Annotated in this window: 53 protein-coding genes and 2 pseudogenes (1 of these 55 running past the window's edge); 24 read left to right on the top strand and 31 right to left on the bottom strand. The window is 58.1% G+C overall.

Features of this window, described 5'->3' with window-relative positions:
• Window positions 1–109: 109 nt before the first annotated feature.
• Genes GS614_RS15725 through GS614_RS15715 form a run of 3 tightly spaced genes read right to left on the bottom strand, consistent with a single transcriptional unit; the run spans window position 110 to window position 3,473 of the window.
• Window positions 110–1,288 (bottom strand): carbohydrate porin, encoded by a 1,179-nt coding sequence (locus tag GS614_RS15725; RefSeq protein ID WP_170337128.1) that lies wholly within the window; start codon window positions 1,286–1,288, stop codon window positions 110–112.
• On the bottom strand, window positions 1,285–2,049 hold the full coding sequence (locus tag GS614_RS15720; protein WP_170417276.1) for a DUF3299 domain-containing protein: 765 nt from the start codon (window positions 2,047–2,049) through the stop codon (window positions 1,285–1,287). The genes GS614_RS15725 and GS614_RS15720 overlap by 4 nt, the downstream gene beginning before the upstream one ends.
• Window positions 2,050–2,075: 26 nt before the next feature.
• Complete coding sequence (locus GS614_RS15715; RefSeq protein ID WP_170337131.1) at window positions 2,076–3,473, bottom strand: amidohydrolase family protein; 1,398 nt, start codon at window positions 3,471–3,473, stop codon at window positions 2,076–2,078.
• A 132-nt stretch (window positions 3,474–3,605) separates the two neighbouring features.
• On the opposite strand from GS614_RS15715, the gene GS614_RS15710 reads away from it, so the two are divergent.
• Window positions 3,606–4,613 (top strand): AraC family transcriptional regulator, encoded by a 1,008-nt coding sequence (locus GS614_RS15710; RefSeq protein WP_170357373.1) that lies wholly within the window; start codon window positions 3,606–3,608, stop codon window positions 4,611–4,613.
• A gap of 370 nt (window positions 4,614–4,983) precedes the next feature.
• On the opposite strand, the gene GS614_RS15705 is transcribed toward GS614_RS15710, so the two are convergent.
• The 6 genes and pseudogenes from GS614_RS15705 to GS614_RS15680 all read right to left on the bottom strand — a co-directional run bounded on the left by GS614_RS15705 (window position 4,984) and on the right by GS614_RS15680 (window position 10,508).
• On the bottom strand, window positions 4,984–5,232 hold the full coding sequence (locus tag GS614_RS15705) for a hypothetical protein (RefSeq protein WP_171363761.1): 249 nt from the start codon (window positions 5,230–5,232) through the stop codon (window positions 4,984–4,986).
• A 43-nt stretch (window positions 5,233–5,275) separates the two neighbouring features.
• Window positions 5,276–6,011 (bottom strand): annotated as a pseudogene (locus tag GS614_RS15700) (IS5 family transposase).
• Window positions 6,012–6,757: 746 nt separating this feature from the next.
• Entirely contained in the window at window positions 6,758–7,537 is a 780-nt protein-coding gene (locus GS614_RS15695) for a heme ABC transporter ATP-binding protein (protein WP_171726753.1), read from the bottom strand.
• Window positions 7,538–8,611, bottom strand: a complete 1,074-nt coding sequence (locus GS614_RS15690) for an iron ABC transporter permease (RefSeq protein WP_171726752.1) — start codon at window positions 8,609–8,611, stop codon at window positions 7,538–7,540.
• Entirely contained in the window at window positions 8,608–9,444 is an 837-nt protein-coding gene (locus GS614_RS15685; protein WP_371809405.1) for a hemin ABC transporter substrate-binding protein, read from the bottom strand. The genes GS614_RS15690 and GS614_RS15685 overlap by 4 nt, the downstream gene beginning before the upstream one ends.
• 11 nt (window positions 9,445–9,455) lie before the next feature.
• Complete coding sequence (locus GS614_RS15680; protein WP_171726750.1) at window positions 9,456–10,508, bottom strand: hemin-degrading factor; 1,053 nt, start codon at window positions 10,506–10,508, stop codon at window positions 9,456–9,458.
• Window positions 10,509–10,814: 306 nt separating this feature from the next.
• Between GS614_RS15680 and GS614_RS15675 the strand changes: the two genes are divergently transcribed.
• The 6 genes from GS614_RS15675 to GS614_RS15650 are packed head-to-tail and all read left to right on the top strand — an operon-like array spanning window position 10,815 to window position 15,408.
• Window positions 10,815–12,779, top strand: a complete 1,965-nt coding sequence (locus GS614_RS15675; protein WP_253285389.1) for a TonB-dependent receptor domain-containing protein — start codon at window positions 10,815–10,817, stop codon at window positions 12,777–12,779.
• Between the two features lie 22 nt (window positions 12,780–12,801).
• Window positions 12,802–13,248 (top strand): hypothetical protein, encoded by a 447-nt coding sequence (locus GS614_RS15670; RefSeq protein WP_174830535.1) that lies wholly within the window; start codon window positions 12,802–12,804, stop codon window positions 13,246–13,248.
• A gap of 4 nt (window positions 13,249–13,252) precedes the next feature.
• Entirely contained in the window at window positions 13,253–13,918 is a 666-nt protein-coding gene (locus tag GS614_RS15665; RefSeq protein WP_171726759.1) for a MotA/TolQ/ExbB proton channel family protein, read from the top strand.
• On the top strand, window positions 13,908–14,279 hold the full coding sequence (locus GS614_RS15660; RefSeq protein WP_171726748.1) for a biopolymer transporter ExbD: 372 nt from the start codon (window positions 13,908–13,910) through the stop codon (window positions 14,277–14,279). Before GS614_RS15665 ends, GS614_RS15660 begins: the two co-directional genes overlap by 11 nt.
• Complete coding sequence (locus GS614_RS15655) at window positions 14,276–14,671, top strand: biopolymer transporter ExbD (RefSeq protein ID WP_171726747.1); 396 nt, start codon at window positions 14,276–14,278, stop codon at window positions 14,669–14,671. The genes GS614_RS15660 and GS614_RS15655 overlap by 4 nt, the downstream gene beginning before the upstream one ends.
• Complete coding sequence (locus GS614_RS15650; RefSeq protein ID WP_171726746.1) at window positions 14,668–15,408, top strand: energy transducer TonB; 741 nt, start codon at window positions 14,668–14,670, stop codon at window positions 15,406–15,408. The genes GS614_RS15655 and GS614_RS15650 overlap by 4 nt, the downstream gene beginning before the upstream one ends.
• 139 nt (window positions 15,409–15,547) lie before the next feature.
• On the opposite strand, the gene GS614_RS15645 is transcribed toward GS614_RS15650, so the two are convergent.
• The 4 genes and pseudogenes from GS614_RS15645 to GS614_RS15630 form a co-directional block, all read right to left on the bottom strand.
• Window positions 15,548–15,757, bottom strand: coding sequence for a DDE-type integrase/transposase/recombinase (locus GS614_RS15645; protein ID WP_305851979.1), 210 nt, complete (start codon window positions 15,755–15,757; stop codon window positions 15,548–15,550).
• Between the two features lie 30 nt (window positions 15,758–15,787).
• Window positions 15,788–16,310 (bottom strand): annotated as a pseudogene (locus tag GS614_RS15640) (IS6 family transposase); the annotation flags it as partial.
• 97 nt (window positions 16,311–16,407) lie between these two features.
• Complete coding sequence (locus GS614_RS15635; RefSeq protein ID WP_216601187.1) at window positions 16,408–17,340, bottom strand: hydrogen peroxide-inducible genes activator; 933 nt, start codon at window positions 17,338–17,340, stop codon at window positions 16,408–16,410.
• Between the two features lie 521 nt (window positions 17,341–17,861).
• Window positions 17,862–18,110: a helix-turn-helix domain-containing protein gene (locus GS614_RS15630; RefSeq protein ID WP_171170708.1), complete on the bottom strand. Its 249-nt coding sequence runs from the start codon at window positions 18,108–18,110 to the stop codon at window positions 17,862–17,864.
• Window positions 18,111–18,219: 109 nt separating this feature from the next.
• Here GS614_RS15630 and GS614_RS15625 point away from each other — a divergent pair, with 109 nt between their 5' ends.
• Entirely contained in the window at window positions 18,220–18,522 is a 303-nt protein-coding gene (locus GS614_RS15625; protein ID WP_171726744.1) for a hypothetical protein, read from the top strand.
• A 255-nt stretch (window positions 18,523–18,777) separates the two neighbouring features.
• On the opposite strand, the gene GS614_RS15620 is transcribed toward GS614_RS15625, so the two are convergent.
• Window positions 18,778–19,041: a DUF2312 domain-containing protein gene (locus GS614_RS15620; protein ID WP_152457363.1), complete on the bottom strand. Its 264-nt coding sequence runs from the start codon at window positions 19,039–19,041 to the stop codon at window positions 18,778–18,780.
• Window positions 19,042–19,469: 428 nt separating this feature from the next.
• Here GS614_RS15620 and GS614_RS15610 point away from each other — a divergent pair, with 428 nt between their 5' ends.
• Window positions 19,470–19,688: a hypothetical protein gene (locus GS614_RS15610; protein ID WP_171117671.1), complete on the top strand. Its 219-nt coding sequence runs from the start codon at window positions 19,470–19,472 to the stop codon at window positions 19,686–19,688.
• A gap of 9 nt (window positions 19,689–19,697) precedes the next feature.
• Here the strand turns inward: GS614_RS15610 and GS614_RS15605 are convergent, their stop codons facing one another.
• Window positions 19,698–19,913: a hypothetical protein gene (locus GS614_RS15605; protein ID WP_171363751.1), complete on the bottom strand. Its 216-nt coding sequence runs from the start codon at window positions 19,911–19,913 to the stop codon at window positions 19,698–19,700.
• Window positions 19,914–20,156: 243 nt separating this feature from the next.
• On the opposite strand from GS614_RS15605, the gene GS614_RS15600 reads away from it, so the two are divergent.
• The 4 genes from GS614_RS15600 to GS614_RS15585 are packed head-to-tail and all read left to right on the top strand — an operon-like array spanning window position 20,157 to window position 22,356.
• Window positions 20,157–21,020, top strand: coding sequence for an MBL fold metallo-hydrolase (locus tag GS614_RS15600; RefSeq protein WP_152457360.1), 864 nt, complete (start codon window positions 20,157–20,159; stop codon window positions 21,018–21,020).
• A gap of 35 nt (window positions 21,021–21,055) precedes the next feature.
• A complete protein-coding gene (locus GS614_RS15595) occupies window positions 21,056–21,484 on the top strand; it encodes a YeeE/YedE family protein (RefSeq protein ID WP_152457359.1) in 429 nt (142 codons plus the stop codon).
• Window positions 21,484–21,915, top strand: a complete 432-nt coding sequence (locus GS614_RS15590; RefSeq protein WP_171726742.1) for a DUF6691 family protein — start codon at window positions 21,484–21,486, stop codon at window positions 21,913–21,915. Before GS614_RS15595 ends, GS614_RS15590 begins: the two co-directional genes overlap by 1 nt.
• Window positions 21,916–21,924: 9 nt before the next feature.
• Complete coding sequence (locus tag GS614_RS15585) at window positions 21,925–22,356, top strand: TIGR01244 family sulfur transferase (protein WP_171117662.1); 432 nt, start codon at window positions 21,925–21,927, stop codon at window positions 22,354–22,356.
• A 3-nt stretch (window positions 22,357–22,359) separates the two neighbouring features.
• Here the strand turns inward: GS614_RS15585 and GS614_RS15580 are convergent, their stop codons facing one another.
• From GS614_RS15580 to GS614_RS15560, 5 genes are all read right to left on the bottom strand, one after another.
• Entirely contained in the window at window positions 22,360–23,463 is a 1,104-nt protein-coding gene (locus GS614_RS15580; RefSeq protein WP_171117660.1) for a FliM/FliN family flagellar motor switch protein, read from the bottom strand.
• A gap of 78 nt (window positions 23,464–23,541) precedes the next feature.
• Window positions 23,542–26,220 (bottom strand): sensor histidine kinase, encoded by a 2,679-nt coding sequence (locus GS614_RS15575; RefSeq protein ID WP_171232525.1) that lies wholly within the window; start codon window positions 26,218–26,220, stop codon window positions 23,542–23,544.
• A complete protein-coding gene (locus GS614_RS15570) occupies window positions 26,220–26,528 on the bottom strand; it encodes a hypothetical protein (RefSeq protein WP_253282543.1) in 309 nt (102 codons plus the stop codon). Before GS614_RS15570 ends, GS614_RS15575 begins: the two co-directional genes overlap by 1 nt.
• Window positions 26,525–26,905, bottom strand: a complete 381-nt coding sequence (locus tag GS614_RS15565) for a response regulator transcription factor (RefSeq protein ID WP_152457354.1) — start codon at window positions 26,903–26,905, stop codon at window positions 26,525–26,527. The genes GS614_RS15570 and GS614_RS15565 overlap by 4 nt, the downstream gene beginning before the upstream one ends.
• Before the next feature lie 78 nt (window positions 26,906–26,983).
• Window positions 26,984–28,276: a helix-turn-helix domain-containing protein gene (locus GS614_RS15560; protein ID WP_171726741.1), complete on the bottom strand. Its 1,293-nt coding sequence runs from the start codon at window positions 28,274–28,276 to the stop codon at window positions 26,984–26,986.
• A 189-nt stretch (window positions 28,277–28,465) separates the two neighbouring features.
• Between GS614_RS15560 and GS614_RS15555 the strand changes: the two genes are divergently transcribed.
• The 4 genes from GS614_RS15555 to aat all read left to right on the top strand — a co-directional run bounded on the left by GS614_RS15555 (window position 28,466) and on the right by aat (window position 31,694).
• A complete protein-coding gene (locus tag GS614_RS15555) occupies window positions 28,466–29,002 on the top strand; it encodes a LuxR C-terminal-related transcriptional regulator (RefSeq protein WP_152457352.1) in 537 nt (178 codons plus the stop codon).
• 151 nt (window positions 29,003–29,153) lie between these two features.
• Window positions 29,154–29,654, top strand: a complete 501-nt coding sequence (gene accB / locus GS614_RS15550; RefSeq protein WP_152457351.1) for an acetyl-CoA carboxylase biotin carboxyl carrier protein — start codon at window positions 29,154–29,156, stop codon at window positions 29,652–29,654.
• Between the two features lie 9 nt (window positions 29,655–29,663).
• Entirely contained in the window at window positions 29,664–31,013 is a 1,350-nt protein-coding gene (gene accC / locus GS614_RS15545) for an acetyl-CoA carboxylase biotin carboxylase subunit (RefSeq protein ID WP_171363746.1), read from the top strand.
• A gap of 48 nt (window positions 31,014–31,061) precedes the next feature.
• Window positions 31,062–31,694 carry a leucyl/phenylalanyl-tRNA--protein transferase gene (gene aat, locus GS614_RS15540; protein WP_216601186.1) on the top strand — a complete coding sequence of 211 codons (633 nt, stop codon included), beginning with the start codon at window positions 31,062–31,064 and terminating at the stop codon, window positions 31,692–31,694.
• Here aat and GS614_RS15535 read toward each other — a convergent pair.
• From GS614_RS15535 to GS614_RS15510, 6 genes are all read right to left on the bottom strand, one after another.
• On the bottom strand, window positions 31,649–32,017 hold the full coding sequence (locus tag GS614_RS15535; RefSeq protein WP_171363745.1) for a DUF2155 domain-containing protein: 369 nt from the start codon (window positions 32,015–32,017) through the stop codon (window positions 31,649–31,651). The genes aat and GS614_RS15535 overlap by 46 nt on opposite strands.
• Window positions 32,014–32,466: an outer membrane lipid asymmetry maintenance protein MlaD gene (gene mlaD, locus GS614_RS15530; protein ID WP_152457347.1), complete on the bottom strand. Its 453-nt coding sequence runs from the start codon at window positions 32,464–32,466 to the stop codon at window positions 32,014–32,016. The genes GS614_RS15535 and mlaD overlap by 4 nt, the downstream gene beginning before the upstream one ends.
• 11 nt (window positions 32,467–32,477) lie before the next feature.
• Entirely contained in the window at window positions 32,478–32,861 is a 384-nt protein-coding gene (locus GS614_RS15525; RefSeq protein WP_152457346.1) for an NADH:ubiquinone oxidoreductase subunit NDUFA12, read from the bottom strand.
• A gap of 79 nt (window positions 32,862–32,940) precedes the next feature.
• Window positions 32,941–33,303 (bottom strand): RidA family protein, encoded by a 363-nt coding sequence (locus GS614_RS15520; RefSeq protein ID WP_171726740.1) that lies wholly within the window; start codon window positions 33,301–33,303, stop codon window positions 32,941–32,943.
• Window positions 33,304–33,498: 195 nt separating this feature from the next.
• Window positions 33,499–34,767, bottom strand: a complete 1,269-nt coding sequence (gene clpX, locus GS614_RS15515; RefSeq protein ID WP_152457344.1) for an ATP-dependent Clp protease ATP-binding subunit ClpX — start codon at window positions 34,765–34,767, stop codon at window positions 33,499–33,501.
• 131 nt (window positions 34,768–34,898) lie between these two features.
• Complete coding sequence (locus GS614_RS15510) at window positions 34,899–35,531, bottom strand: ATP-dependent Clp protease proteolytic subunit (RefSeq protein WP_117869644.1); 633 nt, start codon at window positions 35,529–35,531, stop codon at window positions 34,899–34,901.
• A gap of 368 nt (window positions 35,532–35,899) precedes the next feature.
• On the opposite strand from GS614_RS15510, the gene GS614_RS15505 reads away from it, so the two are divergent.
• The 3 genes from GS614_RS15505 to GS614_RS15495 all read left to right on the top strand — a co-directional run bounded on the left by GS614_RS15505 (window position 35,900) and on the right by GS614_RS15495 (window position 37,685).
• Window positions 35,900–36,241, top strand: coding sequence for a helix-turn-helix transcriptional regulator (locus GS614_RS15505; RefSeq protein ID WP_152457343.1), 342 nt, complete (start codon window positions 35,900–35,902; stop codon window positions 36,239–36,241).
• A gap of 61 nt (window positions 36,242–36,302) precedes the next feature.
• Window positions 36,303–36,440 (top strand): entericidin A/B family lipoprotein, encoded by a 138-nt coding sequence (locus GS614_RS15500; RefSeq protein WP_152457342.1) that lies wholly within the window; start codon window positions 36,303–36,305, stop codon window positions 36,438–36,440.
• 828 nt (window positions 36,441–37,268) lie between these two features.
• Complete coding sequence (locus GS614_RS15495; RefSeq protein ID WP_152457341.1) at window positions 37,269–37,685, top strand: type II toxin-antitoxin system Phd/YefM family antitoxin; 417 nt, start codon at window positions 37,269–37,271, stop codon at window positions 37,683–37,685.
• 100 nt (window positions 37,686–37,785) lie between these two features.
• On the opposite strand, the gene GS614_RS15490 is transcribed toward GS614_RS15495, so the two are convergent.
• The 4 genes from GS614_RS15490 to GS614_RS15475 form a co-directional block, all read right to left on the bottom strand.
• Window positions 37,786–38,235 (bottom strand): hypothetical protein, encoded by a 450-nt coding sequence (locus GS614_RS15490; protein WP_152457340.1) that lies wholly within the window; start codon window positions 38,233–38,235, stop codon window positions 37,786–37,788.
• Between the two features lie 106 nt (window positions 38,236–38,341).
• On the bottom strand, window positions 38,342–38,662 hold the full coding sequence (locus tag GS614_RS15485) for a hypothetical protein (RefSeq protein ID WP_171726739.1): 321 nt from the start codon (window positions 38,660–38,662) through the stop codon (window positions 38,342–38,344).
• 83 nt (window positions 38,663–38,745) lie between these two features.
• Window positions 38,746–39,099, bottom strand: coding sequence for a hypothetical protein (locus GS614_RS15480; RefSeq protein ID WP_171726738.1), 354 nt, complete (start codon window positions 39,097–39,099; stop codon window positions 38,746–38,748).
• Between the two features lie 330 nt (window positions 39,100–39,429).
• Complete coding sequence (locus tag GS614_RS15475) at window positions 39,430–40,074, bottom strand: hypothetical protein (RefSeq protein WP_171726737.1); 645 nt, start codon at window positions 40,072–40,074, stop codon at window positions 39,430–39,432.
• A 33-nt stretch (window positions 40,075–40,107) separates the two neighbouring features.
• On the opposite strand from GS614_RS15475, the gene GS614_RS15470 reads away from it, so the two are divergent.
• Entirely contained in the window at window positions 40,108–40,563 is a 456-nt protein-coding gene (locus GS614_RS15470) for a deaminase (protein WP_171726736.1), read from the top strand.
• A gap of 56 nt (window positions 40,564–40,619) precedes the next feature.
• On the opposite strand, the gene lepA is transcribed toward GS614_RS15470, so the two are convergent.
• A complete protein-coding gene (gene lepA, locus GS614_RS15465) occupies window positions 40,620–42,419 on the bottom strand; it encodes a translation elongation factor 4 (RefSeq protein ID WP_171726735.1) in 1,800 nt (599 codons plus the stop codon).
• Window positions 42,420–42,580: 161 nt separating this feature from the next.
• On the opposite strand from lepA, the gene GS614_RS15460 reads away from it, so the two are divergent.
• The 3 genes from GS614_RS15460 to GS614_RS15450 form a co-directional block, all read left to right on the top strand.
• Window positions 42,581–43,681, top strand: a complete 1,101-nt coding sequence (locus tag GS614_RS15460) for a Hint domain-containing protein (RefSeq protein WP_171726734.1) — start codon at window positions 42,581–42,583, stop codon at window positions 43,679–43,681.
• Between the two features lie 2 nt (window positions 43,682–43,683).
• Window positions 43,684–43,992 (top strand): hypothetical protein, encoded by a 309-nt coding sequence (locus GS614_RS15455; protein WP_152457335.1) that lies wholly within the window; start codon window positions 43,684–43,686, stop codon window positions 43,990–43,992.
• A 65-nt stretch (window positions 43,993–44,057) separates the two neighbouring features.
• A protein-coding gene (locus GS614_RS15450) for a LysR family transcriptional regulator (protein ID WP_171726733.1) crosses the window boundary here: on the top strand, window positions 44,058–44,165 show its 5' end (the start). Its footprint extends 846 nt past the window's final position; 108 of the gene's 954 nt are visible here — the first part of the coding sequence; it begins with the start codon at window positions 44,058–44,060; its stop codon lies beyond the right edge, outside the window.

Genomic DNA, 44,165 nt, shown 5'->3' with positions numbered 1-44,165 from the left:
GTTCCTTTGCTTCCCAACTTCATTCGACCGGCGTTGAAAATTCCGGCACGCGCTTGATCTCTCTTAGTTGCCCTTTGGCACACCCCTTAGTGACTGCCTTCACCCCGCATTAGAAAACGATCCGGGTTCTTAGACCGAACAGGGTAATCCGGTCCTGATCGGGATTTAGAAGCGGGTCGGAAATGAATTGTACCGATGGCGTGATCTGCAGTCCGGGTGAGATTGAAAAGCGGTAGAAAGCTTCAAGCGTGAACTGATCGCCATCTATGCCTCTTGCTTCGGCCCAGTTTAGGCCCAGACCGGCCAAATCGGTGTTGCGACCATAGTAACCGAGACCGGCAGAAATCGACCGTTCATAAAGCGCTGCGGTTCCCTTCGAGGCCCCTGCACGGAAGAACGGCATCCATTTATTGTCAACAAACCATGCGGCGGAAAACGCTGCGCCGTAATCTTCTGCTCGACTGCCATCGTCAGCCGCATCCGCATGCCAGAGGGTCAGATGGATATTGTCGAAGTAGATGCGATCAAAGCCGGACGTGTACCCAAGTTCGAGCGACTTGAAGAGATTGCCGTCGCTAAACACATCAAAGTTTGGATCGGACGGGTCGGCGTTTGCGTCTGATACGCTGGCAACGGCGTAGAGGTTCTCGCTCAGCTTTACCCCACCGGCAATACCAAGGCCTTGGTTGGGCGTGTTGATTGTCGGGTTGGTATTGAAAGACAGGTTTTGAAAACCACTGTAGGGGCTTACCAACCCGTAGATATCCACAAAGTCCGTTACATCAATCTGGCCGACTTGCAGCGCCCACGACCCATTCTCAGCCCTTTGGGTCCAGAACAAATTGGTCAGAAGCAAACCGTTGTCATTGAAGGCTGTTCCCGTGATTGAAAGGGCTCCGCCATCCAGCCCGAGAAATTGCGGAGCAACGTCAGTATAACTGTGCCTGTCTTCGATCTTGAATGTCAGAGACCCCCGTTCAGTTGCCTGCCAACTGCCGTAGAACCGCGCAATTCCGCTGGCTGCTTCGCCGGTTCCCAGATCAGCATCCGTGGTTTGGCCCAATGCCAGGTAGTCAATGTTGAACCGAAAACCACCCTCAGCCAGTCGGTCTTTCCACTGAAACCAACCCGGTGCGATGTTGCGTGGAAAATCGGAACGATATTGCGGATCGGTGAGCCCGTCTCCGGGCGCAAGATCGGCTTCGACTGAAGATGGCCCGGATAGTCCCTGAGCCGACGCTGCGCCAGCAAATGCAATGCTCAATGCGGCAACCAAAAGTCTTATCATTCAGACGCCCTTGCCCCACTGGTCTTGCGATTTCCCGCCGCGCGGATGCGATCTGCAGCACGCTGCTTCCATTCCAACCTGTCTGCCTCGGTTTCCAGAGTTTCGACACGTTCCGTCTCTAGCTGGAAAGTCGCATTCATAGGCATGAGACCATCCACAACCATCATATTCTGAACAGAAGGATCGATAGTCAGCGTGCCTGTCAGCCGAACGGGTTCGTGGAAATAGCTAGGCGCCCAGTCCCCGTTCAACCGCACACGGATCATCTGGTTAGGCGGAGGTGGAGGCATATGACTGCACATCCCTCGTTCGGGCACCAAATACGCGACAGGCCTCCCGTCCGGATCATTCGGAGCAGGAATGGCAAAGCCCGCCAGTGTGATTGTTTGACCGTCGAATTCCGGATTTCCGTTCGTGCCAGCCTTTCTTCGACGTTCCGTTACAACCTCCCGCTGACCGAGTAGCCAGTCGACATCAATTCCATTAGCTGCCAAAGCATCCTCAGTCTCGGTCAGAAGCATTTGCCACTTTTGCCGCTCGTCTTCACTACCACCGTCCTGCTGCAACCTGCCGCGTATACGCACAACGAAAAGAACATCGTCGAACTGTTCGGGGCTGAGATCACGATAGGGGTCATCAAAGACCTGCGCAGACGGATCTGGCAGGTCTGCCCAGTCCAACGCGGTTCCAGGCGTCGCCGCAGCATCATATCCGCACAAAACCAACCCTGCGAATACTGCGGAACAAAACCAATTTCGCATGAATCCTCTCCGGCTGCTTTATCTGGTCAATCCAGTGTGTTTTTGTAGATCACACCGTCCTTCATGATCAGGCGGATTGTTTCCGGGCTGTCCGGCCTCGGGTCCGCACCGAACCACTGATCGCCTGTTCCAACGACAGAGAAGTCTTCGAGGGGGTTGCCGTCTATCAGCAGGATGTCGGCATAGGCGCCTTCTTCGATCACACCCAGTTTGCCTTCCGGATAGGGGTTCATGAAATCACCGCTAAGTGCCGCGATCTCGCCACCTACCGAAGTTAGGGTTACCATCGACGCATAGGGGCCGAAGAAATGGTTATTCAGATGTTTCTCGTAGGCGATCTGGATGTTGCACGCTTCGACCGAGCCGACGCAATCGGTTTGGAAACCGCGCGGCGCCGGGCATTCCTTCATACTTGGAATGTAGGCTTCGAAGGTCGCCGAGGCCGATTTGGCCTTCCTCAAACTGTTGGGGTTGTTTTTCACGGAAGGAACATCAAGTAGGCCTGGATCAAATGCTGTGATGTTCGTCGTGATGTACGCTCCTTTTTCTTTCATCAAAGCAGAAATCTCGCAGTCAAAGTGAAATCCGTGTTCAATGGTTCTGACCCCTGCATTCAGGGCATTGATGATCGCTTCTTTGCGGTAGGAATGTGCCATGACATAGGTGCCGTACTCGTTGGCAACCTGAACAGCGGCCTCGATCTCTTCTTTCGAACCGGCGAGCAACTGCCATGGATCGAATGCCGAAATCACCCCACCTGATTGCATGAACTTCAATTGCGTGGCACCCATGCGCAGGTTGTTGCGGCCATACATGTAAATTTCGTCAACACCGTTGACCTGTTGGGCCATATTCAGAGTCCCAAAGTTGGTCACCCCACCCGGCGGAGATGTGAAGGATGCGAAATCGGCGTGACCACCACGTGTTCCGAGAAATGCCCCGGAAGGATAAAAGCGGGGGCCGACGATCTGGCCGGCGTCAATTGCGCGCCGCAGCCCGCCGCCAGCGCCCCCGGCATCGCGAACGGTCGTGAAGCCCTGCATCAGGTACATTTCGGCCATCCGGGTCCCGTGGATGGCGAAATCCTCCCAGGTCGAGTTGGTTTCCATCTCGGCAATCGATGGCCCCATGAGCATCAGGTGCGCGTGATTCTCTATAAAGCCCGGTGTCAGAGTGCGCCCACCGCCGTCGATAACCGTCGCGCTCGGCGCATCAATGGCATCGGTTGAGACGGACTTGATCAGATTGCCCTCGACCAGAACACTGGCATTTTCAATGCGTTGCTCATTCACACCGTCGAAGACATGCACGTTGGTAAACAGCGTTTGGGGTTCTTCTTGATCCTGAGCCTGCGCGGTCGCCGAAAAAGAAAGAACTGCCGCGACAATTGCCGTCGAGCAAAGAGACATTCGTAAGCCGGACATAAGTACTCCCTTCATATTCATGTTTTGCCAACTATAGTCTGGAATTCATTGGCTCGGTTGCCCCTTTTGAATTAGGATGTACGAATGTGACTGCAAAAATGGCCACTTCTTAAAGCTAATCCAACAAGGGTTATGAGCTTGCCTTTCAACTCCACCTCCCGAGAGCATAGCGAGGGCTTTGTTCGCCTCTCTTTAGCCGCTCCCTTTCTGCAATATCTCACCGAACGTAAGATCAATCCGCAACCAGCATTGGATCAGGTCGGCTTGAAAGCTGAACTGATGACTAACCCATCCGTGTTCGTTCACTCCGAGTTGGTTTACGGCTTGGTAAATGCTTTCTCAGAAGTATCAGGGGATCGATACCTAGGACTGAATGTAGGGGAAGCGTTTGACCTACAAGGATGGCCGCCCTTCGCTCAAGCCTTGCAATCTACAAAAACGCTGTTCGAGTTTTTTACCCGCTTTGTTGAGCTCGTGCCGCAGGAGTCCAATTCTGTGCGGCACAGCCTTGTCATTGAAGCAGACAAAGCGACTTATCGTATCGAGAGGCAACAGGAACCAACCGTCCCACCCATTCAGGTGACCGGTTTTGGTGCCGCAATCTATGTACGCCTATTGCAGACCGTCGTCGGAGAGTCCTGGGACTCTTCCCGTGTGCGATGGGAAAGCAGATACATCAATGGGCTACCTATCGACTACAAAGGGATCGAGGTTGGCCTTGGGACTGATCCCGGAATGCAAATTAGTTTTCCTGTGGAATGGTTGTTTTTGCACCACGTCTCTGAGGGTTCTGCCAAGCCCATAGCATCACTTCGACAAGATGAAGAAGTAACCGTGGTGGCAGCTTTGCGATCTGTCTTACGCGACAAACTGGATGAAACCGATTTGGGACCAGAGATGGTGGCTGGAATGCTGGGAATACAACCGGAACGGTTTCTGAAAGCGCTTCAAAAACAAGGCACAACGCTACCGCGCGAAATCAAACGGCTGCGTATCGATGTCGCCAAGGAGCACCTCAAACAAAACCAGATGACAATTGCAGAGATCGGACTGATGCTCGGCTATTCTGACAAGTCCCATTTCACTCGCTTTTTCCGAGGTCAGACCGGAATGACACCGACCAAGTTCCGAAGCAAGTAAATGTGGTCGAGCCAAATGAACGCTTCGAAGATTAGGTCCTCGTGGGATCAGTTCGGAGAAGTTGTAGTGCGACGTTGAACAGGTTAGTCGACGACATGAATGGTTGGTTGCCACCGCCGATACAACCTCTGCAACTGGCCGTTTCGTTGTGTATTTCGGAGTTAGCAAAGCTTGGTTGCGAAGGTCCGCTTCGGGCTGCCTCCAGTCATAGGCACGGGAAGCAGCGAAGGTCGACTGAATTGAGCCCAAACCAGCAGATTGCTGCACCTACTTCGAATGTCCGCTTCCGGACTGCCGCCCAGGGTAAAGAAACAGACTATCTCGATAATGCGGCGAACGGCATCAAAGTCCACCTTACAAAGTGGCAACGCTATTGGAGTGCTTTAGTCAATGCAGAGACCAGCGCGTTCGGATCTTCCTCCATGCGGGGGAGAAGTACTGTTCTCACGACGTCGTTCAATGCCCTATCCGCTTGGGCAGCGGCTGGGTCATCGTGATCGACGACGACTTCGAATGCTTCAGTGGCGGTTAAGATTGCGCCCGGCACATGCGCCATGCCCTGCAGCAATGCGCTAATACCCAAATGTTCCACTTGGTTGCTATTAGGCTCCAGACTCATTGATTTACAGCCAGAATAGGACTGTAGCAGCGAGAGCGATGGCCTAGAGGAATACCTTTGGGTATCTGTCATACCGGGCGGCGACGCGCCGCCAATCCTTCAGGCGTCCGATCATGATTTCAATGCGGTAGCGTCGTTTGTAGCGGCGCTTATCGTATCGGACAGGCTTGTCGCGTGACTTTCGACCTGGGATACAGGGCATTATTCCCCTGTCATTTTTATTCCCCTGTCATTAAGGGCTTCGCGGAACCAGTCTGCGTCATAGCCTCGATCTCCCAGTAGCCAGTCAGCCGATGGTAGACTATTTACCAGAGCCCTGGCGCCCGTGTAAACGCTCACCTGGCCAGCGGATATGAAGAAGCGGATGGGGCGTCCGAGGCTGTCAGTAACGGCGTGCAGTTTCGTATTCATGCCACCCTTGGCGCGCCCTATCAGCCTGCCACGCCCCCCTTCTTCAACCTCTGGCTGGAAGCCGTGCGGTGCGCTTTGAGGTAGGTTGCGTCAATCATAATGGTCTTCTGATCGGTTCCCTCCGCAGCCAGCCCGTTCATGATCCGAGCGAACACACCCATATCGCTCCATCGTTTCCAGCGATTGTACAGCGTCTTTGACGGACCATACTCGCGAGGCGCATCGGACCAACGCAGCCCATTGCGGTTGATGAAGATAATCCCACTCAGTACGCGTCGATCATCAACCCTCGGCTTACCATAGCTCTTGGGAAAGTAAGGCTGAAGCCGCGCCATCTGCTCATCGGTCAGCCAGAATAGATTGCTCATGTTATACCCCTGAAACTCACGGACATGAATCACGTAGGCGGGAAAGCGGCAACCAAATCAATAGGTCCAGAACCTAGCCAGCGATCTTGTCGTGCGGCAACGGACACAGCTCAGCAACACGCTACGCAGCACGTTGGGCGAATTCGGCATCGTGATTGCCCAGGGGATTGAGAGCACCGTGAAATCTGCATAGGCGGCGCTTGAAGGAGATCACCCAAGCATTCCTGAAGTCGCCATGGATATCATGTCGAACCTGTGCAATCAGATGGTCGCCCTGCATCTGCGTATCCTCTAGTACGACAAACGCATCCTGCTTGAAGGTCGAAGTGACACGCCCAAACCAACTGAATTTCGCCCAGGGACTTTCAACCCCGGAGCACAGAACGTACTGAAAACACTCACTCACGGTTAAACCGCCACCGTAGTATAGTGACCAGGTTTGCCGAAAGCGTGACAATCGTGGGGAAGAGTGAAGTCGGAATTCCGGAATATGCTGCGCAGCGACAAAGCGCCGGTTGTGTTGCAAAATTTTGGAACGATCAGAGTAAGCGTCTTACCAATCACACTTATCCTGCGATCTCAGCAAACACCCGAAAGCCAGAGGTGGCTGGGCCGGGCCGATCGCGAAACCGAGCACCCCGACGCGACCTTCCTGTTCTACCGGATCGCCTTCAACACAGCCGATGCGGCCGAGCAGGCCCCCGGGACGCACCCTCCTATCCGGTGGTGCAGGTCTGGCCGGGGCGCTAGGGCACCCGCGCCTGCGGCAGGATGAACGGAACGCCGCTTGTGGGCAGGGTGCTGACCGGCAGATCGATGCCATAGACCTGCCGCATCACATCGTCGGTCAAGACCTCTGAAACCGTGCCGGTGCGCCAGAGCTTTCCGTTCGACAGCACGCAGACCTTGTCGGCGAACAATGCGGTCAGGTTCAGGTCATGCATCACGACCACGACGCCGCCGCCCTGATCGGCGAATTCGCGCGCGATGCGCAGAACCGTGAACTGATGCGCGATGTCCAGGCTGGCTACGGGTTCGTCCAGCAACAGCCAGCGCGGCCGGTCGCGCCGCACCGAGCTCCAGACCTGGGTCAGAACGCGCGCGAGCTGCACGCGTTGCTGCTCGCCGCCGGACAGGTTCTGGTACGAGCGCGGCTCGAACCCCGCAAGATCGACATGCGCCAGCGCGCGCGACGGCAAGGCGTCGTCGCCGTCGGCCAGGCCGCCGGGCAGGCCCAGGCGTACGACTTCCAGCGCGGTGAAGGGAAAGGCGACGGCCGAGGATTGCGGAAGAACGCCCCGCATCGCCGCCAGTTCCCAGGGCTGCTGGGCCGCGATGTCCTGACCGTTCAAGGTGATACGGCCGGTGTACGGGATGTCGCCCGACAGCGCCCTAAGCAGCGTGGATTTGCCCGAGCCGTTGGGCCCAATGATCGCAGTGACCTGTCCGGGTTCGGCCAGGAAATCCACATCGCGCAGGATCTGCTTGCGCCCGATGCGGACGCTGACATTTTCAGCTTTCATCATTCACATTCCCATCGATCCGTGGCGGCGCAGCAGGATCCAGAAGAACACCGGCGCGCCCAGAATGGCCGTGACGATGCCGATCGGCAGCTCGGCCGGGGCCACGATCACCCGGCTGATCATGTCGGCGGCCAGCAGCAGGGCGGCGCCCAGCAAAGCCGCATTCACCAGCAACCGGTGGTGATCGGGGCCGGTGCCCAGCCGCAGCAGATGCGGCACGACGATGCCGATGAACCCGATCCCACCCGACACGGCCACGGCCGCGCCGGTGGCGGCGGCCACAGTCAGGATCGCGATGTTCTTGCTGCGTTGCACCGGAATACCGATGTGATGCGCCACCGCTTCGCCCATGGCCAGGCCATCCAAGGCGCGGGCCAGACGCTGCGCGCACAGGATCGACGCCAGTATCAGAGGCGCGGCGCTGGCGACCTTGGTCCAGGTCGCGCCGGCCAGCGACCCCATGCCCCAGAAGGTCAGATCGCGCAGCTGTTGATCGTCGGCGACATGCACCATGACCCCCGACACCGCGCCCGACAGAGCCGCTAGGGCGATGCCAGCCAGCAGCATCGTGGCCACCGAGGTCTGCCCCTGACGCGTCGAAACGCGATAGAGGATCAGGACCGATGCCCAGCCGCCCAGAAAGGCGGCAACCGCGACCAGGCCACTGCCGACCCAGGCCAGAACGGCGGCGGGCAGAAGGTTGCCGAAGACGATGGCGGTGATCGCGCCCAGCCCCGCCCCCGCGCTGACGCCGACAATGCCCGGATCCGCCAGCGGGTTGCGGAACAGCCCCTGCATAACCACGCCCGACACCGCCAACGCCGCCCCGACCAGGATGCCCATCGCCAGCCGTGGCAGCCGGATGTCCCTCAGCACGATCCGATTCAGATCCGACAGACCCTGGCCATGCAGCAGATCTGAAACGGCCATCTTCAACGAGGCCTCGGACGCGCCGACCGAGATGCTGGCCACGCTGGTCACGGCCAGAAGGCCGATCAGGGCCAGGGTCACCCATGCAGCCCGCGACCTGCGGGCCGCGGCGGTCGGTGGCGCGCCGTTGTCCAGTGCCAGCGTCATGAGCCCCTGACGCCTCGCAATGCGGCCGACAGATCCATGACCGCGTCGGCGGTGCGCGGACCAAAGCCCAGCAGATAGGCGCCGGGCATCCGGATCAGCGCCCGGTTCCGCCCCGCCGGAGTCAGCCGGACCGCGGGCAGCGCGAACAGCTCTTCATCCGAGATGGTCGGCTCGCCCTGGCGCTCCATCATCAGGATCACGTCCGGCGCGGTGGCGGCCATGGCTTCGGGCGTCATCGTCTTGAAACCCGTCACATCCGCGGCCCCGTTTTTGCCTCCGGCCATCCGGATGATGGTGTCTGCCTGGGTCTCGGCCCCGCCGACGACAAATTCGCTGCCCCGAGCCGAAAGCAGGAACAGCACGTTCACCGGCGCGTCCTGCGCGTCGGGCGCCTCGGCCAGCGCCCGGTCCAGCCGGCGTGCGGTTTCGGCCGCGAGGGCTTCGGCCTCGGCCTCGACCCCCAGCGCGACACCCACGGCGCGGATCTTGTCGATGACGCCATCGCGCGAGAATTCGTCGGCAATGGTGACGTAATCCACGCCGGCCTCTTGCAGCACCGCGATGGTCTCGGGCGGGCCCGACCCCTCGAGCGCCAGGATCAGGTCGGGCGCAACCGACAGCACGCCCTCGGGCGACAGGGACCGGCGATACCCGACATCGGGCAGATCTGCGGCCTCGGGCGGCCAGGTCGAACTGCGGTCACGGCCGACCAGCCGGTGCTGCTGGCCCAGAGCATGGACGATCTCGGTCAGCGAACTGCCGATGGCGATCACGCGTTTGCTCTCGGCCTGCGCGGCCGCCGCCGAAATCAGCAAAGCCGCGCAGAGTGTCACTAGGCCCCGCATCATGCCGCTCCGGTATCGGCCGGGCCGGGCAGCGCGGCCACCAGCGCATCCCAGGCGGGGCGATGATCGGCCTCGCCGGTGCGGCGCCCGAAGATCTGCAGGATCAGGGCGCCGTCCGCGTCGAAGGCTTCGACCGAGATCGCCGGGCCGCGCTGGGTCGGCTTGTCGACGGCCCAGACCTCGGCGATGTGATCGCTGCGCAGATGCAGGTTGAAGCCCGGATCCAGCACGTTGAACCACGGCCCCATCTGCTGAAGATTCCGCACCGGCCCGCCGTGGATCTCGATGCAGCCGCGGTTGCCGACGAAGATCATCACCTCGATCTGCTGATCACTCACCTGTTCGAACAGGCCGGTGACCGCCGCGGGATCAACCGCGCGGGCCAGCGGTTCGCCCGCGATGCGATAGGCGCCCAGCCGGTTCATTTTGAGCTTGGAGGTCAGGCGCAGGAACTGGTGCGTGTCCGTCATCTTTGCCCATTCGCGACGCAGGTCGTCGGCTTTGTCGGCATAGGCTTTAGGCGCTTCGGCCGGTTTGCGCGGCGCGACCGCCATCGTCTGACTCTGATCCTCGGCGGCCAGTGTCCGAACCAGCGTGCCCCAGTGGCCCAGATCCGAGCCATCGCGCAGAATGATCTTGTGAACCGCGTCCCCGGCCGCATCGAACACCTGGATCGAGCGGCGCAGACCGGCCTCGGTTTCCCGCTCGACGGCAAAGATATGGCGCCATTGCGCGGGGAACATGCGCAGGTCGATCTCTTCGGTCAGCACCATCGCGGCATGCTGGCCGCTGTGGTAATTGTCGTATCGCCCGATCTTTTCGATCACGCAGGACGGGTTGCGCGTCAGCGCCATGACCTCGCCCAAGCCGGCCAACTGGCCGAACAGCCCGTCAAGGCCGGGGGTCAGCCGCGTCACGCCCTGTCCGGCAAAGGCCGCGACCAGCTGGCCCTCGCTCAACCCCAGCGCTTCCGCGAAATCGCGGTCTCGCTGCCCTGTCTTCTCTGCATAGGCAGCACGAATATCCTGAGGAGCCATAAGCACCTGTTCCATAGCGGGTTTCCCGTCTTCTTCGTGGTTCCAAGGGGGTGCTGGCCCGGGCGCTGATCGCAAACAGCGTCCTGCTGGCAGTGCCGAAATTAAAGGCACGAAACTATGTTGACTGTTTTAGTCACCTTTATTAACGAACACAAGTCGTCGCGAAAAGGCGATTCCAAAAAACAGCAAAAAACTGACCAGCGCCAGCGAACTGCAAGCATCTCCGGTCCTCACACTTGTTTCGAAGGGACAGAAATGCGTGCGCGTACTCATATTGCAGGCCTGCTTGGGACTGCCTCTTGCCTTGGTTTGATGGCGTCCATGGTTTGGGCGCAGGAACAGGATGACGGGTTCCTCGGAACCCTGGAACTGGGCGAAAGCAAACGCGAGATCCAGACCGGCACATCCGTTCCGGTCACGAATATCGACCAGGAAGAGATCAATGATCGCCAGGCCAACACGGTGGCCGAGCTGATCGATTCGGTTCCCGGCGTCACCCTGGTGAACGGCTCGACCCCGCAAGGATCGGGCATCAATATCCGCGGATACGGGGCCAACGGCACCTTCGGCACCGATCAGAAGGTTCTGATCCTGGTCGACGGCGCCACCACCGGCGCGGAAGAGCTGTACCGGATCGGCAACCAGTTGTTCACCGATCCGCAACTGTACAAAAGCGTCTCGGTCATCCGCGGCACGGTGGGGTCCTTCGAATACGGCTCGGGCGTCGTCGGCGGCGTGGTTCAGCTGGAAACCAAGGACGCGTCCGACTTTACCGGCGGCGAGCCGGGGTTCCGCTTCCGCCAGACGCTCGAGGGGTATTCCAACGGCAGCGGCTTTGCCTCGTCGTCGATCCTGGCGTGGCAACCCAACCGGCAGACCGAATTCCTGTTCAACTACACCTATCGCGACCAGGACGATCAGAAGGACGGGAACGGCGACACGATCGGCAACAGCGCCTTCACCCTGCCTTCGCTGCTGGCCAAGGGGAAATACAGCTTTGGCGACAATCTTGAACATTCGATCACCGCGTCCTGGAACCAGTCCACCTCGGAAGAGCGCGACGTGCCCTATGATTCCTTCGGCACGACGGCGGACGCCTTCGGCAACGTGGACCGCGACATCGAAACCCGGATCGCCGTTCTGCGCTATCAGTACCGTCCGGCCGGCAACGATCTGGTCGATCTGGACGTCAATCTCAGCTATTCCGAGCAGGCCATCGACAGCAGCTATGTGCCCGGCTCGTCCAGCCTGGAGGGAACGCCCTTCTTCCCCGGCATCCGGGCGCTGGCCGATGCCACGCACAATTACGAAACCACCAAGCTGACGATCAAGAACAGCGCGTATTTCCAGACCGGGGCGGCGTCGCATGATCTGCGGTTCGGGGTGGAATTCATCGACCGAGAGCGGCTGGATGCCCCGTCAGCGCCAGGCGGCACCGACCGCCGCATCGCGCTGTTTGCCGTCGACGACATCCAGTTCAGCGACCAGCTGACCGTGACGCCCGCGCTGCGGTACGAAACGCAGGACATCAAGGGCAACGGCGACGCGACGACGCCCTTCAACGCCAGCTATGACAACGACGCGCTGATGGGCGGCCTGTCAGCCCGTTACGAATTCGCCAGCGGCTTCGCGGTGTTCGCGGGCGGGGCCTATACCAAAAGCCTGCCGATCATCGACGATCTGGGCACACCGCTCTACATGACCCAGCCCGAGAAATCCCGCACCTGGGAGGCCGGCTTTTCCTATGACCGCGGCGACATCTTCGCCGCCGGCGACATCCTGCGCGCCAAGGTCAATCTCTACAGCACCGATCTGTGGGACATCACCTCGTACGTGTCGCGCAGGCCGTCACGGCCCCTGTCCAAGGTCGAAACCGAGGGCGTCGAGATCGAGGCCTCCTACGCCCATGCCACGGGCTTCTACGTCGATTTCAACGCCAATATCGTCAGCGCCACCGAATTCAACGCGGCGGGCATCGGATCGCCGTGGCGCAATGAACCCACGGATTCTGCGCGGATCACCCTGGGCAAGCGCTTCGGCGAAACCCTGGATGTCAGCTGGGAGATCTTCGGCGCCAAGTCGGGGCTCGATTCCTCGGGCGATCCGGTGGGCGGGTACGGGGTGAACACCCTGCGCGCGACCTATCTGCCGCAAGAGGGCGCACTGGCCGGGTTCGAACTGCGCGCCGGGATCGAGAACATCTTTGACAAGGCCTATCAGCCGAACCTGTCGACCCGCAATTCGCCGGGCCGGAATTTCAAGCTGACCCTGGCCAAGACCTTCTGAACCCACACGGAAAGGACCCGTTATGACAAAAGCCGTGCATCACCTTGTTCGGGCGGTCCTGCTGGCCCTGCCCCCCATCGCGGGGGCGGGGTTGGCCAGTGCCGAGAACACGCAGCGAGCGGGCAGCGTCACGATCGAGCTCAGCTCGGCCGTGGACCAAGATCAGGGCTGCCTGCTGAGCTTCGTGGTCGAAAACGCCCATCCCGCGGATATCGGCGGCGCCGTCTATGAAACGGTGCTGTTCGGCGCGCAAGGCGAAGTGGCCCTGCTGACGCTGCTGGATTTCCAGGACCTGCCCGCCGGGCGGCCCCGCGTGCGCCAGTTCAAATTCACCGGCCTTGCCTGCAATCAGATCAGCCGGATCCTGATCAACGGGGTGCAGGACTGCGCCTATCCCGGTGATCTGGCCGATGCCTGCCTGTCCGGCCTGACGCTGCGCAGCCGCCTTGAAACCGAGTTGATTGGATGATCCGATGGATGCGTTTCTGCAAAGACTGACCGCAATTCTGGACCTGGGCGGCCCGGTCGTGGCGGTGCTTATCGCGACCTCTGTCGCGACCATGGCGCTGATCCTCTACAAGCTGTGGCAATACAAGGCCGCCGGGGTCGGGCGGCATGTCGAGCTGTCGCTGGCCATCGAAGCCTGGGACCGCAACGACCGGGCAACCGCGCGCGCGCATCTGGACCGAAGCCGCAGCTATCTGGCACCGGTGGTCGCCATGGCGCTGGACGGGCACGGCCCGGAACTGATGGACCGCGCCGATGCCGAGGCCGAGGCGCGTTTTGCCGGGCTGGAACGCGGGCTGAACGTGCTGGACATGGTCTCGCAGCTTGCGCCGCTGCTGGGGCTGTTCGGCACCGTGCTGGGCATGATCGAGGCCTTCCGCACCCTTCAGGAGGCCGGCAACGCGGTGGATCCGGCGCTGCTGGCCGGCGGCATCTGGGTTGCGTTGATGACGACCGCCGCAGGGCTGGCCGTGGCCATGCCCACCTCGCTGGTCCTGACCTGGTTCGAGGCGCGCATGACCCGCGAACGGGTCTTTGCCAACCGCGCCCTGCGCACGGTGTTTGCCCCCGGCCACGCCGCCGCGCCACGCCCGGCCACCCCGCCCTCCGAGGCGCTGGCCCATGGCACTTGAAACCCGCAAAAGGCGGCGCCGGCGCCTGTCGATGACATCGCTGATCGACGTGATCTTTCTGCTGCTGCTGTTCTTCATGCTCACCTCGACCTTTTCGAAATACGCCGAGATCGAGCTGACCACCGCCGCGGCGGGCGGGGCGCAGGCCCAGCGGCCCATCCGGTTCATCAAGCTGGAACGCGACCGCATCCTGATCGACGGCACCGAAGTCGCGCCCGACGCGGTCGCGGCCCGGTTCGACGGCCGAACCGACCAGCTGGCCTTGATCAGCCTGGGCGGCGGGGCGACCGCGCAGCAGTTGATCGACTTGCTGACCGCCCTTGCGCCCGTGTCCCGGCTCAGCACGCAGGTCATCGGATGATCCGCCTTACCCCCAAAACGAAACCCGGCCGCGAGCCGACGATCGCCCTGATCAACGTGGTCTTTCTGATGCTGGTCTTCTTCATGATCGCAGGCACGCTGGCGCCGCCTCTGGGCGAGTCGGTGCAACTGGTGCGGACGGCGGATCTTGAAAGGCGCGAGCCCCCGGATGCGCTGGTCATCCGCGCCGACGGCGTGCTGGAATATCGCGGGGCCGAGCTGACGGATGTGGCGGCCTATGTCGAGCGCGCCTCGATCGACCTGCCATTGGATACCGTGCGGCTGGTGCCCGACCGGGCCTTGCCGGCGGTGCGGCTGAAAGAGGTCAGCGATGCCCTACGTACCTTGGGCGCCAACCGGGTCTTCGTCGTGACCGAGCGGGGCCTGCCATGATCCCGCAATCCCGCATCATGGCCGCCGCGCTGGTCGTGCTGGCCGCCGCGACCCACGCCGCCGCCCTGTTCGAATTCGACACGGACGAGGCGGTTTTCGTCGAAGGCGGTGGCACGGTTGCCCCTGCGGCGCTGGGGTCCTCGTTCCGGGATTACGCGGCTGGAACCATGGCCCCGCCCCCGGCGGCCGCGCAGCAGTCACCCGTTGCCCCGGCCCGGACCGCGCCAGAGGCCCCGGCCGACCGTGCGCGCGCGCAGCCGGCCACCAGGTTGCAGGCGCAGGCCCCGGCCCGGCGGCAGAGCGCCCATACGCCGACCCTGCAAAAACTCCAGCCGCAGCAGGCCCGACCCCCAAAGCCGCCCACCCCGACCGGCAATGCCGCAGTCAGCCGCAAAAAGGGCAGCGCCACCGGCAAAGCGGCGACGGGGGCGGCCTCGGCGAAACGGACGAACCGCGCCGCGCAGGAGCAGGGAAATGCCGAGGCCAGCACTTATGCCGGTCTGGTCAAGCGCAAGATCCTGCGGGCGAGGCGCAAAAGCGTGAACATCCAAGGCTCGGTTCGGGTGGCCTTTCGCATCGCCGACAGCGGCGCGCTGGCCTCGGTCAGCGTCGCCCGCAGCTCGGGCTCGTCCCGGCTGGATCAGGTCGCACTGGCACAGGTCCGGGCCGCCGCGCCCTTCCCGCCGCCGCCGGCCTCGGTGCGGCGCGCCTATACCGTGGAAATCGTCAGTAAATAGCCGACCCCTTGCGCGAACCGGGATTTGTCGCAACTTCCCATTTTTCGCGCGGACGTTTCCTTGGGACTGTTGCATTGTTTTGAGGGGTTTTGTTGCAAAGATTTAAGCCCATTGAGTTGTTTCAGCAATCGCTCGTGCGTCAGGTGGCGAGCTCAACGAACTGCTGAAGTGGGCAGAGGCCGGGCGTGAGTTGGCCCTTGCGGACCATGTGCGACACTTCGAGTCCGTCAAGCGTTGTCGCCGCTGAAGCGAGGGCCTTGAACCCTAGCATCGGTTGCGTGCGTCTCTTGATGAAGCGATGGTCCTGTTCCACAATGTTATTAAAAGGCTTTGTCGCATTCTTTTTCAAAGTCGGAATGCGGCTCGAAACTAGCTGTGTTTAGTTGGCGAGTTCCGCAAATTGCTTGCACGGACAGATTCCGAGTCCGAACTGACCCTTTCGGATCATCTGCGCACTTCAATCCCACCAAGCGTAGCGGAAGCAGATACAAAAGATTTGAAGCCGAGCATTGGTCGGATTCGGCGTTTGATAAATCTGTGATCTTGCTCAATGATGTTGTTTAGGAATTTCCACCTCTCCATCTCGATTGGGATCGGACAACCAAAGCCCTTCAACATCTGTTGACGGCTTTGATACCGGCGGTGTTAGCACCGCTTTCGTCTATCACTATCTTTCTTGGGAGCCCGTTTACCTCAAGCGCACGTGCGAAGAACTTCGTTGCTGCAGCTTTGTTCCGCCGTTTGGACAGCATGAAATCAAGAGTCTTACCGTGTTTGTCGACTGCGCGATACAAGTAGACCCATTCCCCTTTGCCGCGCACGTAGGTTTCGTCCATCCGCCAGGATCGATCGCAGCAACGCTTCTTTCGACGCGTCCGGTCGGCGACCAGAGGTGCGTATCGGTTCCAGTGGTCTTGCCGGCGTCAGTTAGTCAACTAAGCGAAATGTGTGATAAGACAAAACAGAACTCTAAAGTGATCAAGCTTGCTGCTTAGCAACTCACTCTGGAGTCAGCAAATCGGCAAACTTGTCGCGCGCAACTGACCGGAAAATGGCTCCTATAATTTCTATAGTGCGTTTGTGCGCTGAACGTTTTCTCCAGACCAAGCCAACGGACCTTGTGAAACGGTCCTTGCGAAACGATAGGACAGAAACATCGCCGGTGTCCGGGGAAACCTCGGAACGAACATATAGAGCAGGCAGAAAGCAGACACCCATGTTTAACGCAGTCATTTGCCGTAAGGCATCAAGACTTGTACCTTCGTAGTCTTGCCGTGGATTGGCACCCAATTCCTCGCACAAAGCGACAATCTGATTGTGCAACACATAAGTCGACGTCAAAGCAAGGACGTCTTGCCCGGCCAAGTCCGCATCTTGGGCTTCAGACTTGCTCGACAGCGCATGATCTTTTGCGACGATCAGCTTTAGTGGCTCCCGGAATAGGCGCTCTATCTCCAAGTCGGCTGATCGTACCGGAAGCTGTGTGAGGATTAGATCGTGCTGACCGCGAAGAAGCTCTTCTTGCAGAACCAGCGGTGCTGCATCTCGAACGATCAACTTAAGTGAAGGAAAAGACGTATGTAGGTGCCGCATAACATACGGGAGGAAATAGGGACCCAATGTGGGAGATGTTCCTAACCGGATGGTGCCACTGACACCGGCGCTGGCATCTCGCGCCAAGTCCTTAAGCGTTTCCGCTTCCTCAAGCACCCGTCGCGCCTGCGCCAGAACTTCCCGACCATTTGGGGTCAGGATTGCTCCCCGCTGACCACGCTCGACTAATTGGACACCGAGCACGGCTTCCAACCCGGCGATCTGTTGACTAAGCGAAGGCTGGCTGATGCCAAGGCGTTCAGCCGCACGCCGATAGTGTCGCGCTTCGGTCAACGCGACAAAGTATGCCAACTGCTTCAAAGTCACATCACTACCCACGATGCCAGCCTCCAATGGATAGGTTTTTTCTATTTAAATTTAAATTATGATCACCTTTTTAGAATTTCTATCCACCCGATATTGAAAAAGTAACTGCTGATAGAGCGGGTTCGACTTTCTCACCGCCGTTCTCAAGGGTGCTTTCCAATTTCTTTTGCGAAACCATACAAAGGTGTAGAAACTTTGACCTGCCCCCGAAACCTACCCCATTCTTATGTATGACCCAGCCCCCTGATCCGGGCCGCTTGGATCTAAAATCCGTTCCTGTTTCTTTCTTGTGACTAGGTTGCAGTCGAGACCTGCTGAGCGGAGCCCTTGCGTAGCTCAAGCGAAGCAGGCCGGGTGGCAAGGCTGAGATTGGATGGACCAAGGGGCACACACGCCGCAACAGCGTTTGGTATCTGCTTCGAAAACTTGCCGAGTTGGCAATCAGCGAAGATGATCAAACCAAATCTGAAACTTAGGGCGTGTGTAAGCAACGGGGCAGAGTTAGCGAATAACGAGAGCGAACGCGTCAAACATTAGTTGATTCCAGCCTCTTTTTCTACTTCAGCAACCAACTCGGTAACCGTCAGACCCAATGCACCACTAAGAAGATGTAGTGTCCCAAGCGTTGGTTGGTGGTGGCCGGACTCCAGAAGTGAGATGTACTGCATGCTCCTGCTTGCATGAGTGGCGAGGTCTTGTTGCGATAACTTCTTAGCCAACCTGTAGCGGCGCAAAACTCTTGAGAATGCCAATAGCAGCGGGTCGTCTTTTTCATGCGCCATGTTTTGACAAATCGCCCACACAACGCCAGTCGTCTATACAGTATACTTTGAATCTTGAGGTAAATTCTAACACCTTGGGGGCTTGGCAAACAAAAAAAGGGACCGTTAAATGGCGGACAAAGTTCATCTGACAGAAGCCCAGATGATTGAAATTCTCAACAGGCTCGAAAACCGCCTCTTGGAGCGGCAGGCTCTTGAAGAAGAACACAAGATTTTCGTCAAACCGCACCTTGCTTCGGGTGAAAAACCAACTCGAACAACCGGCAGACCGAGGTCTCAATATGTAGGGCAGTTGCATCTTTCAGTTTTGGAAGAAGATGAGGCTTGGTTCAAAAAGACGGCACAGGCCAACAACATTCAGTACGGAAAATTCTTCACTTACTTGCGCAAGGTGTTCGAACAACACGGTTGAGGCGACCCTGCGCGAAGAACAGGTAGCGTCACCAGTTTAACGCATTGTGCGGAGGCGCAATTTCTGACGGGCATTGAAACCAAATACCCGTTGTTCTTTTTCAAGGATAACCGCACTGCCACCTAGGGCTGCGATATTTGAGGTCTTCGCCCTAGGAGGCAGTGCTCTGTTCCAATCCGTGGCCAGCGTTTTTCTTGGCTCCAAAAGACATCGCTGTTGGCAGCTGGTTGAAACGCTGTTCCCAATGAACCGGCCTTAGTTCATGCCCAAGGCTTCTTTGTACATCTCGATGACAGCCTCTTGCTCGGCAATATCATCCTTATCTCTTTTTCTGAGAGAAATGATGCTGCGAAGAGCCTTCACGTCGTAGCCGCGCGATTTACTCTCTGCGTAAACTTCCTTTATTTGATCCGCGATGTCTTTCTTTTCCAATTCCAGGCGCTCGATACGCTCAACAAATTGGCGCAACTCCCCAGAGGTGACCTTGTAACTTGCTTCTGCTTCTTCCGACATGCTCATCCAATTCTTCCCAATTCTGGATCATCACCGCTGAGAGAATACAGTTCATACCACCTGTATTCGCCTCAAGCTTTGGTTGCTACACACAAAACAGTTTTCGAGAGGCAGAAGCAACGACGTGCCCGAGCCTCGGCCATGGCTTTTTTCCGTTGTTCCACCAGGTTGTATTCACCGCATCCAGCCCCTCAAACCGTTCGATGAACTGGCACGGCTCATCGTCAGTCACGCGACAGTTGGCGGCAGTCTGATCTTTGGTGATGCCTTCCATACGCGTCCGTCCCAAGAGCTGAAATCTGATGCAGGAAGCCGGATACAATGCCGCCGCCCGGGTCGCAAGCACTCAATCCCACACAATCCCCAAGCGCACTTGTACGGCGTGATCCGTTCCGGTAAGCGCGGGGGTAGTTCACGAAGAGATGCAGGGCACCATGTTCGAATTCATCACTTGGGGCGGCGCAGCCCTTTCTCTGACCGGCCTCGCCGGCCTGATCTGGTGTATTCTTCGCGTGATGAAAGCGCGCAAGGCGGGTCTGTCAGACGACGAACTGCGCGCGACCGTTCAGGGCGTTTTGCCCTGGAACCTGGCATCTTTGTTCCTGTCCGTCCTTGGATTGATGCTGGTCATCCTCGGGATATCCTTTGGATGACCACTTGTTTCAAATCGGCAGGTTATCGAACTGCGCTTCAATAGCGTCTTCGCACAGGGCTGCATCCAGACGCCGCAGGCGGGACGGCACCTGCATCCCCTGCTGTCGCATACGGTCGACAACCTTGCTCACACTCGGCTGAAGCGCCAAACGCGTATCAAGGCACGCATTTCTGAGCTCTTGTTCAAGCCGTTCTGCTTCGGAATAAAGACTTGTCGATGTCATAATACCCTCCCAAGTGTCGCCAGTATCCCAGATATAGGTAACGGGAATAAGACCCGCTGATATTAACCTGAAATTGTGCGGGATATTGCCCAACACATTCGCGTTTTCGGCAATCCGGCGCGGATGGGCTAAAGTTTAAGCTGATTTAATCGTGAATGCCTTGACGCGCATCAAACACAGGTTCGATGTTGCATCACATTCCATTTTACATATATGATAATGACAACCGATACGGAGGAAATCATGACACCCGCAGTGAAAGCGTTTTTTGACGATCAAACCTTCACGGTGTCCTACGTTGTTCATGAACCGCAAGGGCGTGCCTGCGCCATCATCGACAGTGTTCTGGATTTCGATCATGCTTCGGGGCGCACAGAGACAAAATCGGCTGACGCAATCATCGACTTTGTGCGCGCGCACGATCTAAAGGTCGAATGGATTCTGGAAAGCCACGTTCACGCCGATCACCTGTCTGCGGCCCCCTACTTGCAACAGGAACTGGGTGGCAAAATCGGAATTGGCGCTCAGATCGTCACAGTGCAGGACACGTTCGGCAAAGTCTTCAATGAAGGAACCGAGTTCCAGCGCGATGGCAGCCAGTTCGACGCCTTGTTCTCGGAGGGGGACAGTTTTCACATTGGGCAGATGCGCGGCGATGTACTTCATACCCCGGGCCATACCCCGGCCTGCTTGACCTATGTAATAGGCGACGCCGCCTTTGTAGGCGACACGCTGTTCATGCCGGATTTCGGCACGGCCCGCTGCGATTTTCCCGGAGGCTCCTCAGCCACATTGTTTGAATCGATCCAGAAAATCCTGTCGCTGCCGGACGAAACGCGCATCTTTGTCGGACATGACTACAAAGCGCCGGGCCGCGATGAATATGCCTGGGAAACGACGGTAGGCGAACAGAAAGCGCTGAACGTCCATATCGGACAAGGACGCAGCATCGAAGAATTCGTGGAAATGCGCGACGCAAGGGACGCCACCCTTGCCATGCCGCGCCTGATCCTGCCCTCCCTGCAGGTCAACATGCGGGCGGGGCAAATGCCGCCTGCTGATGAGCAAGGCGATGTATTCCTGAAGCTGCCGGTGAACAAAATCTGACGCAAGTCAAGTCAATCAAAAAAGGATAAACCCACATGAACATCGAGTGGATCTGGGGGTTGTGCGGTGGCCTGCTGATTGGCCTGGGCGGAGCCGTTTACCTGCTTGGAAATGGCAGGATCATGGGGGCAAGCGGCATTTTGGGTGGCCTTGTCGACGGTGAGGCCCGCGACACCAAAGCCGAACGCCTGGCCTTCATCGCCGGGTTGATCGGTATGCCGCTTCTGCTGCGGCCACTGATCGCCCCCGAGGCCCAAACGCATCTCACCAGCAATCTGGGCCTTGTTGTTGTGGCCGGGCTTCTGGTCGGTGTGGGAACGCGTATCGCTAATGGCTGCACGTCGGGTCACGGGGTCTGTGGCATCTCGCGATTTTCTCTGCGCGGCATCGTGGCCACCGTATTCTATATCCTTGCCGGCGGAATGACCCTCGTCCTGCTGCGCCATGTTTGGGGGTTGATCTGATGCGCCTTTTGATTGCTTTGCTCGCAGGATCCCTGTTCGGTGCCGGATTGTTGGTTTCGGGCATGACGGACACGACCAAGGTTCAGGGTTGGCTGGATGTTTTCGGAAACTGGGACCCGACCCTGGCCTTTGTGATGGGCGGCGCCATCCTGCCGATGCTTGTGGCCTGGAGGCTGACCTCTGGGCGCAAGGCCTTGACCGGAGGCGATTTTCCACCTCCTCCGAGGTCCGAGGTTGATCGCAGGCTCGTCATCGGTTCCGTCCTGTTCGGCATGGGCTGGGGCTTGGCCGGGCTTTGCCCGGGACCGGCGATGGCCTCGCTGACATATGGTGGTTTGGGTGGCCTAGTCTTCCTGATTGCGATGGTTGCAGGCATGTTCATCGCGCCAACGCTGGGGGCGCAACTGGACAGAGCCGCAAACGCGGCCTAAGGATTTGGCATGGAGATTCGACCGATCACGCCCCGCTATGCTGTCTCACCGCAGATCACTGTAGAAGACGTCCCGGCAATTGCCGAGGCAGGCTTCGTCAAGGTGATCTGCAACCGGCCCGATGTTGAGGTTCCCGCGATCATGCAATCCGACGCGATCGGTGAAGCCGTCCGTGCGGCAGGCATGGAATACGAGGTGTTGGAACTGACTCACCAGACCATGACGCCCGAGATTGCAAAGCAGCAGCGTGACCTGGCAGAAAGCTGCGATGGCCCGGTTCTGGCTTATTGCGCCTCGGGCACTCGGTGTTCGGTGGTCTGGGCCCTTGGTCAATGCGACCGCATGAGCACGGACGACATTCTGGCTGCCACGACAAATGCCGGGTATCAACTGGAAAACCTGCGCCCTGCCCTGGAACACTTCCGCAGCAAGGCAGGCTAGACCCTATTCCGTGCTGGGATTCGTGTCGGCCGCGTCAAGGCCAGCCAGTTGCGAAATCTCTGCGACCATCCGTTCGGAATCGTTCAGTGACAGATCGTGGTCCATCAGGTCCAAACCCGCGTCCTCTATTGCCGGAGGCATGACATCCACCGCGCCGGAAACCGGTTCGACCAGGTCATCGTGCGGCTGCATTCTCCCTCGGCTTTCGATGAACCCCTGCGCTTCGTCCCCCGACAAGGCGGGCAGGGTCGAATGTTCGTTCAACCGAACGGCGCGCAACCCACCACATTGACCAAGGCGGCCAATGCCCGTTGGCTTTCGGTCGATGGTCAATATCTCAGTTCTGTCCAGGCGCGCGCCGCGCAATGGCAAGACACATCCAGGTTGAATCTCTGACAGATCGGACAGTGGCAGCGACATCCGGCACAAGACGGCGTTCAGTTCCGCCCGAACAACACCCGATGCCTGCTCAAGCCGGGGACCGGCCGGGTCCGTGCCCTCCTCTGCCTTTTCCGGCGTGGCAGGATGCTCTGGAAGAAAGATCGAGATCTGTCCCTGCTGCGCCCCGCCGGCCAGATCAACCGTCAGATCGAAGACGCGGTATTCATCTTCAGTCATGGCCAACGACAAGCCGCGCGAATCTTTCGTACGTGCCGCGAACTCGTATCCCGTCAGGCAGACCTGCTCGGCCGCGGCGTCTATTGAGCCGGCGGTCAAGGTCAGAGCGGTTTCGATAAATGGCGCCACCATGGCGGCGTCCGTATCCGTAAAGGCCCTTGGGTCAGGATCACCGGGCAGTACTTCACCGATGGTCTGGGTTTGCACAATGGCGGACACCATATGCGGGCTCAGGCAAATCCCTGCGCGCCCCTCGGGCCCGTCAAACACCAACATCAGCCAATCCTGAGCGACTGATTCCACCATGTCATCCTGCGTGCGGCTGGCCTGTTTTGCCCCGATGACAGCCAAGGGAAGGTTCAATCGATCACTTGCCGCCCGCGCAAACCCCAAACGCAGCGCCCGCAGAACCGAACGCGGGCGATCGCCCAGATCTTTTCGTCCAACAGACAGTTTGCGCGCCAAAGCAGCGCTGACGGTTTGTGACATGGCGCCCGATCACCAGTTGTTTCAATAACTGGCTATTGGTTTACCCTGCCGAGCGTTACGAAGTTCTTTATGGCCGTGTCATTGCGCGGCCTGCTGGAAAGCCAAAGGCAAGCTGACCCGGAACGCCGCGCCGCCCTGCCCGGGCAAATAGGTGATCTCACCGCCCAACCGTTGCATGATCTCACGGCAAATGGCCAAACCCAGACCCGCGCCCCCCGCCTTGTCGACCCCGACACGGGCAAATTTTTCGAACACCATCGAACGCGCGCCCGGTGGAATGCCGCTGCCGTTGTCGATGAAATCTATGATGACCCTGCCGCCGACGTCGTGGGCTGAAATGACCAATACCGGATCTTCCGCGTCACAGTATTTCTGCGCGTTCGAGATCAGATTGATGAACACCTGCCCCAACCGGTCCAGATCCGTATGCAGGCGCATTCGCTCTGCCGTAAGAGTCCGCCGGACCATGATTTTCCGCTCTGCTCCGGCCAGTGCGCTGGACACCGCCCGGTCCAGAACCGAACGCAAACTGTCATCGCTGAGGTTCAGATTGACCTGCCCGTTTTCCAGCACGCTTAAGTCCAGCAGATCGTCGAGAAGCCGGGTCAGGCGCAAGGCCTCATCGTGAATGATTGCGGCATAGCGGGTCTGCTCCTCTCGGCTCAGGCCCTCTGTATCCCGCATGATCTCGGAAAACGCTCGGATCGAGGTCATCGGCGTTCGCAACTCGTGACTGACCTGGCTGAGGAAGCTGTCTTTTTGCTCGGAAATCTGCGTCAGTTTGGTGTTTGCTTCACGCAGCTGGCGCGCCGTGCGGGACAATTCGGACGACTTCTCTTCCAACTTCCCCGAATACTCCAAAAGCTGGGCCGATTCATCCGCCACCGCCAGCAGATCTTCTACGGAAACTGAAGACCCACCGACGATTTGCGCAATCATCGCATGCGCCGTGGCGGTGCCGACCGACCCGCTCAACTCTCGCTCCAGCCGGTTCAGGAAACCCGGGGTCGGTTCCGGCATATGCGACCGGCCGCCCTGTTTTTCAGCCTCTGCCTGAAAGAACTCCTGCGCCGGGGCGGCGCCCAGAATACGCTGTGTCATGATCATCAGGTCTTCGCTTTGCGCCACCGAGCCGGACCAGCCACCGGGTGAAACCGAGTGATCGAAAACATTGACGAACTGCGCCCCCTGCAAACGCTCCAGAGGGCTGGGAAAGCTCAGAAGGGACGCTATGCAAAAGGCAATGGTGTTCAGGGACAGGGACCACATCACGGTATGAACCATCGGATCGATCCCTTCGATCCCGAACAGGGCATGAGGACGCAACCAGGCAAGGCCGAACGGCCCATTCTGCATGACGGCATCCGGCATCCACGGCGCGCCCATACCTGGCAACAACAGCGTATATATCCAAAGTGCGAAACCGACGCTCAACCCGACCAGCGCCCCTGTCCGGGTTGCTCCGCGCCAGAACAATCCCCCGACCAAAGCAGGCAGAATCTGCGAGATTCCGGCAAAGGCAATCAATCCGATCGAGGCCAGTGCCGCACCCCCACCGGACAACCGATAATAAAAGTAACCCAACGCCATGATCACGGCGATGGACACGCGGCGCGCAACCAGAACGATGCTGCGCACATCGCCCGAGACCGAGCCCGTACCCTCATGCGTGTTCAACCAAATGGGCATGACCACATGATTCGAAACCATCGTCGACAAGGCCATTGCGCTGACGATGACCATCGACGTTGCGGACGAAAACCCGCCGATAAAGGACAGCATGGCCAACCAGTCATTGCCCTGCGACAGCGGCACCGTCAGCACGAACAGGTCGGGATTGGCCCCCTCTGGCAACAGATCCAGACCAACGACGGCAATTGGCACGACAAAAAGGCTCATCAAAAGCAGATAGAGCGGAAACGCCCAGGCGGCGGTTCGCAGATGGCTTTCGTCATCATTTTCGACCACCATCACCTGAAACATGCGCGGCAGGCAGATAAAGGCCGCGGCGGACAGGAATATGAAAGTCGTCCAGCGCCCGGCGTCGACGTTCCACTGTCCGATTTCCGAGGCATCTATCCGCTCCATCATCGGGCCAACGCCACCGGCAATGCCCCACACCACGAAAACGCCCACGGCGATAAGAGCAAACAGTTTGACAACGGCCTCCACGGCGATGGCGGTGACCACACCGTGGTGACGCTCGTTCACGTCCAGGTTGCGCGTGCCGAAAAGAATTGCGAACACGGCAAGCCCCGCTGCCATCCAGAATACGCTGGACCCTTCGCGATACAGACCCGATGGATCGGCTTCGGCGAAAATCGAAAAGGACAGGGTGATCGATTGCAACTGGAGCGCGATGTAGGGTGTCCCGCCAAGCACGGCAAGAACGGTCACACACACGGCAAGCGTGTTCGACTTGCCATAGCGCGATGACAACAGGTCCGCGATCGAGGTCACCCGCTGACTGCGCCCGACCCTCACCAGTTTGCGCAGTCCCCACCACCAACTGACCATCACCAGGGTTGGGCCAAGGTAAATCGTTACAAACTCCAACCCGGACCGCGCGGCATTGCCCACCGCACCATAGAACGTCCATGCCGTGCAATAGATCGACAGCGACAAGGTATAGATCAGGGGCGAGCGCAGCCACTTGCCCCGCCCTGCCGCAGCCATCCGGTCAGCGGCGAAAGCCACGGCGAACAAGAAGATGACATAGCCAAGGCAGACCAGGATCAGCGTGTTAATGGTTGCCATCACTCAGCGTCCGCGTCTTGATCCTCGCGCACGCCCAAACGGCGGGCGGCAATTCCAAAAACCAACCCAACCACGATCAGAGCGCCCCAGCAGATAAAGATGTAATACATTGCCGAAGACAAGGGGACAGCCTCGCCCTTGCCGGGCTGATCGGGCCACAGCAACGGAAGCGCCAGCAGAGCCGCCCCCAAGAACGGCAGCAGCCGCGCCGCATCCGCCAGCCTACGTCGGCGATAGCTTTGACGTTCGAGAAAAAGCGAGGGGCGTGCGCCCTGTGGTGCGCCCTTTTTGCCCTCGCCAGACATCATATTCGCGTCGCCTGCGCGTGAAGATCGCGCACGGCCGTCAGAACTTCGGCATTGGAAAACGGTTTGGTCATGAAACGGCTGACACCAGCGTTTTCCGCCATTTCCCTGTCGCGCGATTGACCGCGCGCCGTCAGCATCAAAACCGGCAAACCTGCCAGTTCTTCCATCTCTCGGATGTCCCGCAGGATATCCATGCCGCTCTTGCCCGGCAGCATGACGTCCAGAATGACCAGATCGGGCTGTGCCCTCTGAATCACCTGAACCGCATCCGTGCCATCGCCATGCGTGTCCACCTGCCATCCCTCGCGGGTCAGCAGAAACCGGATTGCCTCGGCAATGTTCGGCTCGTCCTCGATCAACAGAACCTTACGGCTCATATTTTCAGTTCCTCCCCAAGACCGTTCCTCCATCCTCAGATCGGTCCCCGCCAGATTAAGCCTTCTGTCGGGAAAGTGTCAAAAGCCTTCGCTCAAAATCGACGGTTCGCGGCGGGCCTTGCAAGCATTGCTGGGACAGACGCGGCAGTTTGGCCCGACTTGCGTGACCGGAGCGGCACCTGCCGCCTCGTTGCCCGAACGGACCAGCATAACCGAGCGATAAACGGGATCCTGATCATACCCCAATACCGTATAAGGCCAAGCATAGGCGAAGCATTCGAATTCAGCCGGGGTCCGCCCCATCTGGACAACCTGCTTGCGCACCGGAACAAGTGGGCGGCTCAAAGCCGTGAACAACGGCCACAGCGGGCAAACCTCACCATGCCGCGCCAAAGCAAAGCCCGGAATCGGCTTGATGAACAATATGCTGCCGGATGCATCGCACAGCACCATGCCAACCGGCTGCGGCAACACGTCATCGGGTATGAACGCCAATCGACGCAGAACGGTGGCGACGTCCACGGAAAAGCGATAAGCCAACGCGATGGGATCCGTGTCGCCTTTTTGCAGGCTCGATCGAAGCGCATCCAGCGGCAATGCGATTGCATCATCGCGATACATCTTCAGAACTTCACGCGCCACAGTTCGGGCAGCCGACGTGTTGAGACCGCTCAGATCAACGGCATCCACGTCCTCGCCCTGTTCCAATTCCGGAAAACTGTACCTGCGGGTTTCGAAGAACGCTTCGACCTCTTCAAGCGGAACACCGCGCGGATCAATTGACGAGTCGCTTTCGTCCAGAAAGGTTACAAGTGCCTTTGAACTGCCGGCCAGCCGCTCTGCATCCTGGTGCAAGTTTTTGTGAAACCGCTCTCGCCACTCTGCCTCGATGTCCTCTGTGTCTGCAAGAATTGCCGCTGTTGAACGAATCGCCGCCGCCGTTGACAGCACTTCGTGCATTGATGCCGCAAGATGCGGATCATGAGTCAGCCGGTCCGACAATATCTCGACATTCCGCTCAAGCGAAACAACCCGGCGGTGCATCTGCGCAAGAACTCCGGCCCATCCGGGAAAGCGCCCGGCAAATTCCTCCAGCCCGTCCACTTCGGCCTGCTGCCCGACGGCGTCATCCGCCGCCTCTCGCAGGGCCGACACAAGGGTTGCCTCGATCCCCTGTGTCAGGACAGAGGGTTCGACGGAAAGCGCAGACGCTATATCCACCAGCAATTTGCCACCGATCCGGCGGCGGTTATGTTCGATCAGATTCAAGTAAGACGCGGATATCCCGGCAAGGCGGGCAAGTTCCGCCTGCCGAAGCCCGGCAATCTGCCGTCTTTCCCGAATACGGCTTCCCGTCAACATATCACGCATGATCGTATTCTCCTGACCAAGATTCAGCCTCTTTTTTCAGAACATATCATGTATTTCTTTGGTTTACCGAGGGATTTTCAAACCATATTTACAATCTTGACAAAAGTGGCAGCCGCCAATGCGCATCACTGGCCACAAGAAACCGCATCTCCCCTTCAATTCCGCGTGGTTTCCCGGCACGATAAGCGGATGAGTGACCCCGCCTTTGAATACGCACCGATCGGGCTTGTTGAGCTGGAAAACCGGATCATCAGACGCTGCAATCTGCAATTCGCCCGCACTTTCGGCGGGGAAGAGGCCGATTACCGCAACATGCCGCTGTTACATCTCTATCCCTCGGTCGCGGATTGGGAGAGGATCGGGGAACGCAGCCTGCAAGTGATGCGAGACACCGGGTATTATACGGATGAGCGCGTCATGCGGCGGCGCAATGGCGATCTGTTCTGGTGCCGCGCACGTGGCCGCTCTTTGACGCCCGATGACCCGTTCCGCCATGGAATCTGGAGCTTTTCCGACATCTCGGAAGAACGTCCCCTTGTCGAATTGACCGTTCGAGAACGCGAAGTGGCGATCCTGTCCTGCCGTGGCCTGTCCGCCAAGGAAATCGGTGCCGAACTGGGCCTGAGTTACCGCACAATCGAAGCCTATCGCGCCCGACTGCTTGAGAAATTCGGCGCCCGCAAACTGTCTGAGCTTGTCGCCAAATTGTCAGGGATGCCTCTGTAACCTGTCCGCCCCTTTAAATTATACGGGATTCCCGCCTGTGATGGTGCGAGTCGGCGCTTTTCATGCACCGCCGCTTAGCCTATAACCCTGCGTAATTTGATCAGAGCCCGCAAGAAACAGACGGGCCAAAGGGGAACCGTCGAGGACACTCATGACAGACACCAAACACGAAGCGGATGTGGCATTCATCAAGGCTCTGGCCGAGTTGCTGCGTGACAATGACCTGACCGAATTGCAGGTCAAGCGCGAATATGGCGAGGAGGACAGCCTGAACGTGCGCGTAAGCCGCATGACACAGGCCGCAGCCGCACCAGTTCAGGTTGCCGTCCCTGCGGCAGCACCAGCTCCTGCCGCTGCTGCTGCGGCTGCGCCTGCCGTGGCCGAAGCCCCGGCTGCTCAGGAAGATCCGGCCAGCCACCCTGGCGCCGTGACCTCTCCCATGGTTGGAACCGTCTACATGCAGCCCGAGCCCGGCGCGCCCGCGTTTATCTCGGTCGGCGCTTCCGTGTCCGAAGGCGACACGCTGCTGATCGTCGAAGCGATGAAGACCATGAACCACATCCACGCCCCCAAATCGGGCACGATCAAGCGTGTTCTGGTCGGCGATGGCGACGCTGTGGAATTCGGCACACCTCTGGTCATCATCGAGTAAGGCGGGCCCATGTTCGACAAGATCCTGATTGCCAACCGAGGCGAGATCGCCCTGCGCGTCATCCGCGCCGCCCGCGAGATGGGGATTAAGACGGTAGCCGTCCACTCCACCGCGGATAGCGACGCAATGCATGTGCGCATGGCGGACGAATCGGTCTGCATCGGCCCCCCGCCCAGCCCCCAAAGCTACCTGTCCGTGCCCGCGATCATTTCGGCCTGTGAAATCACCGGTGCGCAGGCGATCCACCCCGGCTATGGCTTCCTGTCCGAGAATGCCGAGTTCGTGCAGATCGTCGAAGATCACGGCATCACGTTCATCGGCCCCACCGCGGAACACATCCGCGTCATGGGCGACAAGATTACGGCCAAGGACACGATGAAGGCTCTGGGCGTGCCTTGCGTGCCGGGATCAGACGGCGGCGTGCCTGATCTTGCGACGGCCAAGAAGATCGGTGAGGAATTCGGCTATCCGGTCATCATCAAGGCTACCGCAGGCGGCGGTGGTCGCGGCATGAAAGTTGCGATGAACGCTGACGAAATGGAAAGCGCCTTCATGACTGCGCGGGCCGAGGGCAAGGCCGCTTTTGGCAATGACGAAGTCTATATCGAGAAATACCTGACCACGCCGCGCCATATCGAAATTCAGGTGTTTGGCGACGGTAAAGGCAAGGCTGTTCATCTGGGCGAACGGGATTGTTCGCTTCAGCGGCGTCACCAGAAGGTGTTCGAAGAGGCCCCCGGCCCCTGCATCACACCCGAAGAACGCGCCAGGATCGGCAAGATCTGCGCGGATGCGGTCGCGAAAATCAACTATATCGGTGCCGGCACCATCGAGTTCCTCTACGAAGATGGCGAGTTCTATTTCATCGAAATGAACACTCGACTTCAGGTGGAACACCCAGTCACCGAAGGTATCTTTGGCGTCGATCTGGTGCGCGAACAAATCCTTGTCGCAGCGGGTGAACCGATGTCGTTCGGTCAGGACGATCTGGAAATCAACGGCCACGCCATCGAGGTTCGGATCAACGCCGAAAAGCTGCCAAATTTCTCGCCCTGCCCCGGCAAGATCACCGCGTACCACGCGCCGGGGGGCCTTGGCGTTCGAATGGACTCGGCTCTCTATGACGGGTATTCGATTCCACCCTATTATGACTCTCTGATCGCCAAGCTGATCGTGCAGGGCCGTGACCGGGCCGAAGCGCTGGCCCGACTGGAACGCGCACTGGGGGAATTGATTGTCGACGGTATCGATACCACGGTCCCTCTGTTCCACGCACTGTTGCAGGAACCCGATCTGCGCAGCGGCGACTACAACATCCACTGGCTGGAGCGCTGGCTTGCGGAGAACATGGAACAATAGTCACCAAGGACCGGAGGGCCCCTGCCCTCCGGTTGCCTCATACCTGACATGAGCCTGTCCCCCGAACTTTTGTTGCATGGCTATTCCATCGGTATCTTTCCGATGGCCGAGCATCGCGATGACCCCGAGCTGTTTTGGGTCGATCCCAAGTTTCGCGGCGTCTTTCCACTGGACGGATTCCACATTTCCCGAAGCCTGGCGCGCCGTATCCGAAACTGCGGGTTCGATATCTCGATCGACCAGGACTTTTCCGGCGTCGTCGACGGGTGTGCCGACAGGGCAGATACCTGGATCAACGCCGAACTTCATGACCTGTACCGTCAGTTGCACCAAACCGGGCATGCGCATTCACTGGAAGTCTGGGAAGACACCGTTCTGGTGGGCGGCGTCTATGGCGTGACCCTAGGCGCAGCATTTTTCGGCGAAAGCATGTTTTCAAGACACAAAGACGCCTCGAAAATCGCCCTCGCCTATCTTGTGGACCGCCTGCGGCAAACCGGCTTCCGCCTGTTTGACACGCAGTTTCTGACCGCGCATCTGGCATCTTTGGGCGCAATCGAAATTCCGCGCAGCGCCTACAAGAAAGAGCTGGAAGAGGCCTTGAACCACAGCGCCGATTTCTCGGCACCGCTGAATCAGTCGGCGGCAGGTGTGATACACCGTATGACCCAAACGTCATAACGCGCGTGATCCAGCGCGTTCAACGCGGGGGAGGTTGCGATCATCCAACCGTCAAACAGCTGATCGGCCTTTCCGCTCTCCCAGATGGTCAGATAGGCGAACGCGTCACCCGTTGGATTGTCAACGGGAAAACGGCAATCTCCCAAGGCAACATCCAGCCCAAAAACCGCTGCCGTCTCGCCGGACTGCAATTCAACATCGACAGTCTGGCCGTTCACCTTGTCGAGGCCCCGCAACATTGCCCCGGGTCCAGATTGAACTTTCTGCTGCGCAGCCGCACCAGTGGCGGCCAGCAACAAGGCAAGAAACGCGGCGCGTATCATTCGCTGCCGTCTCCGGCTACGAACTTGACCAGAAGGGAAATCAGGCTGACCGCGCCCTGCGTATCCTCGATCTCATCGCCAGGTTCAAAGTAGAATGGCGACCCACCGGGCATCACCTCGACGAAATTGCCCCCCAGCAAACCTTCTGAGGAAATGACAATGGCACTGTCGTCCGGCACCAGAATTCCGTCCGCTATCGTGAAAGTCGTGTCAGCGCGATAGGTTTCAGGATTCAGGGTGACGCCCGTCACGGTTCCGATCTTGACGCCGGCAAGGCGCACATCCGTGCCGACACCCACCCCCTCCAGAGATCTGAAAGACGCACCCAGTTCATATCCAGCAGCCCCTTGCGACAAGCCCGTCGATTGGCTGGCATAGACACCAAATGCCACAGCACCGGCCAAAACGACGCCGCCGACAAGAACTTCGGTCCAGTTATGGGTCGACATTTTCGCCTCGTTTATTCCGGGCTCCAGGCCTCATAGTCCTTACGTTCAACCGGTTCCGCGCGACGCAGAGATCCGGCAGGAGCATAGGCCAGCGCGGTGCCAGTCAGGTTTTCCTGATGTGGTTTTTCCCAGGATTTATGCGGCAGCGGTTTATCTGTCGGAGGTTCGTCCCAAGTGCGATGCAACCAACCATGCCATTCAGGATCAACCCGGCTGGCTTCGGCCTCGCCATTGAAGATAACCCAACGCTTGCTGTCATCGGCATTGCGATAGAACACGTTGCCTTCATTGTCTTCGCCCACTTTCACGCCCTTGCGTGCAGTGTAGATCTGAGTGTTCAAAGTTGACCCATTCCACCAGGTCACGGCTCGCAAAAGACTGTTCAGGATTCCCATCGGGTGCCTCCGGCATTTCGTCGAAGAAAGGTATGGACCAAAGGCCCGCCAAGGTCCAGTGCCCCTGATACCACCTGCGTCACTCCGGCAGAAAGGCGGTCACTTCGATCTCGATCCTGTATTTCGGATCAATCAAACCGCATTCAATCATGGTCGCTGCCGGAGGATTGGTGCCAAAAGTTTCGGCCAGGATCGGCCAGCACGGCGCAAACTCACTGCGATCGGGCAGCATGTATGTGACCCGAACCACATCGTCAAAGCCTGCGCCCGCCTCAGCCAGCGCCTTGCCGATGATGTCCAGCGCAGACCGGCATTGCGCCACCACGTCCTCGCCCTGCCCGACGGTCCCGGCGACGTGAACCCATCCGCCCGCGACCACCGCACGGCAGTACCCGACTTTGGCTTCGAACTCACCACCCGAGGAGATGCGCTTCACTGCCATAATTCGTCACCTTTGTGGTTCGAAAACTTGCTTAAGCTTCCGCCGCCTAACTGCGCCGACACCCATGTGCGAGCGACGGATCCACAGCTTCATCTGGCTAAAAATATCCCGGGGGAGATGCCCGAAGGGCAGCGGGGGCAGAGCCCCCTGAACCGGTCCAAGTGAAGTCCCACCGTCGCGGCAAATAGCCCGGCCTCAGCCCGCCGAGGCCGATTCCTTGGCCGCATCGGCATAGATGAACAGCGGCTGCGCGTCGGACATCACCGCCTCTTCGTTCACCACAACCTCGCTGACATTTTTCATGCCCGGCAGTTCGAACATGGTGTCCAGCAGAATATCCTCGAGAATAGACCGCAGACCGCGCGCACCGGTTTTGCGCTCGATGGCCTTTTTTGCGATTGCCTTCAAGGCATCATCCGTAAAGGCCAGTTCAACATCTTCCAGTTCGAACAAACGCTGGTATTGCTTGACCAATGCGTTCTTGGGTTTGGTCAGGATGGTCACCAGCGCGTCTTCATCCAAATCCTCAAGCGTCGCCAGAACCGGCAGACGACCGACGAATTCCGGGATCAGCCCGAATTTCAGCAGATCCTCGGGCTCCAGATCCTTGAATATCTCACCCACACCGCGGTCGTCATTGTCGCGCACATCGGCACCAAAGCCCATGGCCGAGCCTTTGCCACGCTGCGCGATGATCTTGTCCAGACCCGCGAACGCGCCGCCACAGATGAACAGAATGTTCGTCGTATCCACTTGCAGGAATTCCTGCTGGGGATGCTTGCGGCCACCCTGTGGAGGGACGCTGGCCACTGTCCCTTCCATCAGTTTCAGCAAGGCCTGCTGCACGCCCTCACCGGACACGTCACGCGTGATCGAGGGGTTTTCGGATTTGCGGGTAATCTTGTCGACCTCATCGATATAGACGATGCCGCGCTGCGCGCGTTCGACGTTGTACTCACTCGCCTGCAACAGCTTGAGGATGATGTTTTCGACATCCTCACCCACATAGCCGGCTTCGGTCAGGGTCGTCGCGTCGGCCATGGTAAACGGCACATCCAGAATACGCGCCAGCGTTTGCGCCAGCAGCGTCTTACCGCAACCGGTCGGACCGATCAGCAGGATATTCGACTTTGCCAGCTCGATATCGCTGCCCGCTTTCTGAGCGTGGTTCAAACGCTTGTAATGGTTGTGAACGGCCACCGACAGAACCCGCTTTGCCGTGGCCTGACCGATTACATAATCGTCCAGTACTTCGCAGATATCCTTGGGCGTCGGAACACCGTCAGATGACTTCAGCCCGCTGGCCTTGGTCTCTTCGCGGATGATGTCCATGCACAGCTCAACACATTCATCACAGATGAAAACTGTGGGGCCTGCGATCAGCTTACGGACTTCATGCTGGCTTTTGCCACAGAAGCTGCAGTAGAGCGTGTTTTTTCCATCGCCGCCTGAATTCGTCGCCATGATCTACCTTTCGGGCTTCGTCCCTGCGCCCCTTTTCGGGGGCGCTTACACCTGTGTGTGCAGCTTAGGCCAGCACTCTGGCGGCTACAATCTCAAAATGACCCCCGCGCCGGTGACGCGAGGTATCGGCCTCAGGCCTCTTCCGTGTCCATTTTCGCTCGGTTTTCGACAATCTCGTCGATGTGACCCCATTCCTTGGCCTCTTCCGGGCTCATGAAATTGTCACGATCCAGCGCTTTTTCGACCGCCTTTTTCGTCTGCCCCGTATGACGTACGTAGATGTCATACAGGCGATCCTTCAGCTTTTGCGTCTCGGCCGCGTGAATCATGATGTCGCTGGCCTGGCCCTGGTATCCGCCACTGGGCTGGTGCACCATGATGCGGCTGTTGGGCAGTGAAAAGCGCATTCCCTTCTCGCCCCCGGCCAAAAGGACCGAGCCCATCGAAGCCGCCTGACCGATCACCAACGTGGAACATTTCGGCTTGATGTATTGCATTGTGTCGTAAATCGACAAACCGCTGGTCACCACCCCGCCCGGCGAGTTGATGTAGATCGAGATTTCCTTGTTGGGGTTTTCCGCCTCGAGGTGCAGCAATTGCGCCACAACAAGATGGCTCATCCCATCATGAATCGGTCCGTTGATGAATATGATCCGCTCTTTCAGGAGGCGGGAGAAAATATCATAGGCGCGCTCGCCCCGGCTGGTCTGCTCAACGACCATGGGAACAAGTGTATTCATGTAGGTTTCTACGGGATCGAACATTCGTAACCTGCCTGTTTAGCTATGGATCGGGACAATATCCCAACAAGTGTTACCTGAGTCTTAGTGTCGGCTAAGGGGGGCTGCAAGGGGGGCAAGTGAGAACGCTGACCGAATAGCGATCATCATCAATCGTCAAGGCGAACCATCTGTTGTTTCCGGCAACGATCCGCAGATCGCCTTAAAGTGAATCATCTGCCCCCTCGCGTTGCGGGAACGTTCAATCCGAATTCCCCTTTCATACATCACGCTATTTTGATTCATACATATAGAAATGAATGTACGAAACGTGTACTGAAGGGTCTCACACTCACGTCTCTTTACGTAACGGAAACAACACCCGGCCAACGGGTTTGCAAGGAACTCAATCGATGGCACTTCCTCAGCTGTCCAATGACATGTCAAAAGAAGATTTTGACCGCATGGTCACCAACGCGACACGCGCTTCCAATTTTCTCAAGGCAATAAGCCACGAAGGCAGATTGATGATCCTCTGCCATCTGGTGTCCGGTGAAAAATCCGTCACCGAACTGGAAGAATTGCTGTCCGCCAGACAAGCCGCTGTATCACAGCAACTTTCCCGTCTGCGACTTGAAGGGTTGGTGATACCTCGCAGGGAAGGCAAAGCCATCTATTATCGTCTGGCGGATGATCGTCCCCGGCGCATGCTCGAAGTCGTTTACGAGCTCTTCTGCAGCGACGACCGGACCTAGGAACTGGCTCCGGCTGATAAAAGGTGCTACCGAAAAACAATCGAGCACCAAGGAGACGAACATGATCCGCGTAATTCTGATGGGCCTGAGCCTGTTTGCACTGACTGCCTGCGAAACCGCCAAAGGCGCCGGCAAGGATATCGAAAAAGCCGGAGATGCCATCCAAGGCGCAGCAACCGACGTGCAGGAAAGCCTGTAATACACTTTATTTTGCGCCGCGCGCGGGCCTTCTCTCAATATATAGTTGAAAGACATGGCATGCCGCGGTAGCTTTCCCTTACAGGTGCATAGACGCGGCATTGCATCATCTGACGCTAAATCGGGGCTCTTTCGCACACGCAGAAGAGCCCCGGTCCCTTTCGGCAGGGGTGAGTGGTAGCCTGTATGAAACCGAAATCCGGCAAAGGAAAAGGCGCCAGGTGCGCAGACGCGGTCTTTGCATGCATCCTTTCGGACACTCCTGACGCCTTACCGGGTCGATGCGCTCCGAAGAGCACCCGATCCAGTTGCTACAGCCCCCTGAGAGACTGCAGCGGCTGCCTTGCCCCCGAAGAGACATCACAGCGTGCATCGGCCTTCTGAGAAGGTAACCATCCGACTTGGGCATGAAGCCCTCACTCGGCTGATCACCCACCGGTAAGCCATTGCAGTTCAACGCAAATCCTAAGATCCAGTCTCTCTGCCAAGACCCCCGGGCCTTTGCGTCCCACCTTCGGTTCCGAAAAACCTGTGTGGTGTTCAGACTGTTGCAGCATGCCTTGTATCTGACAAGAAAATAGCACCGCAGCATGAAAATTAGACGGGGATAAACTGTTGGTATCTGCCGGGAAATCTTTGTGGATAATCCGAGAAGTTTCGACTCCACGCATGTTTGTCCCGGGACATTTTCAGGCCTGAACCTGAGCCCGGTTTTTGGCCCAATGCTGCGGGCGCAAAGGCCACCGTACGCGCCATTAGTTGAGAATCGAAGGATTTGTACAACTTTCGGACCACCAATCTTTCGAATCGTACATACGGAGATTCGCCGATGCGTTGCACCATTTCCCATGCGCGCGCCCATTTGGGCGCTCTGGTCACCCGCGCACAGGACCCGCGAGAAGTGATCATACTGACCCGGCACGGTAAACCGCTGGCCGCTCTGGTCTCGGTCGCCGAAGCGAAGCGGATCTGGCATTTGCAGGATGATGACGAAATCGGGTGGAAACACCCGCTGTCGGGCATTCGCGGGATGTGGTCGCGGGGACGCAACATCCCCGGAATGGAACCGGGACCGGACGGCAGCTATGTCACCGCGCGCGAAGCCGCGCTGAAGGTTCGCGAAATCCAGATGACCCGTGCCGAGGAACGCCGCATTCTTGCGCGGGGTGGTCTGGATCCTGTCGCAGGCGGTGAACTGGCCGCCCGGCCCGTCTCCTCGCTGTGGAGACGTTTGTTCCGTTTTTGAGAAGCGGTCCGACCCGCGCGTGGCAACCTACTAACCTCCGCCGCAGTCAAAATTGCAGCAGCGATACTTACCCCCTACAATCGCCCGGGCCGGACACGCTTCAGTTCACCTGACGTTCCAGAACGGTGCTGTAGGTCGTTCCGTTCCGCAGGCTACGGAAATCGGCAAAGATCTTGCCATCTTCGTACCGCGCATCGATCAACGCATTCGCGCCGATCAGCAGAGGTGAGGTTTCGACGATGCCGATGCTGCCCGTCCCATCGAGGCTGATGGTGCCGGTGGCCTCGTATTCATTCCAGTCGGTATCGCCATCGCGACGCCATTTGCTGTGCCCCCAGAAAACGTTGCCGTCCTGAAGCTGCACATCCAGCATCCATTCAGCCTGATTGAACCGGGGCTGATCGCCTTTGTAGTAATGGCTGGGCTGGACAGTCGTGTAGGACCCCAGCCAGGTGCCGCGCAGGTCGGGCGTGGTATCGGCCAGCGCGGCCGTTCCAAGGGCGAGGGTCGTGGCCAAAGCGGCTGCTCCGGCAGTCATATATCTGGTCATGGGCTCTCTCCTTCTGTCTGGTAAACAGATTGGGAGCGCCCGGGCGGGTTACAACTTACTTAAGGGAAACTTCATGATTGGTTCAGCGGCGGCTTAGAATGGGGCTTCAGGCCCAGGCCAGAGCTGTCCCGACAATGACCAGCGCGATGCCAATCCCCTCGCGATAGGAAAAGTTCTCGCCAAACAGGAAATACGAGGCGATGGCGATCAGCACGACCTCGGCCCCGAGAATTCCGGTATAGATGATGCCCAATCGTTCGTTGCGCAGCGCGGCAAGTTCCAGCGTCGCGGCGGCCAGCAGCGTGGCGACGATCAGAAGGGTCAGGCCAACACCGGGGAGTTTCCACCAGAACTTCATCGCTATCATGGCCACGGAATAGAGACCCGCCGACCCGAGGGCGATGAGAGGGATGAGCGATGTGGACATAGGGGCCTCCTGCCGAGGTTGCCGTTGCGTCAACTTTAGCAGGTGGGCGAAGTTGAGGCTGTGAGGTTGATCACAGTCTCCGGTCAGAACACGATTGCGATGAGTTCGGACAGCCCAATCAGACCCAGCAACACATTCGACGTCAGGATCAGCCCTTTCAGGTTACGCGCCTTCAATCCTTGGGCAAAGCTGGTCTGCGCAAACTCCTCGGTCATGTCGCCGCGCAGGTTTTCAACATCTTCCAGCGCGGTCTTGCCCGCCAGAACACCATAGGTGGTGATCACAAGCACCAGCACGATTAGCGGCAGAGCAACCCCTTCGGCCCCAAACCCAATGACCGCGGCGATGGCGACATAGGCAAAGATCGAGGTGCGCATGATGTCGTAATAATGGTCAAGACGGCGCATCGAAATCTCGGAACGCAATTGCGGGTCCATAACACTTCCCCCTTTGAAAAATCTGTTTGGAATGCGGGGAGTCTAGCACTTTTGGCGGGATTACAGAAATTTGGGGGTTTGGCAGGGTTGAGGATGGAGTCCCTGGGGCGCAATCGTTGGTGCGACGGTTGATCAGCAGAAATGAGGGCAGCGCCGGCCCGAGGGGGTGACGCCCGTTTTGGAAACGGTCCGGTGGTCCGTTTCAGGGCCGAACGGGCGGAGCCCCCGGGGCGCAAACGCGCCGTCTCATGGGGGCGGGTCGGCGGTGCCGCCGGGCGGATGTATACCTTTTTTTAGTTTCTTCGTCGCTAGCCCTAGTGAACCATAACGTTACTGACTTGCTGAAAGATAAGTTATCACAGCAACCGCTAGTGAAAGCACTGCTATCAGTACGCTAACCACATTAATCCACTTGCTAAAAAAAGCATCCAAGACAACCTTCCAAGCGCTCTTTCGTGCGAGCTCAGTAAGCCCCGCCGAGTCCAAGAATGTGTTAGAGAACTCGTTACTTGCTTTGTTTTTTAGAAATGACTGATACGTCGCTTTTTGGTTTTTCAATGGTTCGAGTTTTTGAACCGTGTTGTGGGTGAAAAACAATACCCGAAGCAATCGGTGGTTTAAGGCGATTTTTCGGGGTCGGCTTGAAAAATTCACAAGAAACGCGCTGATATGACCATCATAACCCGGATCGATCACGCCGACATTGAGGCATAGCAGCCCATCATGGGTCAACGAAGTCACAAGTGTAGCAAGACCAGTAACGTGGCTTGGCAAAACAACTTTTTCTGTCGTTCGAACAGCAACCATTGAACTGGGTTCAAGCCAATACTCATTCAGGCCCCTTCCACTTTCTTTACTTTCTGTTCCCATTGGAAATATTTCCCCAATGGTCAAATCATAAGTAGAATTTTTGAAGTTTTTCTTGATACAAGGCACAACAAGACCCAACTGCTCGATCTGACGGTCAATCAACATGAAACTCGCCTCCTAATGCAAAACTCAAATCCAATGAGAATCGAAAAAGCCTTTGGCGATAGTTTCAACATCTTGAAACAACTTCAAGAAGTTGCGAAGCAGAGCGATGATCCTGATAGAAAAGTTAGCGCAATCATCTTCGACAAAAATGGGCAAGCTCTAGTTCACAGCGCAAATGTTCTTGTTACTCCCAAAAGAAATGACCTCAAAAAAAGAACTTCGCGAGAGCAAAACCAAAAATACTACTGGATCGAACATGCAGAGCGACGCGTAATATTCATGGCGCTCAAGCAAGGTATAGACTTGTCGCAATGTTCTCTTGCGGTAAGTCTCTTTCCTTGTGCTGACTGCGCCAGAGCAATAATCCAATCGGGAATCCGAACTGTATTTGCTCCTACGATACCGGACAACGAACCCCGCCATAAAGAAACTATGCATGCCGCACTTGAGATACTCAGCGCAGCTAGGGTTAAGTTGATAAATCTATAATAAAATTAAGTTTTAACAGCGACCCGACTCGTCGTTGTTAACAAAAATGGACAGCCTCAGCTGTCCATCTTCAACGCTGAAATAAACGCCTCCTGCGGGATATCCACCTTCCCGAACTGGCGCATCTTCTTTTTACCCGCCTTCTGCTTGTCCAGCAGTTTGCGTTTCCGCGTGGCGTCGCCTCCGTAGCATTTGGCGGTCACGTCCTTGCGCAGGGCGGACAGGGTCTCGCGGGCGATGACCTTGCCGCCGATGGCCGCCTGGATCGGGATTTTGAACATGTGGCGCGGGATCAGGTCCTTGAGCTTTTCGCACATCGCCCGGCCCCGCATCTCGGCCCGGTCGCGGTGAACCATGGTTGACAGCGCGTCAACCGGTTCGTCATTCACCAGCACCGACATCTTGACCAGATTGTCCTCGGTATAGCCGGTCATCTGGTAGTCGAACGAAGCATAACCCTTGGTCACCGATTTCAGGCGGTCGTAGAAATCAAAAACAACCTCGTTCAGCGGCAGGTCATAGACAACCATGGCGCGGCTGCCTGCATAGGTCAGGTCCAGCTGGATGCCGCGGCGGTCCTGGCAGAGTTTCAGCACGTCGCCGAGGTATTCGTCTGGCACCAGAATGGTCGCCTTGATGCGCGGCTCCTCGATATGGTCGACCTTCGAAGGGTCGGGCATGTCGGCGGGGTTGTGCAGCTCGATCATTTCGCCGTCTTTCATGTAGACGTGATAGATCACCGACGGCGCGGTGGTGATGAGCTCGATATCGTATTCGCGTTCGATGCGGTCGCGGATGACCTCGAGGTGCAAGAGGCCAAGGAAGCCGCAGCGGAAGCCAAAGCCGAGTGCGGCCGAAGTTTCCATTTCAAAGCTGAAGCTGGCATCGTTGAGCGCCAGTTTGTCGATCGCATCCCGCAGGTCTTCGAATTCGGCCGAGTCCACCGGGAAAAGACCACAGAAAACCACCGGCTGCGCGGGTTTGAAGCCCGGAAGGGCCTCTTCGGTGCCGTTGCGGTCATTGGTAATGGTGTCGCCGACGCGGGTGTCGCGGACCTGTTTGATGGATGCGGTGAGGAAGCCGATCTCACCGGGGCCAAGGCTGTCAACCATCTCCATCTCAGGCCGGAAGACGCCGACGCGATCGACATGGTGCAGGGTGCCGTTCGACATGAACTTGACCCGCATGCCCTTTTTCAACGTACCGTCCATGATGCGGACCAGAACGATGACGCCCAGATAGGCGTCGTACCATGAATCCACCAGCATCGCCTTGAGAGGCGCGTCCAGATTGCCCTTCGGTGCGGGCAGGTGCTGCACGATTGCTTCCAGAGTTTCGTGGATGCCCTGCCCCGTTTTGGCGGAAACCCGAATGGCATCGGTCGCGTCGATGCCGATCACATCTTCGATCTGTTCGGCCACGCGGTCACAGTCGGACGCGGGCAGGTCGATCTTGTTCAGCACCGGCACGATCTCATGATCCGCGTCGATGGCCTGATAGACATTCGCAAGCGTCTGCGCCTCGACCCCTTGGGTCGAGTCCACGACCAGCAGAGAGCCTTCGACCGCGCGCATCGACCGCGAGACTTCATAGGCGAAGTCCACGTGGCCGGGGGTGTCGATCAGGTTCAGCACGTACTGTTCGCCATTGTCGGCGGTATAGTCGATGCGAACCGTGTTGGCCTTGATGGTGATGCCGCGCTCGCGCTCGATATCCATGCTGTCGAGCAGCTGTTCCTTCATGTCGCGATCCTTGACCGTTCCGGTCTCTTGGATGAGCCGGTCAGCAAGGGTGGATTTGCCATGGTCGATATGCGCGACGATGGAGAAATTGCGGATATGAGCGAGGTCTGTCATGGAGTGGGATATGTCGGGAGTTTTGCCCCTCGTCAAGCGTTGAAGCGTTGCAAAAAAGGTCCCACCCGCGCCTTTCTGTTCAGCGGCATTTACCCGAAATCAGTGAATAGTTAAGATGATCGCATCATCTGGCCGTTTCAAAAACAGAAAGCAGGGAAGACTTGGCCGATTATTCGATCTTTGTGTTGGGTGAAGGTCAATTGTCCGTCTCTGTGGCGCAGGGTCTGGACGGGATCAATCAGGGCACGGGGATTCATCTTATTGGCGAGACGATTACAATCAATTCGCGCACTGCGACCGAAGTTTTCATCACGGATGCCGGATCGGACACCAACTTTTCCGACAATGATGGCAATCAGCGGTTAAACGGCGATCAGACAATCGATGGTACGCTTTTCGCCAGCGGCACGCGTGTTGAAGCCGAATATGGTATTACTTTGACAGATGGGACAACCACGTGGCAGGCGGTTGCGTTCAACGTGAACAACTCATCACCGGCATATGGAACCGTCGAGGGCATCGCATTCATCGGCGGACCCGGACAGTTTCCACCAGCCGGAGTGCCTCTGACGGTCGTCAGTACGCAAGAAGGCCCAAGCTTCGCATCAAACGCATATGTCAGCCCCATTTGCTACTGCCGTGGGACACTGATCGAAACCAAATCCGGATACCGCCCCATCGAAATGCTGAAGCCGGGTGATGAGATTTGGACCCGTGACAATGGCTATCTACCTGTCATCTGGACGGGCGAACAGGCTGTCATCACAGCCGGACGTTTCAGAATGGTCGAAATTCCCGAGGGAACGCTTTCGAATTTCGCGCCTTTGAAAGTGTCACAGCAACACAGAATGCTGGTCACGCACCCTTTGGCTGAAATCCTTTGTGCAGAGAACGAAGTGTTTGTTCCAGCCATCAGCCTTGTTGATGCGGGCATTGCAACATTGTGCAGAGAAAACAGTGCAATTTACCATCATCTGCTGCTTGAGACACATAATGTCATTAACGCCAACGGAGCAATTTCCGAAAGCCTGCTGCTGGCACCATCCACCAGCGGCCAGAACCCGGATGATCTGTTCTTTCGCAGCCTGGTCGATCAGGATTCATATGCCGTTGAAACCGCGAGGCTGACGCTGAAGAGAAAAGAGGCAACATTCCTGATCAACAGCATCTTGTCCGTTGATCCAAACTCCAGTTTGATTCATACTTCGCCGCAGGCCGAGAGGGGCGCAAGATCCCTCCGGGCAGGCAAAAACGAGGCATGAGCATGAAACAGTTCCTCTTAATCGCATTTTGTGCGGCATCTCTGACGGCGGTGGCTCCGGTTGCTGACGCGGCGCAGATCAAGCGGGCGTGTCTGGCGTCGGATCGATCAGCGGCGACGCGGGATCGGTGCAGTTGCATCCAGCGCGTAGCAGATCAGGCGCTTACCCGTAGCGATCAGAAAACCGTGGCCAAATGGTTCACTGACCCCCATCAGGCGCAACAGTTAAAGATGTCGCAGACCGCGCGCGATGATGCGCTGTGGGACCGGTATCAGAACTTTGGCCAGATGGCACAGGCGATCTGCAGCTAAGCCCTTCTGAAACCTTGACCTGATCCACGCTGCGCCCCAGAAAGGCGCAGCGAAAGGTGTATCTTATGGTGATGAAAGGGCTGACCCTGCGGGGCCTTGAGGTGTTCGAGGCTTTGGCGCGGACGGGATCGGTGGCACAGGCCGCCGAGATCACGGGGCTCAGCCAGCCATCC

It is taken from the genome of Ruegeria sp. HKCCD6604, from assembly GCF_013110635.1.
Taxonomy (GTDB): Bacteria; Pseudomonadota; Alphaproteobacteria; order Rhodobacterales; family Rhodobacteraceae; genus Ruegeria.
This window is presented reverse-complemented; position numbering and strand designations above follow the sequence as displayed.

Coding starts and splice junctions, on each gene's coding strand:
- GS614_RS15725 (WP_170337128.1), bottom strand. CDS start 1,288: ATGATAAGACTTTTGGTTGCCGCATTGAGCATTGCATTTGCTGGCGCA.
- GS614_RS15720 (WP_170417276.1), bottom strand. CDS start 2,049: ATGCGAAATTGGTTTTGTTCCGCAGTATTCGCAGGGTTGGTTTTGTGC.
- GS614_RS15715 (WP_170337131.1), bottom strand. CDS start 3,473: ATGTCCGGCTTACGAATGTCTCTTTGCTCGACGGCAATTGTCGCGGCA.
- GS614_RS15710 (WP_170357373.1), top strand. CDS start 3,606: ATGAGCTTGCCTTTCAACTCCACCTCCCGAGAGCATAGCGAGGGCTTT.
- GS614_RS15705 (WP_171363761.1), bottom strand. CDS start 5,232: ATGAGTCTGGAGCCTAATAGCAACCAAGTGGAACATTTGGGTATTAGC.
- GS614_RS15695 (WP_171726753.1), bottom strand. CDS start 7,537: ATGATGAAAGCTGAAAATGTCAGCGTCCGCATCGGGCGCAAGCAGATC.
- GS614_RS15690 (WP_171726752.1), bottom strand. CDS start 8,611: ATGACGCTGGCACTGGACAACGGCGCGCCACCGACCGCCGCGGCCCGC.
- GS614_RS15680 (WP_171726750.1), bottom strand. CDS start 10,508: ATGGAACAGGTGCTTATGGCTCCTCAGGATATTCGTGCTGCCTATGCA.
- GS614_RS15675 (WP_253285389.1), top strand. CDS start 10,815: ATGGTTTGGGCGCAGGAACAGGATGACGGGTTCCTCGGAACCCTGGAA.
- GS614_RS15670 (WP_174830535.1), top strand. CDS start 12,802: ATGACAAAAGCCGTGCATCACCTTGTTCGGGCGGTCCTGCTGGCCCTG.
- GS614_RS15665 (WP_171726759.1), top strand. CDS start 13,253: ATGGATGCGTTTCTGCAAAGACTGACCGCAATTCTGGACCTGGGCGGC.
- GS614_RS15660 (WP_171726748.1), top strand. CDS start 13,908: ATGGCACTTGAAACCCGCAAAAGGCGGCGCCGGCGCCTGTCGATGACA.
- GS614_RS15655 (WP_171726747.1), top strand. CDS start 14,276: ATGATCCGCCTTACCCCCAAAACGAAACCCGGCCGCGAGCCGACGATC.
- GS614_RS15650 (WP_171726746.1), top strand. CDS start 14,668: ATGATCCCGCAATCCCGCATCATGGCCGCCGCGCTGGTCGTGCTGGCC.
- GS614_RS15630 (WP_171170708.1), bottom strand. CDS start 18,110: ATGGCGCATGAAAAAGACGACCCGCTGCTATTGGCATTCTCAAGAGTT.
- GS614_RS15625 (WP_171726744.1), top strand. CDS start 18,220: ATGGCGGACAAAGTTCATCTGACAGAAGCCCAGATGATTGAAATTCTC.
- GS614_RS15620 (WP_152457363.1), bottom strand. CDS start 19,041: ATGAGCATGTCGGAAGAAGCAGAAGCAAGTTACAAGGTCACCTCTGGG.
- GS614_RS15610 (WP_171117671.1), top strand. CDS start 19,470: ATGTTCGAATTCATCACTTGGGGCGGCGCAGCCCTTTCTCTGACCGGC.
- GS614_RS15605 (WP_171363751.1), bottom strand. CDS start 19,913: ATGACATCGACAAGTCTTTATTCCGAAGCAGAACGGCTTGAACAAGAG.
- GS614_RS15600 (WP_152457360.1), top strand. CDS start 20,157: ATGACACCCGCAGTGAAAGCGTTTTTTGACGATCAAACCTTCACGGTG.
- GS614_RS15595 (WP_152457359.1), top strand. CDS start 21,056: ATGAACATCGAGTGGATCTGGGGGTTGTGCGGTGGCCTGCTGATTGGC.
- GS614_RS15590 (WP_171726742.1), top strand. CDS start 21,484: ATGCGCCTTTTGATTGCTTTGCTCGCAGGATCCCTGTTCGGTGCCGGA.
- GS614_RS15585 (WP_171117662.1), top strand. CDS start 21,925: ATGGAGATTCGACCGATCACGCCCCGCTATGCTGTCTCACCGCAGATC.
- GS614_RS15580 (WP_171117660.1), bottom strand. CDS start 23,463: ATGTCACAAACCGTCAGCGCTGCTTTGGCGCGCAAACTGTCTGTTGGA.
- GS614_RS15575 (WP_171232525.1), bottom strand. CDS start 26,220: ATGGCAACCATTAACACGCTGATCCTGGTCTGCCTTGGCTATGTCATC.
- GS614_RS15570 (WP_253282543.1), bottom strand. CDS start 26,528: ATGATGTCTGGCGAGGGCAAAAAGGGCGCACCACAGGGCGCACGCCCC.
- GS614_RS15565 (WP_152457354.1), bottom strand. CDS start 26,905: ATGAGCCGTAAGGTTCTGTTGATCGAGGACGAGCCGAACATTGCCGAG.
- GS614_RS15560 (WP_171726741.1), bottom strand. CDS start 28,276: ATGCGTGATATGTTGACGGGAAGCCGTATTCGGGAAAGACGGCAGATT.
- GS614_RS15555 (WP_152457352.1), top strand. CDS start 28,466: ATGAGTGACCCCGCCTTTGAATACGCACCGATCGGGCTTGTTGAGCTG.
- accB (WP_152457351.1), top strand. CDS start 29,154: ATGACAGACACCAAACACGAAGCGGATGTGGCATTCATCAAGGCTCTG.
- accC (WP_171363746.1), top strand. CDS start 29,664: ATGTTCGACAAGATCCTGATTGCCAACCGAGGCGAGATCGCCCTGCGC.
- aat (WP_216601186.1), top strand. CDS start 31,062: ATGAGCCTGTCCCCCGAACTTTTGTTGCATGGCTATTCCATCGGTATC.
- GS614_RS15535 (WP_171363745.1), bottom strand. CDS start 32,017: ATGATACGCGCCGCGTTTCTTGCCTTGTTGCTGGCCGCCACTGGTGCG.
- mlaD (WP_152457347.1), bottom strand. CDS start 32,466: ATGTCGACCCATAACTGGACCGAAGTTCTTGTCGGCGGCGTCGTTTTG.
- GS614_RS15525 (WP_152457346.1), bottom strand. CDS start 32,861: ATGGGAATCCTGAACAGTCTTTTGCGAGCCGTGACCTGGTGGAATGGG.
- GS614_RS15520 (WP_171726740.1), bottom strand. CDS start 33,303: ATGGCAGTGAAGCGCATCTCCTCGGGTGGTGAGTTCGAAGCCAAAGTC.
- clpX (WP_152457344.1), bottom strand. CDS start 34,767: ATGGCGACGAATTCAGGCGGCGATGGAAAAAACACGCTCTACTGCAGC.
- GS614_RS15510 (WP_117869644.1), bottom strand. CDS start 35,531: ATGTTCGATCCCGTAGAAACCTACATGAATACACTTGTTCCCATGGTC.
- GS614_RS15505 (WP_152457343.1), top strand. CDS start 35,900: ATGGCACTTCCTCAGCTGTCCAATGACATGTCAAAAGAAGATTTTGAC.
- GS614_RS15500 (WP_152457342.1), top strand. CDS start 36,303: ATGATCCGCGTAATTCTGATGGGCCTGAGCCTGTTTGCACTGACTGCC.
- GS614_RS15495 (WP_152457341.1), top strand. CDS start 37,269: ATGCGTTGCACCATTTCCCATGCGCGCGCCCATTTGGGCGCTCTGGTC.
- GS614_RS15490 (WP_152457340.1), bottom strand. CDS start 38,235: ATGACCAGATATATGACTGCCGGAGCAGCCGCTTTGGCCACGACCCTC.
- GS614_RS15485 (WP_171726739.1), bottom strand. CDS start 38,662: ATGTCCACATCGCTCATCCCTCTCATCGCCCTCGGGTCGGCGGGTCTC.
- GS614_RS15480 (WP_171726738.1), bottom strand. CDS start 39,099: ATGGACCCGCAATTGCGTTCCGAGATTTCGATGCGCCGTCTTGACCAT.
- GS614_RS15475 (WP_171726737.1), bottom strand. CDS start 40,074: ATGTTGATTGACCGTCAGATCGAGCAGTTGGGTCTTGTTGTGCCTTGT.
- GS614_RS15470 (WP_171726736.1), top strand. CDS start 40,108: ATGAGAATCGAAAAAGCCTTTGGCGATAGTTTCAACATCTTGAAACAA.
- lepA (WP_171726735.1), bottom strand. CDS start 42,419: ATGACAGACCTCGCTCATATCCGCAATTTCTCCATCGTCGCGCATATC.
- GS614_RS15455 (WP_152457335.1), top strand. CDS start 43,684: ATGAAACAGTTCCTCTTAATCGCATTTTGTGCGGCATCTCTGACGGCG.